Origin of the sequence: Mesorhizobium silamurunense (genome assembly GCF_014843905.1) — a bacterium.
GTDB classification, from domain to species: domain Bacteria; phylum Pseudomonadota; class Alphaproteobacteria; order Rhizobiales; family Rhizobiaceae; genus Mesorhizobium; species Mesorhizobium silamurunense.
In genome coordinates, this window is record NZ_LPVS01000053.1 from 222457 (window position 1) to 266542 (window position 44086).

The 44086-nt window shown below is 64.2% G+C and carries 39 protein-coding genes (1 of these 39 cut by a window edge); 19 read left to right on the plus strand and 20 right to left on the minus strand.

Features of this window, described 5'->3' with window-relative positions; genetic code table 11:
- The 11 genes from AU465_RS15575 to AU465_RS15625 all read left to right on the plus strand — a co-directional run.
- On the plus strand, window positions 1-311 hold the end of the coding sequence (locus AU465_RS15575) for a response regulator transcription factor (RefSeq protein ID WP_041002188.1). It extends 355 nt beyond the left edge of the window; only the last 311 of its 666 coding nucleotides appear in the window; the start codon falls outside the window, past its left edge; its stop codon occupies window positions 309-311.
- Window positions 312-333: 22 nt separating this feature from the next.
- The gene (locus tag AU465_RS15580) at window positions 334-1722 is read left to right on the plus strand and encodes an ATP-binding protein (protein WP_192249044.1); all 1389 of its coding nucleotides are present in this window, start codon (window positions 334-336) and stop codon (window positions 1720-1722) included.
- Between the two features lie 146 nt (window positions 1723-1868).
- Window positions 1869-2306, plus strand: a complete 438-nt coding sequence (locus tag AU465_RS15585; protein WP_192249046.1) for an RT0821/Lpp0805 family surface protein — start codon at window positions 1869-1871, stop codon at window positions 2304-2306.
- A 118-nt stretch (window positions 2307-2424) separates the two neighbouring features.
- Window positions 2425-3561, plus strand: coding sequence for a c-type cytochrome biogenesis protein CcmI (ccmI, locus tag AU465_RS15590; RefSeq protein ID WP_192249048.1), 1137 nt, complete (start codon window positions 2425-2427; stop codon window positions 3559-3561).
- Window positions 3562-3564: 3 nt separating this feature from the next.
- Window positions 3565-4008: a cytochrome c maturation protein CcmE gene (ccmE, locus tag AU465_RS15595; RefSeq protein ID WP_192249051.1), complete on the plus strand. Its 444-nt coding sequence runs from the start codon at window positions 3565-3567 to the stop codon at window positions 4006-4008.
- Window positions 4009-4072: 64 nt separating this feature from the next.
- Complete coding sequence (locus tag AU465_RS15600) at window positions 4073-6058, plus strand: heme lyase CcmF/NrfE family subunit (RefSeq protein ID WP_192249054.1); 1986 nt, start codon at window positions 4073-4075, stop codon at window positions 6056-6058.
- On the plus strand, window positions 6055-6522 hold the full coding sequence (locus tag AU465_RS15605; RefSeq protein ID WP_192249057.1) for a cytochrome c-type biogenesis protein: 468 nt from the start codon (window positions 6055-6057) through the stop codon (window positions 6520-6522). The genes AU465_RS15600 and AU465_RS15605 overlap by 4 nt, the downstream gene beginning before the upstream one ends.
- 132 nt (window positions 6523-6654) lie before the next feature.
- Entirely contained in the window at window positions 6655-8199 is a 1545-nt protein-coding gene (locus tag AU465_RS15610) for a Do family serine endopeptidase (protein WP_192249060.1), read from the plus strand.
- 408 nt (window positions 8200-8607) lie between these two features.
- Window positions 8608-9282, plus strand: a complete 675-nt coding sequence (locus AU465_RS15615; RefSeq protein ID WP_192249064.1) for a response regulator transcription factor — start codon at window positions 8608-8610, stop codon at window positions 9280-9282.
- 129 nt (window positions 9283-9411) lie between these two features.
- Window positions 9412-10881: a sensor histidine kinase gene (locus tag AU465_RS15620; protein WP_192249067.1), complete on the plus strand. Its 1470-nt coding sequence runs from the start codon at window positions 9412-9414 to the stop codon at window positions 10879-10881.
- 11 nt (window positions 10882-10892) lie between these two features.
- Window positions 10893-13859: a bifunctional [glutamine synthetase] adenylyltransferase/[glutamine synthetase]-adenylyl-L-tyrosine phosphorylase gene (locus AU465_RS15625; RefSeq protein WP_376774857.1), complete on the plus strand. Its 2967-nt coding sequence runs from the start codon at window positions 10893-10895 to the stop codon at window positions 13857-13859.
- Window positions 13860-13907: 48 nt separating this feature from the next.
- On the opposite strand, the gene AU465_RS15630 is transcribed toward AU465_RS15625, so the two are convergent.
- Both AU465_RS15630 and pepN read right to left on the minus strand, forming a co-directional pair.
- Window positions 13908-16229, minus strand: coding sequence for a PAS domain-containing sensor histidine kinase (locus tag AU465_RS15630; protein ID WP_192249073.1), 2322 nt, complete (start codon window positions 16227-16229; stop codon window positions 13908-13910).
- Between the two features lie 181 nt (window positions 16230-16410).
- Window positions 16411-19056 (minus strand): aminopeptidase N, encoded by a 2646-nt coding sequence (gene pepN, locus AU465_RS15635; protein ID WP_192249076.1) that lies wholly within the window; start codon window positions 19054-19056, stop codon window positions 16411-16413.
- Between the two features lie 152 nt (window positions 19057-19208).
- On the opposite strand from pepN, the gene AU465_RS15640 reads away from it, so the two are divergent.
- Window positions 19209-20156 (plus strand): DMT family transporter, encoded by a 948-nt coding sequence (locus AU465_RS15640; RefSeq protein ID WP_192249079.1) that lies wholly within the window; start codon window positions 19209-19211, stop codon window positions 20154-20156.
- 62 nt (window positions 20157-20218) lie between these two features.
- Here the strand turns inward: AU465_RS15640 and AU465_RS15645 are convergent, their stop codons facing one another.
- From AU465_RS15645 to AU465_RS15655, 3 genes are all read right to left on the minus strand, one after another.
- Window positions 20219-21031 carry a helix-turn-helix domain-containing protein gene (locus tag AU465_RS15645; protein WP_192249082.1) on the minus strand — a complete coding sequence of 271 codons (813 nt, stop codon included), beginning with the start codon at window positions 21029-21031 and terminating at the stop codon, window positions 20219-20221.
- A gap of 92 nt (window positions 21032-21123) precedes the next feature.
- Window positions 21124-22047, minus strand: coding sequence for a uracil-DNA glycosylase (locus AU465_RS15650; RefSeq protein WP_192249085.1), 924 nt, complete (start codon window positions 22045-22047; stop codon window positions 21124-21126).
- A 68-nt stretch (window positions 22048-22115) separates the two neighbouring features.
- Window positions 22116-22754: a hypothetical protein gene (locus tag AU465_RS15655; protein ID WP_192249088.1), complete on the minus strand. Its 639-nt coding sequence runs from the start codon at window positions 22752-22754 to the stop codon at window positions 22116-22118.
- A 252-nt stretch (window positions 22755-23006) separates the two neighbouring features.
- Between AU465_RS15655 and AU465_RS15660 the strand changes: the two genes are divergently transcribed.
- Entirely contained in the window at window positions 23007-24686 is a 1680-nt protein-coding gene (locus AU465_RS15660) for an electron transfer flavoprotein-ubiquinone oxidoreductase (protein ID WP_192249091.1), read from the plus strand.
- A 214-nt stretch (window positions 24687-24900) separates the two neighbouring features.
- Window positions 24901-25494: a DUF922 domain-containing Zn-dependent protease gene (locus AU465_RS15665; protein WP_192249094.1), complete on the plus strand. Its 594-nt coding sequence runs from the start codon at window positions 24901-24903 to the stop codon at window positions 25492-25494.
- A gap of 45 nt (window positions 25495-25539) precedes the next feature.
- On the opposite strand, the gene AU465_RS15670 is transcribed toward AU465_RS15665, so the two are convergent.
- The 5 genes from AU465_RS15670 to AU465_RS15690 form a co-directional block, all read right to left on the minus strand.
- The gene (locus tag AU465_RS15670; protein ID WP_192249229.1) at window positions 25540-26550 is read right to left on the minus strand and encodes an endonuclease/exonuclease/phosphatase family protein; all 1011 of its coding nucleotides are present in this window, start codon (window positions 26548-26550) and stop codon (window positions 25540-25542) included.
- 286 nt (window positions 26551-26836) lie between these two features.
- Window positions 26837-28297, minus strand: coding sequence for an AMP nucleosidase (locus AU465_RS15675; RefSeq protein ID WP_246506120.1), 1461 nt, complete (start codon window positions 28295-28297; stop codon window positions 26837-26839).
- Between the two features lie 125 nt (window positions 28298-28422).
- The gene (locus AU465_RS15680) at window positions 28423-28617 is read right to left on the minus strand and encodes a hypothetical protein (protein WP_192249100.1); all 195 of its coding nucleotides are present in this window, start codon (window positions 28615-28617) and stop codon (window positions 28423-28425) included.
- Between the two features lie 32 nt (window positions 28618-28649).
- A complete protein-coding gene (locus AU465_RS15685; protein WP_192249103.1) occupies window positions 28650-28802 on the minus strand; it encodes a hypothetical protein in 153 nt (50 codons plus the stop codon).
- A 211-nt stretch (window positions 28803-29013) separates the two neighbouring features.
- Complete coding sequence (locus AU465_RS15690) at window positions 29014-29355, minus strand: DUF2147 domain-containing protein (protein WP_192249106.1); 342 nt, start codon at window positions 29353-29355, stop codon at window positions 29014-29016.
- Window positions 29356-29790: 435 nt separating this feature from the next.
- Here AU465_RS15690 and AU465_RS15695 point away from each other — a divergent pair, with 435 nt between their 5' ends.
- Together AU465_RS15695 and AU465_RS15700 are read left to right on the plus strand one after the other, a co-directional pair.
- Window positions 29791-30057 carry an SEL1-like repeat protein gene (locus tag AU465_RS15695; protein WP_192249109.1) on the plus strand — a complete coding sequence of 89 codons (267 nt, stop codon included), beginning with the start codon at window positions 29791-29793 and terminating at the stop codon, window positions 30055-30057.
- 360 nt (window positions 30058-30417) lie between these two features.
- The gene (locus AU465_RS15700; RefSeq protein ID WP_192249112.1) at window positions 30418-31539 is read left to right on the plus strand and encodes an ABC transporter substrate-binding protein; all 1122 of its coding nucleotides are present in this window, start codon (window positions 30418-30420) and stop codon (window positions 31537-31539) included.
- A gap of 53 nt (window positions 31540-31592) precedes the next feature.
- Here AU465_RS15700 and AU465_RS15705 read toward each other — a convergent pair whose 3' ends face one another.
- The 5 genes from AU465_RS15705 to AU465_RS15725 form a co-directional block, all read right to left on the minus strand.
- Window positions 31593-33557 carry an acetyl/propionyl/methylcrotonyl-CoA carboxylase subunit alpha gene (locus AU465_RS15705; protein WP_192249115.1) on the minus strand — a complete coding sequence of 655 codons (1965 nt, stop codon included), beginning with the start codon at window positions 33555-33557 and terminating at the stop codon, window positions 31593-31595.
- Window positions 33558-33606: 49 nt separating this feature from the next.
- A complete protein-coding gene (locus AU465_RS15710; protein WP_312891258.1) occupies window positions 33607-33921 on the minus strand; it encodes a hypothetical protein in 315 nt (104 codons plus the stop codon).
- Window positions 33922-34020: 99 nt separating this feature from the next.
- Window positions 34021-34437 carry a hypothetical protein gene (locus tag AU465_RS15715; protein WP_246506122.1) on the minus strand — a complete coding sequence of 139 codons (417 nt, stop codon included), beginning with the start codon at window positions 34435-34437 and terminating at the stop codon, window positions 34021-34023.
- A gap of 74 nt (window positions 34438-34511) precedes the next feature.
- Window positions 34512-35042: an O-acetyl-ADP-ribose deacetylase gene (locus AU465_RS15720; protein WP_192249121.1), complete on the minus strand. Its 531-nt coding sequence runs from the start codon at window positions 35040-35042 to the stop codon at window positions 34512-34514.
- Between the two features lie 2 nt (window positions 35043-35044).
- The gene (locus tag AU465_RS15725; protein WP_192249124.1) at window positions 35045-36652 is read right to left on the minus strand and encodes a carboxyl transferase domain-containing protein; all 1608 of its coding nucleotides are present in this window, start codon (window positions 36650-36652) and stop codon (window positions 35045-35047) included.
- Window positions 36653-36755: 103 nt separating this feature from the next.
- Between AU465_RS15725 and AU465_RS15730 the strand changes: the two genes are divergently transcribed.
- Together AU465_RS15730 and AU465_RS15735 are read left to right on the plus strand one after the other, a co-directional pair.
- Window positions 36756-37010, plus strand: coding sequence for a type II toxin-antitoxin system HicA family toxin (locus AU465_RS15730; protein ID WP_192249127.1), 255 nt, complete (start codon window positions 36756-36758; stop codon window positions 37008-37010).
- Window positions 37007-37375: a type II toxin-antitoxin system HicB family antitoxin gene (locus AU465_RS15735; protein ID WP_192249130.1), complete on the plus strand. Its 369-nt coding sequence runs from the start codon at window positions 37007-37009 to the stop codon at window positions 37373-37375. The genes AU465_RS15730 and AU465_RS15735 overlap by 4 nt, the downstream gene beginning before the upstream one ends.
- On the opposite strand, the gene AU465_RS15740 is transcribed toward AU465_RS15735, so the two are convergent.
- From AU465_RS15740 to AU465_RS15755, 4 genes are all read right to left on the minus strand, one after another.
- Window positions 37372-38535 carry an isovaleryl-CoA dehydrogenase gene (locus AU465_RS15740; protein ID WP_192249133.1) on the minus strand — a complete coding sequence of 388 codons (1164 nt, stop codon included), beginning with the start codon at window positions 38533-38535 and terminating at the stop codon, window positions 37372-37374. The genes AU465_RS15735 and AU465_RS15740 overlap by 4 nt on opposite strands.
- A gap of 64 nt (window positions 38536-38599) precedes the next feature.
- Window positions 38600-39250 carry a TetR/AcrR family transcriptional regulator gene (locus AU465_RS15745; RefSeq protein ID WP_192249136.1) on the minus strand — a complete coding sequence of 217 codons (651 nt, stop codon included), beginning with the start codon at window positions 39248-39250 and terminating at the stop codon, window positions 38600-38602.
- 234 nt (window positions 39251-39484) lie between these two features.
- Entirely contained in the window at window positions 39485-39766 is a 282-nt protein-coding gene (locus tag AU465_RS15750) for an acylphosphatase (protein ID WP_192249139.1), read from the minus strand.
- An 87-nt stretch (window positions 39767-39853) separates the two neighbouring features.
- The gene (locus tag AU465_RS15755) at window positions 39854-40966 is read right to left on the minus strand and encodes a pyridoxal phosphate-dependent aminotransferase (protein ID WP_192249142.1); all 1113 of its coding nucleotides are present in this window, start codon (window positions 40964-40966) and stop codon (window positions 39854-39856) included.
- A gap of 115 nt (window positions 40967-41081) precedes the next feature.
- Here AU465_RS15755 and AU465_RS15760 point away from each other — a divergent pair, with 115 nt between their 5' ends.
- Complete coding sequence (locus AU465_RS15760; RefSeq protein ID WP_192249145.1) at window positions 41082-42758, plus strand: tetratricopeptide repeat-containing sulfotransferase family protein; 1677 nt, start codon at window positions 41082-41084, stop codon at window positions 42756-42758.
- Window positions 42759-43479: 721 nt separating this feature from the next.
- Here AU465_RS15760 and AU465_RS15765 read toward each other — a convergent pair.
- Window positions 43480-44086 (minus strand): porin (locus AU465_RS15765; RefSeq protein ID WP_192249148.1); only part of this gene is annotated, 607 nt, incomplete at its 5' end.

Genomic DNA, 44086 nt, shown 5'->3' on the forward strand with positions numbered 1-44086 from the left:
CCGCCGGCCACGCCTCGTCCGAGCTCACCTGCGGTCCGCTCAGGCTCGACACCAAGGCCTCCAAGGCGGACGTCAACGGCGTGCCGCTGAAGCTCACCTCGCATGAGTTCCGGCTGCTCGCCTATCTGATGCACCATATGGGCGAGGTGGTGTCGCGCACCGAATTGGTCGAACATCTCTACGATCAGGATTTCGACCGCGATTCCAACACCATCGAAGTGTTTGTCGGGCGGCTTCGCAAGAAGATGGGCATCGACATGATCGAAACCGTGCGTGGCATGGGCTATCGTATGCGAGAGCCGGAGGCGTGACGCGGAACCGCTGAAGCCGACGATGAGAACGTGGCTTTCAAGGCTGCGGCCCTGGCCGCGCTCGCTGACCTTCCGCGTCATCGCCTTTTCGACGGTCTGGGCGATCCTGACGCTCGTCGTCATCTTCACCCTCATCGCCACGCTCTACCGCCAGGCCAGCGAGCGTGGCTTCGACAGCCTGCTTTCGGCACATCTGTTCAACCTGATCGGCTCCGTCGGCATTTCCGACAGCGGCGCGCTCACTGGCTCGCCCGACCTGGGAGACCTGCGCTTCTCCGAACCGAATTCCGGCTGGTACTGGTCGGTGGAGCCGGCATCCGAAGGCGTCCACGGCGAGATCCATTCCTCCTCGATGACGACCTCGATCCTGTCGCCAAGCGTCGCCGAGGTTCCCTTCAACGCGAATTTCCAGCGCAGCTACTCGACCGAAGGCATCAAGGGCGAGGAGCTCGAAGTATTCGAGAGCGAGTTCGTGCTCGATGCCAAGAACCGCGCCGCGCGGTTCCGCGTCATGGGCAACCACAGCGAACTGGAGCAGGAGATCGCCAGCTTCCAGCGCCGGCTGCTCACCTATCTGTCGCTGTTCGGCGTCGGCATGATCGCCATCAACGCCATCGCCATCCTGCTCGGCCTGCAGCCCTTGCGCCGGGTGCGCGATGCGCTCGCCATGGTGCGCGAGGGCACGGCGCAGCGGCTCGACGGGCGCTTCCCCGCCGAGATCGAGCCCTTGGCCAACGAGACCAACGCGCTGATCGAGAACAACAGGCGCATCGTCGAGCGCTCGCGCACTCAGGTCGGCAACCTCGCCCATTCGCTGAAGACGCCGCTTGCCGTCTTGATCAACGAGGGCCGCGCGCTCGGCGGCGCCAAGGGCCAGCTCATCGCCGAGCAGGCCGCCTCGATGCAGAAGCAGGTGGACCATTATCTGCAGCGCGCCCGCGTTGCGGCCCAGCGCGACAGCGTCGTCTTCCGCACGCCGGTGAAGCCATTGGTCGAGCGGATGGTGCGCGTGCTGCAGAAGCTCAACCCGCGGACGAAGCTTTCGCTGTCGCCGCCGCCCGCCGAGATCGTCTTTGCCGGCGAGCGCGAGGATCTGGAGGAATTGCTCGGCAATCTGCTCGACAATGCCATGAAATGGGCGAAGGGCGCCGTCGCCGTCTCGGTTGCCACCGTTGCGGGAAGCGCCAACCTGTTCGAAATCGTTATAGAGGATGACGGCCCCGGCATTCCCGAGGACAGCGCGCGGGAGGTGTTGAAGCGTGGCAAAAGGTTAGACGAAACGAAGCCGGGAACGGGGCTCGGATTGGCCATTGTCGCCGACCTCGTCAACGAGTATGGAGGCGCCCTGGCGCTGGAACGGTCAGGCATGGGCGGCTTGAGGGCGGTGGTGAGATTGCGGAGCCTTCAATAATGTTTTTTATCGATTTGCGTGCAGCTGGCTGCGGCCAAATTTCCGACAAATATCAACACTATGGGCTTGCCGTCCTCTCCGACGGCGCGGCTCCCAGTTCATTTCGCCCAAGAAGTCCACTTCGCTCAAGAGAACTGGTTGCTGGCATGAAGATTCGCGTCGCGCTTGTTTCCGCCCTGATGGCCGTATCGGGCTGCACGACACTGGGCAGGGGCGGTCCAACCTCTCCGGTCACGCCCGTCGCTACGCCGCCGACCGCTGGCAAGGTCGGAACCAGCATCGTCGCGGCCATGAATGGCGGTCTCGTCGGCGGCTCCATCGGTTCGGGTCTGAGCGACGCCGAAAAGCGCAAGGGCCTCGAGGCGGAATACAAGGCGCTGGAATATAACGCCAGCGGCCAGAAGGTGACGTGGAAGGGCGACAGCTCGACCCATTATGGCGAGGTCGTTGCCGCCCAGCCCTATCGGGTCGGCTCGCAGGACTGCCGCCAGTACACCCACACCGTCTATACGAGCGGCACGGGGGTCACGGCGCGCGGCACCGCCTGCCGCAATGCCGATGGCAGCTGGACGCCGCTGACCTAAGTCAGACAACGGTCGGCGCGATTTTGATATTGATCAAGGTCAGACGGCGCATCTGCCGTCAAAGCGTCGCACGAAGGTCGTGTTGGCAGGGCGGGGCTCTGCCGTTATTGGAATAGCCATGCTGTTCTGGGTCATAGCCGCAATCCTTACGCTGGGCGCCAGCCTTGCGGTGCTTCTGCCGCTGGCCGGCGGCACGAAAGGCGCGTCGGCAGCCGGCGATCACGACCTCGAAGTCTATCGCGACCAGCTTTCCGAGCTCGACCGCGACATGGCGCGCGGCCTGATCCAGCCGAACGAGGCCGAGGAAGCGCGCGCCGAGATCGGCCGCCGCATCCTGCGTCTCGGCGCGGGAAGCCAGCTTGGCAAGGAAGCGCCGCGCTCCTCGCGCACCGCAAGGCTGGTCGCCACCGCCGCCGTGCTGCTGGTGCCGCTGGTGAGTTGGGGGCTTTACGGCGCGCTCGGTTCGCCGGATTTGCCCTCGCAGCCTCTGACTGAGCGGCTTGCCAAGAACCCGGCCGATTCCTCGGTTGACGAGCTGGTCGCCCGCGCCGAGGCGCATCTTGCCGCCAATCCGTCCGACGGCAAGGGCTGGGACGTGCTGGCGCCGGTCTATCTGCGCTTGCAGCGCTTCCCTGATGCGATAACCGCCTATCGCAACGCCATCCGGCTAGACGGCGACAGTGCCGTCCGGCAGGCCGGCCTTGGCGAGGCGATCGCCAATGCCGCCGGCGGCATCGTCACGGCCGAGGCTCAAGGCGCCTTCGACGCGGCCTTGAAGCTCGACCCCGCCAACGCCAAGGCAAGCTTCTATCTGGCGATGGGCCTCGCCCAGGAAGGCAGGAAGACGGAAGCCGCGGCTGCCTGGCGGAAGATGCTCGGCCAGCTTGCGCCGGATTCGCCCTGGCGCAGCGCCGTCCAGCAGGCGCTCGCCGATACGGCCGAGCCGCCGGTTACGGCAGGCAAGCCGGCCGCCGGCCCGGATGCCGATCAGGTCGAGGCGGCGCAGCAGATGTCGCCGCAGGACCGGCAGGCGATGATCGGGACCATGGTCGCCGGCCTCGACGACAGGCTGAAGCAAAATCCGCGCGACGAGGAAGGATGGATGCGGCTCATTCGTTCCTATGTCGTGCTCGGCAAGGCCGGCCAGGCGCGCGGCGCGCTCGGCCGCGCTGTTGCCGCCTTCGGCGCCGACAGCGAGCAAGCCAAGAAATTCACCGCCTTTGCCGCCTCGCTCGGCGTGACGGCGACGGAGTAGGAGATGACGCGCAAGCAGAAGCGATTGTCGGTGATCCTGGCGGGGCTGGCCTTCCTCGGCGCCGCTGCCGGGCTCACCTTCTACGCGCTCGGCCAGAAGGCCTCCTATTTCTACATGCCGGCCGATCTTGCTGCCGCAACCGTTGAGCCTGGACAGCGCATCCGTCTCGGCGGCCTGGTCGAGAAAGGCACCATCGTGCGCGGGCAGGGCGCCGCCGTCGCCTTCTCGGTCACCGACAAGCAGAAGTCGGTCAAAGTCAGCTATACTGGCATCCTGCCTGATCTCTTCCGCGAGGAGCAGGGCGTGATCACCGAGGGTGCGTTCGGGCCGGACGGCGTCTTCGTCGCCGACAGCGTGCTCGCAAAGCATGACGAGCGCTATATGCCGAAGGAAGTCGCCGACGGCCTGAAGGCCAAGGGCGTCTGGCAGGAAAGCAAGAGTGAATGAGCAGGTTCCGCAAAAATGCCTCGCGGTTTTGCGACAAGAACCTGCGAAAAGCAGGTGAATAAACTTGGTTGAGACCGGACATTTCGCGCTCGTCCTCGCCTTCGCGCTGTCGCTGGTGCAGATGCTGGTGCCGCTCGTCGGCGCCCGCACCGGCAACCGGCGGCTGATGGCGGTCGGCGGTCCGGTCGCGGTCACCGGCTTTGCGCTCACAGCGCTCTCTTTCGCCGCGCTCGCCACCGCCTATGCCGGCTCCGACTTCTCGGTGGCGAGCGTCTGGGAGAACTCGCATTCCTTGCAGCCGATGATCTACAAGATCACCGGCACCTGGGGGAACCACGAAGGCTCGATGCTGCTCTGGGTGCTGATCCTGACCTTCTTCGGCGCGCTCGTCGCCGTTTTCGGCTCGAACCTGCCGGCGACGCTCAAGGCCAATGTCCTTGCCGTGCAGGGCATGATCGGCGCCGCCTTCTTCCTGTTCATCCTGGCGACTTCCAACCCCTTCATCCGGATGAACCCGGCCCCGATCGAGGGCCGCGACTTGAACCCGATCCTGCAGGATCTCGGCCTCGCCGTTCATCCGCCGCTGCTCTATCTCGGCTATGTCGGCTTCTCGATCTGCTTCTCCTTCTCGGTCGCGGCACTCATCGAAGGCCGCATCGACGCCTCCTGGGCACGCTGGGTGCGGCCCTGGACGCTGGTCGCCTGGATGTTTTTGACCGGCGGCATCGCCATGGGTTCCTACTGGGCCTATTACGAACTCGGCTGGGGCGGCTTCTGGTTCTGGGACCCGGTCGAGAACGCCTCCTTCATGCCCTGGCTTGCGGGTACCGCGCTCCTCCATTCGGCGATCGTCATGGAAAAGCGTTCGGCGCTGAAGATCTGGACGCTGCTGCTTGCGATCCTCACCTTCTCGCTGTCGCTGCTCGGCACCTTCCTGGTGCGCTCCGGCGTGCTCACGTCGGTCCACGCCTTCGCCACCGACCCGGCGCGCGGCGTCTTCATCCTCTGCATCCTGACGCTGTTCATCGGCGGCTCGTTGGCGCTGTTTGCGCTGCGTGCCTCCACGCTGACCGCCGGTGGCCTGTTCCACCCGATCTCGCGCGAAGGCGCGCTGGTCCTCAACAACCTATTCTTGACCACAGCTACCGCGACGGTGCTGGTCGGCACGCTCTACCCGCTTGCGCTCGAAGCGCTCACCGGCGGCAAGATCTCGGTCGGTGCGCCTTTCTTCGACCTGACTTTCGGCCCGCTGATGCTGCCGCTGCTGGCCATCGTGCCCTTTGGTCCGCTGCTGGCCTGGAAGCGTGGCGACATCTTCGCCGCTTCCCAGCGCCTGATGGCGGCCCTCGCGTTGGCGCTTGCCGCGATGCTCACCACCGGCCTGTTCATCGACGGCGCCTCGGTCTTCGCCGCGCTTGGCGTCGGCCTCGCCGCATGGCTTGTCGCCGGCGCGCTTACCGACCTTGCCGTCAAGTCAGGTATCGGCTCGGTGGCGCCCGCTGTCATGCTGCGGCGCTTCGCCGGCCTGCCGCGCTCGGTCTTCGGCACCGCGCTTGCCCATCTTGGTCTTGGGCTCACCTTGCTTGGCATCGTCGGCACGCTGTCGTTCGGCACCGAGAAGATTCTCACCATGCGCCCCGGCGAGACGGTGGAACTCTCCGGCCATACGCTGCGCTTCGAGGGTCTCAACCCGCAGAAAGGCCCGAACTTCACCGAGGATCGCGGCCACTTCCTTTTAATCTCAGATGGCAATGCCGACGGCGAGATCACTTCCGCGAAGCGCTTCTATCCGGTGCGGCAGACGGTGACGACCGAGTCCGGCATCAGGACGCTGGGCTTGAGCCAGCTCTATCTGTCGCTCGGCGACGAGGGCAATGACGGTTCCGTCGTCGTGCGCCTTTGGTGGAAGCCGCTGGTGACGCTGATCTGGGGCGGCGGCCTGGTGATGATGGTGGGCGCCGCCTTGTCGCTGCTCGATCGCCGCCTGCGCGTCGGCGCGCCCGCAAGACGGCGCAAACTGGCCGCCGCCGCGTCAATGAGCTCGACATGAAAGCGAAGTTTTCGCTCGCTTCGCTGCTTCTCCTACTGGCCCTGGTCTTCGCCGGCGCAGCGCAGGCGGTGAAGCCCGACGAGGTGCTGTCCGATCCGGCGCTGGAGGCGAGGGCACGCGCGCTTTCCGAAGGCCTGCGCTGCATGGTCTGCCAGAACCAGTCGATTGACGAATCCGATGCCGACCTTGCACGCGACCTACGTATCCTCGTGCGCCAGCGCCTTGTCGCGGGCGACACCGACCAGCAGGTGATGGACTATATCGTCTCGCGCTATGGCGAGTTCGTGCTCTTGAAGCCGCGCTTCAGCCTGCGCAACGCGCTTCTGTGGGGCACGCCGGCGCTTCTGCTGATCGCAGGCGGCATCTTCATCGTGCTCAGCGCCCGCTCGCGGCGCCCGACGCCGGACGGTGCCCTGAGCGCCGAGGAACAGGCCGCGCTGGACAAGATGTTGCATCGGGACTGAGCCGCCCTCCGGTGGCCAAACATTACAAAATTTTCATGTACCGGAAATGGCGCCGTAATGTGCGGCTCTCTAATCCTCTTGCCCGAGGATGCGTCGCCTGAGCGCATCCCTTCCAAAGAGGATACGAAACCCATGAATATTGCCCCCAATTCATATTCCGGCACACGCAAGCGCCTGATGGCCGCCGTTGCTTCCCTGGCCGTCGTCGGTGCGCTCGGCGTTGGTGCGCTCGCAACCGGCACTGCTCCCGTGCTGGCCGATGCGGTGCGCGTCGAGGCCCCGCAGGTCCCGAGCTTCGCCGATGTCGTCGAACACGTCTCGCCGGCGGTCGTCAGCGTCAGGGTCAAGGCCAAGATCCAGCCGACGGCCGATGACGGCTCCGACGATCAGGACGGCTTCGACAACCTGCCCGACAATCCGCAGCTGCGCCGCTTCTTCAAGGAGTTCCGTGGCTTCGGCGACCAGGGCGGCGGTCAGTTCGGCCCGCGCCAGTTCAACCACCGCAACCACGGCAATGGCGAGCCGCGCCCTGTCGCTCAAGGCTCGGGCTTCTTCATTTCCGAGGACGGCTACCTCGTCACCAACAACCACGTCGTTTCGGAAGGCTCGGACTTCACCGTTGTCACCAACGACGGCAAGGAACTCGACGCCAAGCTGATCGGCACCGATCCGCGCACCGACCTCGCCGTGTTGAAGGTCGACGGCAACAAGTTCACCTATGTCGACTTCGCCGACGACTCCAAGATCCGCATCGGCGACTGGGTGGTGGCCGTCGGCAACCCGTTCGGCCTCGGCGGCACCGTCACCGCGGGCATCGTCTCGGCCCGCGGCCGCGACATCGGCGCCGGACCCTATGACGACTTCATCCAGATCGACGCCTCCGTCAACCGCGGCAATTCGGGCGGCCCGACCTTCAACCTCAACGGCCAGGTGATCGGTATCAACACCGCCATCTTCTCGCCGTCGGGCGGCAGCGTCGGCATCGCCTTCGACATTCCGGCCTCGACCGCCAGGCAGGTCGTCGAAGACCTGATGAAGAACGGCTCCGTCCAGCGCGGCTGGCTCGGCGTCGAGATCCAGCCGGTCACCTCCGACATCGCCGAGTCGCTCGGCCTGAAGTCGGACAAGGGCGCGTTGGTTTCGAGCGCGCAGGACGCCGGTCCCGGCAAGAAAGCGGGCATCACGGCCGGCGATGTCATCACCCAGGTCGACGGCAAGGATGTCGCCTCGCCGAAGGAACTCGCCCGCATGATCGGCGCTTATGCGCCGGGCAAGTCGGTCGACGTCACCGTATGGCGCAACGGCAAGAACGAGACGGTCAAGGTCGATCTCGGCACGCTGCCTTCGAGCGACAAGCAGGCCTCGAACGACGACAGCAACAAGCAGGCGGCCCCGGCCAAGGCCGATACGCTTGCCGATCTCGGCCTCACCGTCACCAAGTCGGAAAACGGCAAGGGCCTGGTCGTCACCGATGTCGATCCGGACAGCGATGCGGCCGACCGCGGCATCCAGCCCGGCGACGTTATCACCTCGATCAATTCGAATGAGGTGAACACTACCGACGACGTCTCCAAGGCTATGACGGACGCCGCCAAGTCGGGCCGCAAGGCCGTGCTGATGCAGATCACGCGCGACGACTCGAACCGCTTCGTCGCTCTGCCGGTCGGCAAGGGCTGATCCGACAGAGCGGTTCATCGTTTCACGGAAACGCCGGACCGCTCTAGCTTTTTGACGCAATTCCGGACGGAAAACCGTTTCACACTTTTCCTGGAATTGCTCTGGCGACTTTTCCTTGCGGCTGTTTCAACACCCCCGAGCCGCCGCCGGGAAAACATGGGGCCGAGCACGTCAGTCAGTCACCGTGTTTCGCTCCTGGCGGCAGCGGGTTTCCCATCACCCGCTGCCGCTTTACCGGCATGTCGCCCAAAAGTGGCCACCGGTTTTGGGATCGCGGCATGCGAGCAAAAACGCATGTCGCCCAAAAGTGGTGCCGGTTTTTGGGATCACGACACGCGGCTGGCAAATGCAAGGGTAAGTGGAATGGCTGCCCCTCAATCTTCCGGTGAAATCGCGTATAACGGCTCCATGAAGATTCTCGTCATGGAAGACGATCGCGAGGCAGCGGATTACCTTAAGAAGGCCTTCGCCGAGGCGGGCCATACCGCCCATGTCGCCGGCGATGGCGAGACCGGCTTCGCGCTCGCCGATGCCGGCGACTATGACGTGATGGTGGTCGACCGCATGATGCCGCGCCGCGACGGCCTGTCGGTGATCGCAGCGCTCCGCTCGCGCGGCAACACCACGCCGGTGCTGATCCTGTCGGCGTTGGGCGAGGTCGACGACCGCGTCACCGGCCTACGCGCCGGCGGTGACGATTATCTGACCAAGCCCTACGCTTTTTCCGAACTGCTCGCCCGCGTCGAGGTCCTCAACCGCCGCGCCAGCGCCCGGGAATCCGAGACCGTCTACCGTGTCGGCGATCTCGAGCTTGACCGTCTTTCCCATTCGATCAAGCGCGCCGGCCGCGAGATCACGCTGCAGCCGCGCGAGTTCCGCCTGCTCGAATATCTCATGCGCCACGCCGGCCAGGTGGTGACGCGCACCATGCTGCTGGAAAATGTCTGGGACTATCATTTCGATCCGCAGACCAACGTCATCGACGTCCACGTCTCTCGGCTGCGCGGCAAAATCGAGAAGGGCTTCGACAAGCCGATCCTGCACACGATCCGCGGCGCCGGCTACATGCTGAAGGGCGGCTAGAGGATTGATCCCGAACCGAAGGTCAGCGAAAGCAAAAAGTGGGAACCGGTTTTCGGAAAAGATCATGCTACAACAAGGAGTTAGATCAGGATGACGATTCAACCAATCGTCATCCTGATCTAGGAGCAAATGGCTCTTTCCCTGCCGGCCATCATGAAGACGACGGCGGCCCGGCTCTCGGCGCTTTATCTTCTGCTTTTCGCTCTCTGCGCCGTGCTGCTGGTCTTCTACATGACGTCGTTGTCGGCGCGCATGCTGACGGCGCAGACCCAGGAGACCATCAACGACGAGGTGCTCGGCCTGGCCCAAGCCTATCAGCGCGGCGGCCTGCCGGTGCTGGTGCGCGTCGTCGAGGCCCGTTCCCGCCAGCCCGGCGCCAATCTCTACCTCATCGCCGACGCCAACGGCCAGATCCTGACCGGCAACGTGCAGAGCCTCGAGCCGGGGGTCATCGAGACCGAGGGCTGGACGACGGAGCCGTTTTCCTACCAGCGCTTCGGCGAGGGCGAGCTCGACCGGTTGCGCGGCGGAGACCAGACCGCGCCGTCGTCCGGTGCCGGCAGTGCGCAGGCAGAGGGCGAGAAAGGCCACAACGCTATCGCACTGGTGCTGAGACTCCCCAACCAGATGATCATGCTGGTCGGCCGTGACCTTGGCGAGCCCGAACGCTTCCGCGCGGTCATCCGCCGTTCGCTGATGCTGGCCTTGGGCATGATGGGCCTCGGCGGGCTCTTGATCTGGTTCTTTGTCGGGCGCGCCGCGCTGAAGCGCATCGACAGCGTGTCCGACGCGAGCCGCCGCATCATGGGCGGCGACCTCGGCGGGCGGCTGCCGGTGACCGGCGCCGGCGACGAATTCGACCGCCTGTCGGAAAACCTCAACACGATGCTCGCCCGCATCGCCATGCTGAACGAGGGGCTGAAGCAGGTCTCCGACAACATCGCCCACGACCTGAAGACGCCGCTGACCAGGCTGCGCAACCGCGCCGAGGCGACACTCGCCGGCAAGCACAAGACGACAGACTACCGCCAGGCACTGGAGAGCACGATCGCCGAGTCCGACCAGCTCATCAAGACCTTCAACGCCATCCTGATGATCTCGCGGCTGGAGGCCGGCTATTCCTCCGAGACGACCAGTCCGGTCGATCTCGCCGCCACGGTGAGCGATGTCGTTGAGCTTTACGAACCGGTGGCGGAGGAAGCGGGCGTTGCCTTGGAAGCGACGGTGCCGGAAGCCATCACCATCAACGGCAACCGCGAGCTGATCGGCCAGGCGCTGTCCAACATCGTCGACAACGCAATCAAATACTCGACCGACGCCACCGAGAGCCCGAAGGTGCGCGTCACGCTGGAGCGCGCCGGCGGCGAGGTCAAGCTGGCCGTCGCCGACAATGGCCATGGCATTCCCGACGATACCGATCGCGCCAGGGCCACCGAGCGCTTCGTGCGGCTGGAAAAGAGCCGTTCGCAGCCGGGTTCGGGCCTGGGCCTCAGCCTCGCCAAGGCGATCATGACTTTCCACAATGGCAGGCTTGATCTTTTGCCCGCCAATCCCGGATTGTCCGTTGTCATGAGTTTCCCGGCACGGGAGACGCATTGATGGCGGCGAGGATGGCAAAGAAAAAGATCGAGACCGAATGGCAACTCCGCCCGACGCTGGCGCTTCGCCCGCTGGATGGCGACCATGCCCGGCGGGAATTGTCCGAGATCGCGGACGCCGCCGGGGAAGACGGCCTTTCCCGTCTGGCGACATTCCTAACCGGCGGGGGGCCGCTGCAGGATCTGCTCGCCGCCGTTTTCGACCTGTCGCCGTTCCTGCGCGATGCGGCGCGTCGCCGTCCAGCCATTCTCGATGCACTGTTCGACAAGACGATCGAAGCGCGGCTCAACGAGATCGGCGAGGTGATCGGCCGCTCGCCACGGGCCGAGAATGTTTCGGAATCGAGCCTGATGATGGGGCTCAGGCAATTGAAGGCCGAAGCGCATTTCCTGATCGCGCTCGCCGACCTTTCCGGCGAGGCCAAGACCGCGCTGACGGTGCGCCGCCTAAGCGTCCTCGCGGATGCCTCAACGCGCGCTGCGGTCGATTTCCTGCTGCTGGACGCGCACGGGCAGGGCAAGCTCAAGGTGCCGGATCCAAAAGATCCCGCGCACGGTTCGGGCTGGGTCCTGCTCGGCATGGGCAAGCTCGGCGCGCACGAGCTGAATTTCTCTTCCGATATCGATCTCGTCGTCTTCTTCGATCCGGAGGCGCCGGCCGTCATCGATCCGCTGGACGCGACGGAGCTGTTCTCGCGCCTTACCCGCCGCCTCGTGCGCATCCTGCAGGACCGCACCGAGCATGGCTACGTCTTCCGCACCGATCTGAGGCTCCGTCCCGATCCCGGCTCGACACCGCTGGCGATCCCGGTCGAGGCCGCACTTCGCTACTACGAAGCACGCGGCCAGAACTGGGAACGCGCCGCCATGATCAAGGCGCGGCCGGTGGCGGGCGACCTTGCGGCGGGTGCCGCCTTCCTCAAGGAATTGCAGCCTTATGTCTGGCGCAAATACATGGACTATGCCGCGATCGCCGACGTCCATTCGATCAAGCGCCAGATCCATGCCCACAAGGGCCATGGCGAGATCGCGGTGAAGGGTCATAACGTCAAGCTCGGCCGCGGCGGCATCCGCGAGATCGAGTTCTTCGTCCAGACGCAGCAGCTGATTGCCGGCGGCCGTTTCCCGGAATTGCGCGGCCGCGAGACGGTGCCGATGTTGGGTGCGCTCGCCGCGCGCGGCTGGATCACCGCCGATGCGCGCGATGCGCTCACCCGGCAATATTGGTTCCTGCGCCGTGTCGAGCACGCCATTCAGATGGTGGCCGACGAGCAGACGCATATCCTGCCGGAGGAGGACGAGGAACTGGAGCGCATTGCGCTGATGCTGGGTTTTGCCGGCGAGGCGGAGTTTGCGGAAGCCTTCCGCGCCTCGCTGCAGCAGGTCGAACGCCACTATGCGGCGCTGTTCGAAACGGCACCCGAACTGTCGGCCGGCGTCGGCAACCTGGTCTTCACCGGCGACGTCGACGATCCCGACACGCTGCAGACCTTGCATCACATCGGCTTCCAGCGGCCGAGCGACATCTGCCGCGTCATCCGCGGCTGGCATTTCGGCCGCTACCGCGTGACGCAATCGGCAGAGGCGCGCGAACGTCTGACCGAGCTCACGCCGGCGCTGCTGCAAGCCTTCGGCCAGACGCGCCGCGCCGACGAGGCGCTGGTCCGCTTCGACGAGTTCCTTGCCGGTCTGCCGGCCGGAATCCAACTCTTCTCGCTACTACAGTCGAATCCGGCACTGCTCAAGCTGATGGCGACGATCATGGGCGCCGCCCCGCGGCTCGCCGCCATCATCACGCGCCGGCCGCACGTCTTCGACGGCCTGCTCGACCCGGCGCTGCTCACCGAATTGCCGGACCGCGCCTATCTTTCCGCCAGGCTTGCCGCCTTCATCGAGGGCGACCGCGCCTATGAAGATGTGCTCGACCGTCTGCGCATCTTCGCCTCCGAGCAGAAGTTCCTGATCGGCGTGCGGCTGCTTGCCGGCTCGATCGATCCGGCGCGGGCGGGGCGCGCCTTCTCCGACCTCGCCGATCTCACCATCGAGGCGGCGCTCGACGCGGTCATCGCCGAGTTCGCGCTGCGCCACGGCAGCGTTGCCGGGGGCAGGGTGGCGTTGCTCGGCATGGGCAAGCTCGGCAGCCGCGAGCTGACCGCCGGCTCCGATGTCGATCTCATCCTGCTCTATGATCACGATTTGGATGCGGAGGAATCCGACGGCGAGAAGCCGCTGGCGCCCTCGCATTACTACACCCGCATGACCCAGCGGCTGATCGCCGCCGTCTCGGCGCCGACGGCCGAAGGCGTGCTTTACGAGCTGGATCTTCGCTTGCGCCCCTCCGGCAACAAGGGGCCGGTCGCCACCCATGTCGATGCCTTCAAGAAATATCAGCGCCAGGACGCCTGGACCTGGGAGCACATGGCGCTGGCGAGAGCCCGCGCCATCGGCGGCGATGCCGAACTCTGCGCCGAGGTTGAGGAGGATGTCGCGGTGGTGCTCGCCCAGCCGCGCGACGGCGCCAAGGTGAAGGCGGAAGCCGCGGAGATGCGCGTCCTGATCGAGAAGGAAAAGCCGCCGCGCGATCTCTGGGACATCAAGCTGATCCCTGGCGGCCTCATCGACCTCGAATTCATCGCCCAGGTCGCGGTCATCACCGGCGCTATCGAGCCCGGCCGCCGGGTGACGGCGACGGCGGATGTGCTGGCGCGGCTGGGGCCGCAATTCGCTGCAGCCGATGTCAGGCAGGAGCTTTGCGAGGCCTGGCGGCTCTATCTGGCCCTGACCCAGATGATCAGGCTCTGCCTTACCGGCGAGTTCCACCGGGACGATGTCCCGCCGGGGCTTTCGGATTTGCTTCTGGCGGTCACCGACCTGCCGGATTTCGCCGTGCTGGAAGCACATCTCAAGGAGACGTCGCGGAAGGTCCGCAAGGATTTCGACCGTCTGCTTCGTGCGGGAGCGCCGACCTCGCGGGAATAACCACGGCTCATTCCTTCGCGCCGGCATTTCGAAACTCCAGGCCGTAATTCAGGCCGCCGCCTTCACCGTGGACGGCGACTTCTTGAGCGGGATGCGCACCGACACGATGGTGCCGACGCCTTCCGTCGAGCGGATCTTCAGCGCGCCGCCCTGCAGTTCGGCCAGCGAGCGCGAGATGGCCAGCCCAAGGCCGGAGCCGGTATGGTTTTTGGAGAACTGATTCTGAACCTGCTCGAACGGCCGCCCGAGCTTGCTCAGCGCCTGTTTTGGGATACCGCAGCCATTGTCCTCGATGGTGAGAACCAGCGCGCCCGACGCGCTGCGCGCCCTGACCGTGATCTTGCCGCCCTGTCCAGTGAATTTCACCGCATTGGAGAGCAGGTTGATGGCGATCTGCTTGATCGCGCGGCGGTCTGCGTAGAGCCGCATCGAGTCGGCGATCCGCGTTTCCACCGTGATCGACTTTTCCGCCGCCTGCAGCGAGATGACGCGAACCGTTTCCTTGATCAGCGGGCAGAGGTCGATCTCCTCGCGGTCAAGGGAGAACTGGCCGGCCTCGATCTTCGACATGTCTAGTATGTCGTTGATGACGCCCAGCAGATATTTGCCGCTGCCGTTGATGTCGCTGGCATATTCCTCGTAGCGCTCGGAACCCAGCGGCCCGAACAGTCGCTGTTCCATCAGTTCGGAAAAGCCGATGATGGCATTGAGCGGCGTGCGCAATTCATGCGACATGTTGGCGAGGAATTCGGATTTCGCGCGGTTGGCCGCCTCGGCGCGCTCCGTCTCCTTCATGTATTTGCGATTGAGCTCGACCAGCTCCTTGGCGCGTTCCTCCTCGGCGCGGCGGGCGAGGCTGAGATCGTGGATCGTCGCCATCAGGCGCCGCTCGCTATCGACCAGCTTTTCCTGGTGCAGCTTGATCTGGGTGATGTCGGAGCCGACCGAGACGATGCCGCCGTCCCTGGTCCTGAGCTCGTTGACCTGCAGCCAGCGGCCGTCCGCCAGTTGCCTCTCAATGGTGATGCCGCCATGCGGCCCATTGGCGTTGGCCAGCCTGCGCTCCGAGGCGAAGGCGAGCATGCGCTCCTCCAGCATGTCGCGGGTTGCGCCCGGCACCACGTCGCGGTCCGAGAGTCCGTTGTCCTTCTGGAATTTGGAGTTGCACATGATCAGCCGTTCGGCGGCATCCCATAGCACGAAGGATTCGTTGATGTTCTCGATCGCGGTCCTCAGCCGCATGTCCGCCGCTTCCGAGCGCAGCGCCAGGTGCCGCTGCTCGGTAACGTCGACGGCTATGCCGATCAGCTGGATCTCGGGCGCCTCCGGGTCGATCACCTGGGCGCGGGCCCGCATCCACACCCACTGCCCGTCGGCATGGCGCATGCGGAACACCTGGTCGATATGGTCGATCTCGCGCTCGACGATGCGGTTGGCGAGCTCGAAGAGATCGCCGTCGTCAGGATGGATGATCTCGTCGACCTCGCCGAACGACAGCATCGTATCGCACGGCTCATAGCCCAGCATGTCGTACATCGAGCGCGACCAGTACATCTTGCCGCGCACCATGTCCCAGTCCCATAGCCCGCAGCGGCCGCGCACCAGCGCCATGTCGATGCGCTGATGCGCCTCGAGATAGATGCGATCGGCTGCCTGGGCGCGCGCCGCTTGGCCGAAATAGGCATAGAGGATGACGATCAGAACGCCTGCCGTCAGAACGAACAGGGTGACGTTGAGCGACACCGTCTTGCGCCAGCCGTCGAACACCGCCTCCTTGGGCACTAGCACCGCCGCGGCGTTCTTGCGGTCGCCCGTAAGGCTGACGGCGCCAAGCCAGTCCTTCCCGCCGATGCTGACATCCATCACGCCGGCGCGGTCGCCGAACATGAACAGCGGCTGGCCGCCCAGCACCAGGCTGTCGAGCGAGCGCCCCTCCCAGCCGGTCGACAATGGCGACACCGCGATGATCTTGAAGGCGCCGTCGGTGATGGCCAGCACATGGCTGCGGCCCATGGCGCCCTGGCGGCTGGTGTTTTCCAGAAGATCCATGGCATTGGCGCCGGCCGCGTTCGGGTCGGCGGTGATCGCCTGCGCCATCTGGCCCGCGGCCAAAGCCAGCACCGCCTTGGCGTCGCGTTCGACCGCGTCCCGGTCGTTCACCAGCGACAGGAAGCGAAGTGCTGCGATGACGATCAGGAAGATGATGATCAGCGCGGGGATCGAGCGGCGCAGCAGCGGCTCCGCCGCCACCAGCCGCTGGTAGGCGGGCTCGGCGATCAGGCGCGCATTGCCGGCAAGCCCGTCGCCTCTTGCCTCGCGACGCGCAAAAGCCTTCCCTCCGGGCGCGCCCCACGCGTCCGTCTTGGCCATAAATGGCACTCCCCGATTTGCCGCATACTTGACGACCCGGCTACGCCGCACGCCCGAATCGTCAGTAAGGAATCAAAGGTGATTCGCCTTGTCCAGAGGCGCGGCCAAAAAAGATTAAAAGTTGATTGAAATTCGTCGCAACTGCTGATCTCCCCACGAGGGGGAGATTGGCGCTCCACCGCTACGCCAGCGTGCGCTCCACGATGTCGCGCAGATCGGCCGACAGGTTCTCGGCGCTCGCGATCTGCAGCAGCGCCTGCCTTGCCTTGTTCTGCCGAACCGGTTCCAGTGAGCGCCAGGACCGCAGTGCCGTCGCCAGCCTTGCCGCCACTTGCGGATTGCGCTTCTCGACCTCCAGCACGGTCTCGGCGAAGAAGCGGTAGCCCTGGCCGTCGGCGCGGTGGAAGCCGGTCTGGTTGGCGCTGGAGAAAGTTCCGATCAGCGAGCGCACCCGGTTGGGATTGGCGATCGAGAAGGCGGGGTGCTGCATCAGCGCGCGCACTTTCTCGACGGTCTGCGCGCCGGGCACGCCGGCCTGGATCTGGAACCATTTGTCGAGCACCAGCGCATCGCCGCGATACCTCGCCTCGAAGGTCGCCAGCGCCTCCTCCGCTTGGCGAGAGCCGGCGTGGCGGTGCGCCAGCACGGTGAGCGCCGCGGCGCGGTCGGTCATGTTGGTGGCGGCGTTGAAGTGCTGTGCAGCAAGTGCCGCGCCCTCGGGCAGCAGCGAAAGGTAATCGAGCAGGACGTTGCGCAGCGCCCGCCGCCCGGCGCTCGCCGCGTCGGGCGTGAATGGGCCTTTGTCGGCGAGGCTGTCGTAGAGCGCCGAGAAGACCTCGCGGTTTGCGGCGGCGATCGTCCGCGCCAGTGCCTCGCGGGCGACGAAGATGGCGTCGGGGTCGATGCCCTTGCCGATGTCGCGCGCGATGTCGGCCTCGCCGGGCAGCGATAGCGCCAGCGCCCGATAGGCCGGCTCCAGCCTCTCATCGCCAACGCTCCTTCCGGCAAGCTCGGCGAGCCTTTCCACGAAAGCCGGCTTCTTGCCTCCCAGCACCTGGCGGAAGGCAGCGATCAGCGCGTCGGTAAGCAGCGTGTTGAATGCCTGCCAGCGCGAGAAAGAGTCGCTGTCATGGCTGGCGAGGAAGAACTGGTCGTCGGCCTTCTGCTGCACCGAGAGCGTGATCGGCGCCGAGAAGCCGCGGTTGAGCGACACCGAAGGCCGCTCCGAAACGCCTGAGAAGCGCACCGTGTGCCGCCGCTTGCGGATATGGATGACGCCGTCCTCGACGGCGGCGCCGTCGACGGCTGCCCAAGTGACAGGCTTGCCGCCGGCGCCGACCAGGCCGAAGCCCAGCGGAATGTGCATCAGCCGCTTGCGGCTTTCCGACGGCGTCGGCGGCACCGACTGTTCGATCTCCAGCGTGAACGCCTTGGCCGCGGCATTGTAGGAGGAACTCACCGTCAGGTTCGGCGTGCCGGCCTGGTGGTACCAGAGCGCGAACTGCGCGAGGTCTCGGCCCGAAACGTCCTCGAACACTTTCAGAAAATCCTCGATGGTCGCCGCTTCGCCGTCATGCCGCTCGAAATAGAGGTCCATGCCGGCGCGGAAGGCTTCCGGCCCGAGGATGGTGCGGATCATGCGCACCACTTCCGAACCCTTCTCGTAGACGGTGGCGGTATAGAAGTTGTTGATCTCGCGGTAGCGGCGCGGCCTGACCGGGTGTGCCAGCGGCCCTTGGTCCTCGGGGAACTGATGCGCGCGCAGCGTGCGCACCTCGATGATGCGTTTCACCGCGCGCGAGCGCTGGTCGGCGGAAAATTCGTGATCGCGGTAAACCGTCAGCCCTTCCTTCAGGCAGAGCTGGAACCAGTCGCGGCAGGTGATTCTGTTGCCAGTCCAATTGTGGAAATATTCATGCGCGATGATCGCTTCGATATTGGCGAAGTCGGCGTCCGTCGCCGTCTCCTCGTCGGCCAGCACGTATTTGTCGTTGAAGATGTTGAGGCCCTTGTTCTCCATCGCGCCCATGTTGAAGTCGGACACGGCGACGATGTTGAAGACGTCGAGGTCGTATTCGCGGCCGAAGGCTTCCTCGTCCCATTTCATCGAGCGCTTCAGCGCGTCCATCGCGTAGCCGGCGAGCCGTTCCTTGCCGGGCTCGACATAGATGCCGAGCTCGACCTCGCGGCCGGATAGGGTGGTGAAGCTGCCCGCGACCTTGCCGAGCGCGCCAGCCACCAGCGCGAAGAGATAGGAAGGTTTCGGGAAGGGATCGTGCCAGACAGCATAGTGCCGGCCGTCGGCGAGCGTGCCGCTTTCGACAGGATTGCCGTTGGAAAGCAAAAGCGGCGCTTCGTTATGCGGAGCCTCGATGCGCACGGTGTAGACCGACAGAATGTCCGGCCGGTCGAGGAAATAGGTTATGCGGCGAAAGCCCTCGGCCTCGCATTGCGTGCAATAGACATTGTTGGAGCGATAGAGGCCCATCAGCGCTTCATTGCTGGACGGCGCGATTTCGGTCTCGAGGCGAAGCTCGAAGCGCTGCTCGGGCGGCGGCGTCGGAATGGTCAACTGGTCCGGCGTCGCCTGGTAATCGGCCTCTGGGAGGGTCTGCCCGTCGATGGCAACGCCGAGCAGCGTCAGCCCGTCGCCGTCGAGCACAAGCGGCGCGGAAGCGGCGACGCCTTCGCGCCGCTCGATGGTGAGCACGGCAATGACGCGGGTCGCATCCGGTGACAGGCGGAAATCGAGATTGATCCGTGGAATGAGATAGTCGCTGGGGCGGTAGTCTTCGAGTTTGAAGACATGGCCGGTATCGGTGCGCATTCCGTTGGTTTTCCTGCCGATTTCGGGCGGACAGCGGGTGTTGCTGGCCCAAGAATTTTGAAGTCCGCGCTCTTTACACGAAATGGTCACTCGACAAAACTGCGCCGGGGCCTATTTCTGGGCTTCGTTTCCGACCATCGTCACGAGGCAAGATGACCGTCGATCATGCCGTCGGCCACGACACGCTGCGCGGCATTGCGCTGAAGATCGTCTCCGTGGCGGTCTTCGTAGGCATGCAGACTTGTATCAAGGCGGCCGGCGACGTGCCCGCCGGGCAGATCGTCTTCTTCCGATCCTTCTTTGCCATCTTCCCGATCGTCGCTTTCCTGTCGTTCAAGGGGCAGCTAGCCACAGCGTTCACCACGAAGCGGCCGTTCAACCACATCGCGCGCGGCGTCGTCGGCGTCGGCGCCATGGGACTCGGCTTCTTTGCGCTGACTAGGCTGCCGCTCCCCGAAGCGATCACGCTGAACTATGCCCAGCCGCTGCTGGTCGTGGTGTTCTCCTCGGTCTTCCTCGGTGAGACGATCCGCGTCTATCGCTGGAGTGCGGTCGCCGTCGGTCTCGTCGGCGTGCTCATCATCTCCTGGCCGGAACTGACGCTGTTGAATTCCGACGAGGCGCTCGACGATCAGGAAGTGCTGGGCGTCATGGCGGCGCTGATCGCCGCTGCGATCTCCGCCGTCGCCATGCTTCTGGTGCGCAATCTCGTGCAGACCGAGAAGACGGCGACGATCGTGCTGTGGTTCTCCTCGACGGCGAGCGTGCTGGCGCTGTTCACATTGCCTTTCGGCTGGCAGGCGCTGACGCCGATGCAAGCCGCGCTGCTTGTCATGGCCGGCTGCTGCGGCGGTCTCGGCCAGATCCTGATGACGGCCGCCTACCGCCACGCCGAGGCCTCGGTCGTGGCGCCCTTCGAATACACCTCGATGATCCTCGGCGTCGTGGTCGGCTATCTCATCTTCGGCGATGTAACGTCGCTGAACACGCTGATCGGCGGCGTCATCGTGGTGGCCGCCGGCATCTTCATCATCTGGCGCGAACGGCAACTGGGCCTGGAGCGCACGCGCACGCGGAGGGCGACGCCGCCGCAGGGGTAATGTCACCCAGAAGTGTGCAGCGGTTCTAGGATAACGACATGCATCAAAATAAGGACCTTAGTCTACGAAGCCGTTGCCCGCTCCTTCGCCAGCCGCACCAGCACTGTCCGCGTCTGCTCGTCGGCGGGGAAGAAGGACTCGATCGCCAGCTCCGACAGCGTGACGTCGAGCGGTGTGCCGAACACAGTGATCGTGCTGATGAAGGACAGCACCATATCCCCATGTGCGAGCCTGAGCGGATGCACGATGCCGCTCGGCTCGACCGGCGCCGGCCGGCTGCTCTTCAGCCCGGACGGATAGCCGCGCAGCTCCTTCTCCAGCTCGATCAGCACGGGGTCGCCGGTGGCGTCGTTCTGGTGCTTCAGCCGCTCGAGGAGATGCGCGCGCCATTCCGCGAGGTTGACGATGCGCGGCGCGACGCCGCCAGGATGCAGGCTGAGCCTCAGCACATTGACCGGCGGCTTGAGCAGCGACGGCTCCGAGACGTCGGCCAGGAACGGGCCGATCGCGGCGTTGGCGGAAACAAGGTTCCAGTGCCGGTCGACCGCGAGCGCCGGGAAGGGCTCGTGGCCTTTGAGCACCGTCTCGACCGCGGCCATCGCCGGCGCCAGCGTCGCATCGGTCAGCGGCCTTTCGCTGAAGCTCGGCGCGAAGCCCGCCGCGAGCAGCAGTTGGTTGCGCTGGCGCAGCGGGATCGAAAGCTGCTCGGCCAGATGCAGCACCATCTCGCGCGACGGCTGTGCGCGGCCGCTTTCGACAAAGGAGAGATGCCGCTGCGAGATGTCGGCTTCCATGGCGAGGTCGAGCTGGCTCATGCGCCGGCGCGTGCGCCATTCGCGAATGAGGCTTCCGGCGGAGATTTCGGACGTTGTCATGGCAGCAGGACTAAGGCGGCGAGGGGAGCAATTCAATTACCTGGGAGGTAATTGGCGCCATCTCCTTCTCCACAAGGGAAGAAGGGAAGCGCTTACGCCAACGCTCTCAGCTTCGCCTTCACCTCGAGAAAATCCCGCCAGGCCAGCTTCTTGTGCGCCGGCGTCCTCAGCAGATAGGCCGGGTGCAGTGTCGGCATCGCCGGAATGGCGGTGCCCGACGCGGTCGTGTGGACACGCCAGTTGCCGCGCAGCCTGAGTATCCCTTCCGTGGTGTTGAGCAACGTCTTGGCGGAAGGTCCGCCGAGATTGACCAGCACTTTCGGGTTGACCAGCTCGATCTGCCTTTCGATGAACGGACGGCAGATCTCCGTCTCGTGCGGCGTCGGCGTGCGGTTGCCCGGCGGACGCCATGGGATGACATTGGCGATATAGGCCGAAGTCCGGTCGAGGCCGATCGCGGCGAGCATGCGGTCGAGCAGCCGTCCCGAGCGGCCGACGAAGGGCAGGCCTTCGAGGTCCTCGTCGCGGCCCGGCGCCTCGCCGACAAGCATCAGGTCGGCATTCGGGTTACCGTCGGCGAAGACCAGGTTCTTGGCGGTGAATTTGAGGTTGCAGCCGTCGAAGGCCGCCATGTGCTGGCGCAGCTCGTCAAGCGTCGAGGCGCTGGCCGCCAGTTGTCGCGCGAGCATAATCTGCCCCTCGTCGGGGACCGTTGCGGTGGTGAGGGTCGGGCGCCTCGGCGCATCGGGCACTTGGCTTGCGTCCAGCCCGGTTGATGCCGCCGGCCGTTCCGCGGCCCGGCTTGCGTCAAAGCCGGGCTCCGATGCCGGCCGCTCCTGGGGCCTGCTTTCGCGAGCGGGCGCGGCCGTGGCCGGCGCGCGCTCGGCTTGCTTCGGCTTGGCCCCGGCGAACCGGTTTATCGGCGTGTCTTCCAGCGCCTCGTCAACGCCGGCGCTGGCATAGAAGGCCAGCAGCTCGGCGATGTCGATCGGGTTGTTGGGAGAGGTGGCAGTCATGGCGGCACAATCGTCCGCGTGGCGATGATTTGCAACCGCCGTGAATTCGCCATCCAGCGCGACGTCCGTCAGCCTGTGGGAATGCGCGGATCCTGCACCAGATAAAACGTCCAGCGCGGCGTGTAGTCGGTGATCAGGAACGCGAAGGTCGCCGTCTTCAGCGGGTCGACCTTGCCGTTCTTGAACAGCAGCCGGTCATAGGGTTCGAACTGGCGGTCGAAATCGGCGAAGTTGCTGGAAACGATGTTGTCGGGCGTCTTGTTGCGCTGATCGAAGGATAGGCCGTCGCCGAATACGCTTGGCTGGTCGAGGATTTCCTGCAGCTCGAACTGGAATTCCACCCAGGGCAGCGCGCTGTTGTTGAGCACGTCGATGCGCATATACATCACGCCATTGGCGACGTCGCCGGCCTTGCCGAAGGCTTCGATCGGCCTGACGGCGCGGATGGTCAGCGTCACCGGTGTCGCCGAATTCAGCTCCTCGGTGATGACCAGCGGGTCATCCTTGGTGCCGATTCCGGAAGCGCCGGTGATGCGGAAGCCGCCAAGCTCGTCGGAAAAGGAGTAGGCGCCGGCCACCCACACTTTCTGCGTATCGGCCTGGGCGGCACCAAGCGAAAAGAGGAGCGGAAGAACCGCGCGGCAGAGCACGCCGGGCGTGAAGAGTAAGCGCTTCGATGAAAAGCCGGTTGGCTCGGGAGTGCGCATGAGGTCAAGTATTGCCGATAAGCAAGCCGTCGAACAATTAAAAACGTGCGTCCGGTGGTTCCCCTTCCAATCGGTTGGCCCTGCTGGATGCTTTGCCTGGCCTGATCGAATGGGCTTGCATCGCCAGAAAACCGCGACTTTTTGTCGAAATCGGCCTTGTTACGTCAGCGCCGGTTTCGCGTCGCGAATTGATGCGCTATGCAGCGCGTGAGCCAGCAAAATGCAAGAATATGGCAAGCCAGTGAGGGGTCGATGAGCGATATCGAACGCGAGAGCATGGAATTCGACGTGGTGATCGTCGGCGCCGGTCCAGCCGGCCTTGCCGCGGCGATCCGTCTGAAGCAGCTCAACCCCGACCTTTCCGTCGTCGTCTTGGAAAAGGGCGGCGAGGTCGGCGCCCACATACTGTCCGGCGCCGTCGTCGACCCGATCGGCATCGATCGCCTTTTGCCGGGCTGGCGCGAGGAAGAGGGCCATCCGTTCAAGACGCCGGTCACCGACGATCATTTCCTGGTCCTCGGCCCCGCCGGTTCGTTCCGCCTGCCCAATTTCCTGATGCCGCCGCTGATGAACAATCACGGCAACTACATCGTCTCGCTCGGCAATGTCTGCCGCTGGCTGGCGACCAAGGCCGAGGCGCTCGGCGTCGAGATCTATCCGGGCTTTGCCGCGGCGAGCCTTGTCTACAACGATGCCGGCGCCGTCACCGGTGTGATCACCGGCGACATGGGCGTCGAGAAGGACGGCACGCACGGCCCGGCCTACGCGCCGGGCATGGCGCTGATGGGCAAATACGTGCTGATCGGCGAGGGCGCGCGCGGCTCTTTAGCCAAGCAGCTGATCGCGAAATACCGGCTTGCCGACGGCCGCGAGCCGGGCAAGTTCGGCATCGGCCTCAAGGAACTGTGGCAGATCAAGCCGGAAAATCACAAGCCGGGGCTGGTGCAGCATTCCTTCGGCTGGCCGCTCGACATGAAGACCGGCGGCGGCTCCTTCCTCTATCATCTGGAAGACAATCAGGTGGCGGTCGGCTTCGTCGTCCACCTGAACTACAAGAACCCCTGGCTCTCGCCCTTCGAGGAATTCCAGCGCTTCAAGACGCATCCGGCGATCAGAGGCACCTTCGAAGGCGCCAAGCGGATCGGCTACGGTGCCCGCGCCATCACCGAGGGCGGCTGGCAGTCGGTGCCGAAGCTTTCCTTCCCGGGCGGCGTGCTGATGGGCTGCGCGGCCGGCTTCGTCAACGTGCCGCGCATCAAGGGCTCGCACAATGCGGTGCTGTCCGGCATGCTGGCGGCCGAACATGTCGCAGACGCCATTGCCGCCGGCCGCGCCAATGACGAGCTCGCCTCCTATGAAGACGCCTGGCGCGGCAGCGACATCGGCAAGGACCTGAAGAAGGTGCGCAACGTCAAGCCGCTGTGGTCGCGCTTCGGCACCATCGTGGGCGTCGGCATCGGCGGTCTCGACATGTGGCTGAACACGTTGTTCGGCTTCTCGCCCTTCGGCACGCTGAAGCACGGCAAGGCCGACTACGCGACGTTGGACCCCGCCTCCAAGCATCAGAAGATCGCCTATCCGAAGCCGGATGGCGTCTTGACCTTCGACCGGCTCTCATCGGTGTTTTTGTCCAACACCAACCATGAGGAAAACGAGCCGGTGCATCTGATCGTCGGCGACGCGGCGCTGCTGCAGCGCTCCGAGCACGACGTCTTTGCCGGCCCTTCGACCCGCTACTGCCCGGCAGGCGTCTACGAGTGGGTGGACAAGGACGGCAACGCCGCGGCCGATCCGTCGGCCAAGGACGTGCGCTTCGTCATCAACGCGCAGAACTGCGTCCACTGCAAGACCTGCGATATCAAGGATCCGAACCAGAACATCAACTGGGTGCCGCCACAAGGTGGAGAGGGTCCGGTCTATCAGGGCATGTAGAGGGCAATTGCCAAAGGCTTTGCGCTGCCCCTCACCCTCCCGCCGTGAAGAACGGAGAGGGGTGCCAGCGCCGGAGCTTGCCCCTACGGGAGAAGATGGCGGCAGCCAGATGAGGAGGCCTGCGTGCGGTACAGGTTGCGACAGCGCAACCTCAAGGCCGTTGAAACCGTCGCCTGCTTGTGTTTCCTTTCGCTGAGGATAGGGAGAGACGGCTATGCGGCTGGCGGTTCTGACATGCCTTGTCGCCCTCGGCGCGCTGTGCGCGCCGCAGGCTTCGGCCGGCACCACGGTGCTGGTCCAGACGCGTACCTATGACATTGCCGGTAATTCTGGCGCGGCGCTCATCGAGGCCATGGACAGCAAAGGCCCCAAGCACGGCTTCATGACCCATGCCATTGCCCAGACCGCCTACACGGTCGACTGGGAGCTCGGCGTGATCCAGGACAAGGGGTCGTGCCGGCTCAAGCAGGCAAACGGCACGCTCAATCTCTTCTACACCTTTCCGCGCGTCGCTTCGCCGGCCACGCCGGCGTTGAAGAAGCGCTGGGACCGGTTCTTCGCCGGCGTGCGTGCCCATGAGGAGACCCATGGCCGCATCGCCAGGCAAATGATGCGCGCCACCGAGCGGTCGATCACCGGCCTCCAGGTCGCGGACGATCCCTATTGCTACAAGACGCGCCGCGAGGCGCGCCAGCGTATCCAAACCGCCTATGCCGAATACGAGGCCAGGCAGAATGCCTTCGATGCTCGCGAGCACCGCGATGGCGGCCATGTCGCGCACCTGGTCGCGGCCTTGATGGGGAAGTAGGCCGAAGGCGGCTTCACGGGCTATTTCGAGTGGATCGAGCCCAGTCTAGCCGCGTGGCCCAGTAGAAAGGTTGTTCGCCGCCAGCGCTGACTCGTGCTCATCCTCGGGCTCTCGGCCATCGGGCCGTAACGAGAACTCGACCAGCACCGGCAGATGGTCGGAGCCGTCGTCTTCCAACCGCGTTGACGACAGGATCATCACCCCGCCCTTGCTGAACACCTGATCGATCGGCAGGCCGGCGAAGCGCCGCAGGAAGTCGGGCAACTTCCTGTGGATCCAGGTCGGCCCGGCCGACGGCATCACCGTCAGTCCGCCGAGCGAGGCGACGCGACGCACCGCCGCGCTCCACGGCACGGCGTTGCAGTCGCCGGCCATGATTGCGGTTTCGCCGAGCGCGCCAAGCGGCTCCGCCAGTTCGCCGATCTGCCAGTACTGCTCGTGCGGCCAGGGCCAGCTCAAATGGATTGCGGCGACGTCGACGCCGGTGCCGCCGAAATCGATCGTTGCGGTCGCCATCGCGCCGCGCGGCTCGCAATGCGGCGCGGTGCCGGCGGCAAAGGGCCGCCGCGACAGCAGCGCGACGCCGAATATGCCGTTGGGATAGGGGCAAAGGATGCGGTAGGGATAGGCGCTGGTGATGTAGCCAAGCTCACTCGTCCACATCCCCGACACCTCGTCGAGGGTGATCACATCAGGGTTGGTCCGGCCGATCAGCGACAGCACCTTCTTCGGCGTCGGATTGTCGAAGCGCAGGTTCATCTGCAGCAGGCTGTAGACGATCCGGTCGGCAGGCTTGGCGACCGCCTGCTGCGGCCACAGCCGGGGCAACGCGCTCACTGTCGTGGCGAGGCTGGCAATGGCGAAGAGCAGAACCGCGACCGCCTGCAGCCGGTAGGAGCTGGCCAGCAGCGGCAGCGCCAGCAGCGCCGTCAAGACGCTCAGATGAATGCGAAAATGCGAGAAGGAATCGAGGGCCGGATGCAGTGCGCCCAGGAACCCGGCCAGCAGCGCGGCCGAGAGTGCCATCATCGCCAGGAATGCCACCCCAGCCGTCATGTTCGAGCGCGCGCCGCCTGTTGCCATCTCAGTCGTGGTCTGCCGAATGCCGCTGGCAATCTGTTTGGAGCGAGACAATCCCGCTCAGGCCTGCTTATCGGCCAAATTGCGGCCGGGGCAAGACGACGAATTGCCTCGCCGTAGCAATTCCAGGAAAAGTGCGTAGCGGTTTTCCGTCCGGAATTGCGAAAAGAGAGCTGCAATTCCAGGAAAATGCGCAGCGGTTTTCCCTCTTGAATCGCGCAAAAAACAAAGAGGCCCGGCCGACCCCGGGGCGGGCCGGTCGCTACTGGAAGGCCGTTTCGGAAAAACTTCTCAGCTTGCGCGAATGCAACCGCTCCATCGGCATTTCGGCCAGTTTCTCCATCGCCCTGATGCCAATGGTGAGATGCTGCGCCACCTGCCGCTTGTAGAATTCCGTCGCCATGCCGGGAAGCTTCAGCTCGCCATGTAGCGGCTTGTCGGAGACGCACAGCAGCGTCCCATAGGGCACCCGGAAGCGGAAGCCGTTGGCGGCGATCGTCGCCGATTCCATGTCGAGCGCGATGGCGCGCGACTGCGACAGGCGCTGCACCGGTCCGCGCTGATCGCGCAGTTCCCAATTGCGGTTGTCGATGGTGGCGACGGTCCCGGTGCGCATGATGCGCTTGAGATCATAGCCCGAAAGCCCCGTCACCTCGGCGACTGCTTCCTGCAGCGCCACCTGAATCTCGGCCAGTGGCGGGATCGGCACCCAGACCGGCAGGTCGTCGTCCAGCACATGGTCCTCGCGCACATAGGCATGGGCCAGCACATAGTCGCCCAGTGCCTGCGTGTTGCGCAGGCCGGCGCAGTGGCCGAGCATCACCCAGGCATGCGGCCGAAGCACCGCGATATGGTCGGTGATGGTCTTGGCGTTGGACGGGCCGACTCCGATATTGACCATGCTGATGCCGCCATGGCCGGGCTTCTTCAGGTGATAGGCCGGCATCTGCGGCAGGCGCTGCGGCGGTGTGCCTTCGCTCGCCGCAGCGGCCCCGGCCTTTGTCACAACGTTGCCCGGCTCGACGAATTCGCTGTAACCGCCACCGCCCTTCTCCATCAGGTCGCGGGCCCGCGCCACGAACTCGTCGATGTAGAATTGGTAGTTGGTGAACAGCACGAAGTTCTGGAAATGCTGCGGGCTGGTCGCCGTGTAGTGCGTCATGCGGTGCAGCGAATAGTCGATGCGCTGCGCCGTGAACGGCGCCAGCGGCCTCGGCTCGCCGAACGCAACCTCGAAGGTGCCGTTGGCGATCTGGTCGTCGGTGCCGTCGAGGTCCGGCACGTCGAACAGGTCGCGGATCGGCCGTTTGATGCGCTCGGCCGCCGTGCCGTCGACATAGGTGCCTTCCAGGAAGGCGAAATGCAGCGGGATCGGCGTTGTCGATTCCGACACCGTCACCTGCACGCCGTGATTGCGCATGATGAGCCGAAGCTGCTCGACGAGATAGTTCTCGAACAGCTTCGGCTGGGTGATGGTGGTCGCGAAATGCCCAGGCGTCGGCATATGGCCGTAGGCCTGGCGCGAGTCGATCTGGGTGAACGAGGTCGTGGTGACGCCGATCTGCGGATAGAAGGCCCGGTAGCGCTTGCTCTCGTCGCGGCCGGCGGCGAGTTTGGCGAAGGAATCGCGCAGGAATTTGGTGTTGCGGTCGTAGAGCGCTTCCAGCGCCGCGACCGCCTTCTTGGCATCGTCGAAGCTCTGCCTGCCGAAAGGCTCCGGCATGACGACCGATTCGATGGCTTGGGGGTAGATTCGCTTTTCCATGGCCCAATATAGGGATTTGGAGGAGCGCTTGGGAGGGGGAGGCGGGCCAGAAGCTGGCCACGATGTATTTTTCTCAGACCGTGTCAGCCGCGCTGCAGGCTGACCAGCAGCACGAACCCGATGCCGGCCTTCTTCGGCGTTGGCGCCTCGATGATCGAGCCGGTGTCGGCACGCATCATAGGAACCGCCAGCACGGGAGCGGCAAGCAGCATCAGGATGAGCAACGCCCGCGGCAGGAGCCGAAGAGCCTTGAGGGCGGAGGTGGCGATGCGGTTCATGGTGGTCGTTCCGGTTTCGAGTATTGGTCGTTTCAGCGGTCGAAATGGTTCATGCAGTCCAGCCGGCAGGTGTCTGCCATTCCCGATGAGCGCGCCGGGTGGCCGGCTTCGGCCACCAGGATGGCGAAGAACATGCCGAACAGGCTCATCAGCAGGCAGACGATGGTGAGGCGGCGGACAAGCATTGGTCTCTCCTTCAATGGCGAGGAGAATGCCCGAATGCCTCTGAACCGGTTCTGAGACCGGTATTCATCCACCGTTCAAATTGGTTGATAGGGGTTTTGATCCGGCCAAGCGCCGCAAACTGCCTTGCCCGGCGCCGCACTTCGAAACAGCGCCCAAAAACGAAAAACGGGGCCGCCTGGTCCCGTTTTCACATCGTCGTTTGAACGGCGATCAGAGTTTGTGCCAGGTCTGGCTCTTGCAGATCAGCCCGCCCAGAACGCAGCCGCTCATCTTGAGCGAGGTGCCGGAAATCGTCGCCTTGCCGGAATAGGTCTTGTCGGTTTCCGGATCTGTTATGGTGCCGGTATACTTGTTGTCGCCGGCCGCCTTGAAGGAGCCGATCGTCTTGCCGGCATATTTGCCGGACTTCAGCGTGATCGAGAACGCGCCGCCGCCGGCGATCGCCGCCGTCGAGCCGGCCTGTGTCTTCCAATTGCCTTCAATCGGGTCGGCCCATGCGGCGCCGGCCATGATCAGGGTGGCCGCCAGGGCCAGGCTCACTTTTCGAAACATGTTTGTCCTCCCTTTAGGGTTCCGGCGGGCCTCGTTCCGCCTCTCTGTCCCTTACGCAAACGTAAGCTAATCCAGCCGTCACCAAAGCGAAAGCGGTGCCGCCACGGAAGGTGGCAAGGATTTTGGCCGCGCGGGTCGCTGAAAATGAACGGGTGGCGAAAAAGGCTTCGGTTTCCGTGGTTAGCGAAGTCTTGATTCCGGCGCCGGAAATTTTCGTCGAATTTTGCGCAAATCGGCTGAATTGCTGGGTTCCCATGCTTAACAAATCTTCGCGTTTACTTCTTGTTTTAGCTTTGTTTTCTTCAAATTAAGCAAGCCATTTAACGACGGATTCAAGGCGAGCCGTCATCCTCGAAAGCATCGAAAGAGCGGCCCGCCCCGAGGGACATCAAGGGACAGAAGGAGGCAGCTCTCGGGAGCAGACAGGGGATTGAAATGGCACGTTTTGAAATGCTTGAAGCCGGCTTCGGCGCCATGGGGGCAACTGCCCAGGCCGACATTCTTTTCGAACTGGGCATGATGTATGCGACCGGCCGCGATTGCGAGACCGACGTCGTCGCCGCCCATAAATGGTTCAACATCGCCGCGATCAAGGGCTCGGCCCGCGCCGCCGAGCTGCGCTCGGAACTGTCGGCCACGATGTCGAAGGCCGATATCGCCAGGGCGCTGCGCGAAGCGCGCGAATGGATGACGATGCACTGACCTTGCGGGCTGACGCCCTGAAGCTCTCAGGGGACAAGGCCGCGAAAAGACGGCCGGTTAACAAGACCAAGAACGCGGCAATAACGACTTCAAGCCGCGCACAATAAACAGGGAAGCGAGCGGGGGGCACCAGGGAAGCTCGACCGCAAAAAGCCGCGACCGGCCGGGACAAGGCCGGCGCGGCTTTTGCATTTGCGCATTTTCGCCGGCGGCAGCCGCTTGGCCCAAGAAATCCTCGCCGAAATGAACCAAAGCCATATGTATTGTCCTCTCGACAGGTCCGGCGAAGGGTGGAATTGTCCCGGCTCTGGAAGAAGCGTGGCCGGAGCGGCCGCGCGCAAGTGGAGGAGTTCTATTGTCATGAAAAGATTGGGTATTTTGAGCGCGGCCGCATTGGGCCTGATGATGAGCGCATCGGTTGCTTTCGCCGACGACATCACCATTTCGGTGGTCGGCCCGATGACCGGTCAGCTCGCCACGATCGGCGACCAGTTCAAGCAGGGCGCGCAGGCTGCCGCCGACGCCATCAACGCGGCGGGCGGTGTCAACGGCTCCCAGATCAAGCTCGACATCGAGGATGACCAGTGCGACCCGAAGCAGGCGGTGTCGGTCGCCAACCGCATCGTCGCCAACGGCGTCAAGTTCGTCGACGGCCATGCCTGCTCGGGCTCGAGCATTCCTGCCTCCGCCGTCTATGCCGAAGCCGGCACGCTGATGATGAGCCCGGCCTCCTCCAACCCGGCGCTGACCGACGCCGCGGCCAAGTCCGGCTGGCCGACGATCATGCGGCTCTATACGCGTGACGACGCCCAGGGCGCCTTCATCGGCCCGTGGATCGCGAAGAAATATGCCGGCAAGAATGTCGTCATCCTGCACGACAAGAGCGCCTACGGCCAGGGCGTGGCCGACGCCGTCAAGGCGACGATGAATGCCGGTGGCCTGAAGGAAGTGGATTATGAAGGCATCAATGCCGGCGAGAAGGACTATTCGGCCCTTGTCACCAAGCTGAAGGAGCTCAAGGCCGACGTCGTCTATTTCGGCGGCTACCACCCCGAGGCCGGCCTCATCCTGCGCCAGGCTGCCGAGCAGAACGTCAAGTTCCAGCTGATCATGCCGGACTCGATCGCCACACCGGAATTCTGGCAGGTTTCCGGCCCGGCCGGCGAAGGCACCATGTTCGTCTTCCCGTCGGATCCGCAGTCGAAGCCCGAAGCCAAGGAAGCCGTCGCCAAGATCAAGGCCGGCGGCTTCACGCCGGAAGGCTTCACGCTGTTCTCCTATGCCGTGGTCCAGGCCGTCGCCGAAGGCGTCAAGCGCGCCGGCACCGACGATCCGGGCAAGGTCGCCGAAGCGCTGAAGAACGGCCAGCCGATCAGCACCGTCGTCGGCGACGTCATCTTCGACGAGAAGGGCGACCTGAAGAACGCCAGCTACGACATCAACCAGTGGCACGACGGCAAATACGCGCCGATCAAGCCGTAATCGGTTCTGTCTACAAAGTGGAAATGGCCGGGCTTGTCCCGGCCATTTTCTTTTCAGCTCTGGCCGTCTTCTGCGAACCGCACCAGCACCGTGCCGTCGCTCACCTGCGCGCCTTCTGCCGCGATCTCGGCGATCACCCCGTCATGGGCTGCTGAGATCGTGTGCTCCATCTTCATCGCCTCGAGGATCAGGAGCGGCTGGCCTTTGATCACGGCATCGCCCGCCACCGCACGCACCAGCTTGACCAGCCCCGGCATCGGCGCGCGCAGGCTTCCCGTGGCAGCCGCTGCCTCATCCGCCTTGGCGAGCGGGTCGGGAACCGCGAAAGTATAGCCGACCGCGCCTTCGAACACGGTGACATGGCCCGGCCAGCTGGCGGTGCGCGGCAGGTTCCTGAGATCGTGCGAATTGATCGCGTCATGCGGCGCCTCCAGCGCCACCTGGAAGCGGCCGTCCGGTCGCGCCGAGACCCGCGCCAGTATGTTCTCCTCGCCGAAACGCAGGCGGGTGCGGCGCGCCAGCGTGTGAAAATGCGCATAGCCCGCAAGCGAGGACCATGGATCGGCGGCCGGATCGGGCGCGCCCGCCCCGGTTGCCGCCAGCGCCGCGGCGGCGATTGTCTCATCGCTTGGCGCCGCAACGGCGACAAGAGCATCCTGATGCCTGCCGATCAGGCCGGTGTCGACATCGCCCGCCGCGAAATCGGCGTCCGTGGCAAGCGCCGCAAGGAAGGCGGTGTTGACGGTCGAGCCGGCAACTTCCGTCCGGGACAGCGCATCGCGCAATGCCGCAAGCGCGGTGGTCCTGTCTTTGCCGTGCACCACCAGCTTGGCGATCATCGGGTCGTAGAAGGGCGAGATCGCGTCGCCGGCCCGCACGCCGGTTTCAATACGCATGACGGCACCCTCGGGCGCGACGTCAGGAAACTTCAGATGGTGCAGCGTGCCCGTCGCCGGCAGGAATCCCTTGGCCGCGTCCTCGGCGTAGATGCGCGCCTCGAAGGCATGTCCGGCAAGCGCGATCTCGCCCTGCGTCTTCGGCAGTTTCTCGCCGGAGGCGACACGGAGCTGCCATTCGACCAGATCGACGCCGGTGACCATCTCGGTGACGGGATGCTCGACCTGCAGCCGCGTGTTCATCTCCATGAACCAGAAGCGGTCGGGCTTCAGGCCCTCGGAAGCATCGACGATGAACTCGATCGTGCCGGCGCCCGAGTAGTTGATCGCCTTGGCGGCCTTGACCGCGGCTTCCGTCATCGCCTTGCGCAGCGCCGGCGTCATGCCAGGGGCGGGCGCTTCCTCGATCACCTTCTGGTGGCGGCGCTGCGCCGAGCAGTCGCGCTCGAACAAATGCACGGCATTGCCGAAAGTGTCGCCGAACACCTGGACTTCGATATGGCGCGGCTTGTCGACATATTTTTCGACCAGCACGCGGTCGTCGCCGAACGCGGCCTTGGCCTCGCGCCGCGCTCCGGACAGCGCTTCGGAGAAATCGTCCGAGTGATCGACGCGCCGCATGCCCTTGCCGCCGCCGCCGGCGCGCGCCTTGATCAGAACGGGATAGCCGATCTCGCGCGCCTTGGAGGCAAGAAGCACGATCTCCTGCGCTTCGCCGTGATAGCCCGGCACCACCGGCACGCCGGCCTTTTCCATCAGCCGCTTGGCGGCATCCTTCAGCCCCATGGCGCGGATCGAGGCGGCGGACGGCCCGATGAAGACCAGCCCGGCCGTGGCCACCTGGTCGACGAAGTCGGGATTCTCCGACAAGAAGCCGTAGCCGGGATGGACCGCTTCAGCCCCCGTGGCGAGTGCCGCGGCAATGATCCTGTCGCCGCGCAGATAGCTCTCGCCGACAGGCGAGGGGCCGATATGCACCGCCTCGTCGGCCATCTCGACATGCAGGGCGCGGGCATCGGCATCCGAGTAGATCGCGACGGTGTGCACGCCGAGCTTGCGCGCGGTGCGGATGACGCGACAGGCGATCTCGCCGCGATTGGCGATCAGGATCTTGCCGAACATGGAGCCTCCCGGTTTTGCCTCCGGCGGCGCCAGTCCTGCGGGCGCCAGCCTATTTCGACGCCGCGATCGCGCAGCCGCCGCTTGCGGTCTTGACCTTCCACCTGGTGAAGCCGGACTGGCAGGCGCGCAGCGCAATATCCTCCGCGGCCTTCTGCGAAGGTGCGTTCAGCTTCACGCTGCAGAAAATGTGAAGATCGACGACGCGCGAATAGAACGTCGTGGCGTAGGCCGAATGGCCGCTCGCCGCGATATAGGCGAGGTAGGATTTGTAGCAGGCTTCCTTCGGATCGAGCGAGAGCGTCGGAGCAAACCGTTTGTCGCCGATCTTGCCGGCCAGCGATTCCGCCGCCGCAACGCCAGGCATTAATACGATCAGTAGCCCCGCCAGAGTCGACGCCGCCGCCCCTCTGATATTCCTGAATTTCATTCTGATCCCCCCGCAGAAAAAATGTCGGCCTGTGGCCTATTTGGACGCGGCGATGCTGCAGGCGCCGGCGACCGTGACCTTGTATTTGCCTTTGCTGGCCTGACAGGATTTCAGCGCCCGCTCCTCGGCTGCCCTCTGTGACGGTGCGTTCAGCCAGGCGCCACAAATGAAATACTCGGTCGCCGGAACGATTGGCGTTGCCGCGAAGGCCGAATGGCCCGCAGCCGCCACGTATGCGGCATAGGCTTTGCCGCAGCCACCTACGGTCCCTGTGGGAATGGTTATCGGGTAACGCACGTCGCCCTTGCTGCCCGCCAGCGATCCGGCGGCCTCTACGCCCGGCGCTACGAATATTAGCAATCCTGCAAATATCAAAGCAGTCGACTTGCGGCAATATTTCAGAATCGTTTTCACCCCACCCAAATTGCCCAATGCCGGGTGAGCAATAACCAATATCCAACCTTGCCGCTAGCCCTCCAGGGACTGTTCGCATTTGCCTGTATTGAAAAATCGCTTGGTCCATAAGTTCAGGCTTCCCAAAGGGCAGCAACGGCTCGTCGGTATAGTTCGGCCATCGGCTCGTCGAAGCAGCAGAAGATAACGCTATGCGGCACTGTGTTCTGTTCCAGGAAGTCGCTTACGATGCCGACGGCGATCCCCGCCGCCTCATCCTTCGGATAGCGATAAATGCCGGTCGAGATCGCCGGGAAAGCAATCGTTTGACAATTATGGTCGCGGGCGATTTCGAGAGAGCGCCGGTAGCAGGAGGCGAGCAGCTCGGCCTCGCCCTTGCCGCCGCCTTGCCAGACCGGCCCGACCGTGTGGATGACGTAACGTGCCGGCAGGCGATAGCCCTTGGTCAGTTTGGCATCACCCGTCCTGCAGCCGTTCAGCGTCCGGCATTCGGCGAGCAGTTCCGGCCCGGCGGCGCGGTGGATGGCGCCGTCGACACCGCCGCCGCCGAGCAGCGAGGAATTGGCGGCATTGACGATGGCATCGACCGTGAGCTTGGTGATGTCGCCTGTGTGAATGCGGATCCTGTCGCCGATCTCGCTCATCGTCACATCCTGAATACGCCGAACTTCGTCTCCTCGATCCCGGCATTGAGCGCCGCCGAAAGGCTGAGCGCCAGCACCTCGCGCGTCTTGGCCGGATCGATGATGCCGTCGTCCCAGAGCCGTGCCGAGGAATAGAGCGGATGGCCTTCATGCTCGTATTTCATCAGGATCGGCTTGCGGAACTTGGCCTCGTCCCCGGCGCTCCACTCACCGCCCTTGCGCTCGATGCCTTCGCGCTTGACCATGGCGAGCACGGTCGCCGCCTGCTCGCCGCCCATCACCGAGATGCGCGCGTTCGGCCACATCCATAGGAAGCGGGGCGAATAGGCGCGCCCGCACATGCCGTAATTGCCAGCGCCGAAGGAGCCGCCGATGATCACCGTAAGCTTGGGCACGCGTGCCGTGGCGACCGCTGTGACCAGCTTGGCGCCGTCCTTGGCGATGCCGCCGGCCTCGTACTTTCGCCCGACCATGAAGCCGGTGATGTTCTGCAGGAAGATCAGCGGAATGCCGCGCTGGCAGCAGAGCTCGATGAAATGCGCGCCCTTCAACGCGCTTTCGGAAAAGAGCACGCCATTGTTGCCGATAATGCCGACCGGCATGCCGTGCAGATGGGCAAAGCCGGTGACCAAGGTGGTGCCGTAATTCTGCTTGAACTCGTCGAACTCGGAACCGTCGACAAGACGCGCGATCACCTCGCGCACGTCATAGGGCTGGCGCAGGTCCGTCGGCACGATGCCATAAAGTTCATTCGGATCGTGAAGCGGCGGTACCGGTTTCTGCAGATTGAGGCTTAGAACCTTGTTCCGATTCAGGTTCCTGACGATGCGCCGGCAAATGGCTAAAGCATGCTCGTCGTCCATCGCATAGTGGTCGGCAACGCCAGAAAGCCTGGTGTGAACATCGGCGCCGCCGAGCTCCTCAGCGCTGACATCCTCGCCGGTGGCGGCCTTCACCAGCGGCGGGCCGCCAAGGAAGATGGTCGCCTGGTTGCGCACCATGATCGTCTCGTCCGACATCGCCGGCACATAGGCGCCGCCCGCCGTGCAGGAGCCCATGACGCAGGCGATCTGGGGAATGCCCGCCGCCGACATGTTGGCCTGATTGTAGAAGATGCGGCCGAAATGCTCGCGGTCCGGGAAGACCTCGTCCTGGTTGGGCAAATTGGCGCCGCCGCTGTCGACCAGGTAGACGCAAGGGAGGTTGTTCTGCAGCGCGACCTCCTGTGCGCGCAGGTGCTTCTTCACCGTCACGGGATAGTAGGTGCCGCCTTTTACCGTGGCGTCGTTGACGACGACCATCACCTCCCTGCCTTCGACGCGGCCGATGCCGGTGATGATGCCGGCGGACGGAATATCCTCGCCATACATCGACCATGCCGCGAACTGGCCGACCTCAAGGAAGGGCGAGCCGGTGTCGAGCAGTTGCGCCAGTCGCTCGCGGGGCAACAGCTTGCCGCGGCCCTGGTGCCGCTCGCGCGCCTCATCCGAGCCACCGCGCTCGATGCCGGCCGCCTTCTCGGCAATATCGGCGACTAGCGCCCGCATGCGCTCGGCATTGGCGCGGAAGGTGTCCGAGGAGGGGGAGATTTGCGAGGTCAGAGCGGGCATTGACGAACCTCAGATGATATCATATTTTAGTATCACTTCGGGCTCTCGCCCTAACCCTAGGAGTCGGCCATCAGGGTACTCGATTTGGGGAGGGCGAAAAGTCATGAAAGCTGCGCACCGGCAGACGCTGGACAGGATATTTGCGAACCCGGTCAGCGCTTCGATCAAATGGCGCGATGTCGAGGCGTTGTTGATAGCACTTGGCGCGAGAGTGTCGGAAGGGCGTGGATCGCGGGTGCGCTTCACGTTGAACGGGATAACACTTCGAGTGCATCGACCGCATCCATCGCCAGATACGAAAGCATACGTGATCCGAGAGATCAGGATTTTCCTAACAGAGTCAGGTGTTGAGCTATGAAGCCCTACAAGGGATATCTGGGAACGATCGAGTTCGATGAAAACGACGTTGTGTTTCACGGTCGTATCGTGGGTATTCGCGACATCTTCACATACGAAGCCGATTCGGCGGAAGAGTTGCTGAAGGCCTTTCATGAATGCGTCGACGACTACCTCGAATTTTGCGCTGAACAGAACAAAGAGCCGGAAAAGCCTTTTTCTGGCAAACTCGCCCTGCGCACCACGCCGGAAGTCCACCGTCTTGTCAGCCGGGCGGCTTCCAGCGACGGGAAATCCATAAATCAATGGGTCTCGGACACCCTCGCAGAAGCGGCCCGAAAGCGGATCGACGAAGGCTCGACGAAAGTGACGAGCCGCGCGCACTAGACCCCCTCCGCCATGATCTCGCGGCCGATCAGCCAGCGGCGGATCTCGCTGGTGCCGGCGCCGATCTCGTAGAGCTTGGCGTCGCGCAAAAGCCGCCCGGTCGGATAGTCGTTGATATAGCCGTTGCCGCCAAGCAGCTGGATGGCGTTGAGCGCCATCTGCGTCGCCTTTTCGGCCGCGAACAGCACGCAGCCGGCGGCGTCCTTGCGCGTGGTCTCGCCACGGTCGCAGGCGGCCGCCACGGCGTACACATAGGCGCGCGCGGCATTCATCGTCGCGTACATGTCGGCGAGCTTGCCCTGCACCAGCTGGAAGCTGCCGATCGGCTGGCCGAACTGCTTGCGCTCATGCGCGTAAGGCACCGCCACATCGAGGCAGGCCGCCATCAGCCCGATCGGCCCGCCGGAAAGCACCGCGCGCTCATAGTCGAGGCCCGACATCAGCACCTCGACGCCGCGCCCTTCCTCGTGCAGCACGTTCTCGAACGGCACCTCGACATTCTCGAAGACGAGCTCGCCGGTGTTGGAGCCGCGCATGCCGAGCTTGTCGAGTTTCTGCGCCACCGAAAACCCGGCAAAAGTCTTCTCGACGATGAAGGCGGTGATGCCGCGCGACTGGCGCTCCGGATCGGTCTTGGCATAGACCACCAATGTCTCCGCGTCGGGCCCGTTGGTGATCCACATCTTCGAGCCGTTGAGCACATAGCGGTCGTTGCGCTTTTCGGCGCGCAGGCGCAGCGAAACCACGTCGGAGCCGGCGCCCGTTTCCGACATCGCCAGCGCGCCGACCTTTTCGCCGCTGCAGAGCGGCGGCAGGTACTTCTCCTTCTGTGCCGGCGTCGCCCAGCGATTGATCTGGTTGACGCAGAGGTTGGAATGCGCGCCGTAGGAGAGGCCGACCGAGGCCGACGCGCGCGAAATCTCCTCCATCGCCACGACATGCGCGAGGTAGCCCATGCCGGATCCGCCGAAATCGGGATCGGCGGTGATGCCGAGCAGGCCGAGCGCGCCGAGTTCCGCCCAAAGATGCGCCGGGAATTCGTTGGAGCGGTCGATCTCGGCCGCGATCGGCGCGATCCTGTCCTGGGCGAAGCGCCGCACCGTGTCGCGCAGCGCCTCGATATCGGCATCAAGCCCGAAGTTCAGCGTATTTGTGTACATTGTCTTCCTCCCCGCATGACCCCGAAAATCGACTTCGATTTTCGGAAAGGATCATGCGCAAAATTCAAATTGCTACAGCGTCCTTTGCGCGTCCGAAGGGACGCGCGGCGCTGTAGGCATCGATCTTCGCGCCGACGAGCCGCATTGTCATGGAAAGATATGTCGTGGTGACTTCGGTGATCGACAGCCGCTCGCCCGGACGGAACCAGACAATGACGCCGGTCATCATCTGGATCAGCGCCATGGCGGTCAGCCCGACATCGTCGATCTCGAAGACATCGGCCTCCACGCCATCGCGCAGGATCGCGCGCAATTCCTTCTCATAGGCCGTGCGCAGCTTGAGGATCTGCGTCAGCCGCTCATGCGAGAGGCTGCGCAGCTCCATATTCGAGACATGGGTGGCGTGGCGCCGCTCGATATGGAAGGCGATGTGGTTCCCGACATAGGCGGCGAGGCGAGTCGCCGGGTCGACTGCTGCCGGGCGCGCCGCGCTCCAGGCTTCCAGCAGGCCTTCCATGTGCTCGCGCATCAGCGTGAACAGCAGGTCTTCTTTGGTCGGGAAATAGCGGTAGAGCGCCGCGGCCTGGACACCGACTTCGGCCGCCAGCTGGCGCATCGACATCGCCTCGTAGCCGAGACGCGCGATCAGGCCGACCGCCGCTTCGCGGACGGCAGCCTCGGTTTTTTCGCCGGCTGAACCCGTGGTGCGTGCCATGTTCGCCTCCAAGGGTATTAATAAAACGAACGTTCAATTAATTCAAGCCACATCGCCACCTATTCCTCGCCCTCGCAAAGCGGGGAGAGGTGGCTCGGACGAGCCCGAGACGGAGAGGGGGCTGCGGCGTCAGCGGGTTTCTTTGGAAATTCATCAAGGTCGCGCTGTCCCCCTCTCCGTCGCGGCTTCGCCGCGCCACCTATCCCCCACTACCGTGGGGGCGAGGAATGAAGCCTACGCAATGATCCTGAAGTCGGCAGGCGCGTCATCCGCGGCTTCCTCGATATCGACCTTCGAGACCAGCGCGCCGCGGGGCCCTTGCCACAGGCGTTCGATCATGGCGGTGACCGCGGCATCGGCGCCGGCGATGAGCGCCGTGACCGAGCCGTCGCGCTCGTTGCGCACCCAGCCCTTCAGCCCAAGACGTATGGCTTCGCTGCGCGCCCAGACGCGGTAGCTCACGCCTTGCACCGTACCGGAAATGCGTGCCCGAACGACTCTCTCTTCGCCTTGCATTGCCCACGCTCCGCGTCCGATGCCATGCGGAATCTGGCACAGCAAAGGATAAAGGCAACCGCCAGGGTAGCGTCGGGCGGGCTTGGGCTAATTCCCTCGCGCAGCCGCCAGCGCGCCAGGCAATTCCTCGGCGAAGATGTCGAGCTCATGGTCGAGGCCGACGCTGACCCGGATGCAGCGGTCGAGCCGTGGTGCCATCGGTTTGCGGATGAAGACGTCGCGCGAGAGCAGCGCCTGCATCACGTTCAGCGCGAATGCGCCGTCGCGGCCGCAGTCTATGGTGACGAAATTGGTCGCCGACGGCAGCGGCGTCAGCCCGTTTTCCTCGGCAATGGCCGAAATGCGTTGGCGCCCGGCCGCCACGCGCGCCACCACCGGTTTCAGATAGTCCTGGTCGGCGAGCGCCTCGAGGCCGGCGATCTGCGCCATGCGGCTGACGCCATAGTGGTTGCGGATCTTTTCGAAGTCGCGGATCACTTCGCGCTCGGCCACCGCGTAGCCGCAGCGAATGCCGGCCAGTCCGTAAGCCTTGGAGAAGGTGCGCATGCGCACGACATTCGGCCGCGCGATATCGATCGGCGGCAGCGCCGAGGCCGGACCCAACTCGCCATAGGCTTCGTCCAGCACCAGCATGGTGGTTTTTGGCAGCGCCTCGATGAACCGCACGACATCCGGCGCCTCCCACCAGCTTCCCATCGGATTGTCCGGATTGGAAAGATAGACAAGCGGCGCCTTTTCCTGGCGAACCGCGGCCAACAGCCCCTCAAGATCCTCCTTGTCGTTGGCGTAAGGCACCGTCACCAGCCTGCCGCCGACGCCGGCGATGTGGAAGTTGAAGGTGGGATAGGCGCCCAGCGAGGTCACCACCGCATCGCCCGGCGCCACATACATGCGCGCGACGAGACCGAGCAGCCCGTCAATGCCTTCGCCCACCACCACGTTCTCGACGCCGACATTGTGATGCGCAGCTAGCGCGACTTTCAGGTCGTGGTTGTCGGGGTCGCAATACATCCACTGGTCGCGCGCGACACTCTCCATGCGGGCGATGACGCGCGGCGAGGGCCCAAAACTGCTTTCATTGGCGCCGATGCGGGCCCGGAAGGGCCGGCCGCGGTCGCGCTCCTGCGCCTCCGGTCCGACGAACGGCACCGTGGTGGGAAGCGCGCCGACGATCGGCGTAAGGGGAGGGCGCTGGCGCATGGCAAAAGCTCGCATGGAAGAAGGGTCTCTTGCTAGCGCGGGCGGTGGGTGCGTGCAAGTTGCCGGGCCGCGTTCAAGGCTGGATTCTCCAGGCTCGTTTTGCTAGCGAGACAAGATGAACAACCGATTGCCGCCCGCTTGGGCCAAGTACCTCAAAACTCCGACCTCGGCTAAGGCGGGATCGCCGAAAGGTGCACCACCCAAAGCCCAGCCGAAGGCCGGTCCGCCCCGCAGTCAGGCCGACGATATGCTGTTGAGGCAGGCGCTGGAATTGCAGAAAGCCGAGCGGCTGCCAGAAGCAGAGGAACTCTGCCTTCGCGTTCTGGCCAGGACGCCAAACCATCCGCTGGCTCTGTATATTCTGGGAACGCTTGGGATTGGATACGACGACGAGAAGGCGTTACGCTATTTTGCCCGTGCGGTCGGAGAAGAACCTCGAAATGCCTACTATCATCTAAGCCTGGGTGAAACCTATCTGAGGCTCAGCGAATTTACGCCGGCGATCAAGCACATTCGGTACGCCTTGGAACTGAAGCCGGGGCTGGTGGAAGCGCTTTGCGCCCTGGGCAAGGCTTACAACGCGTTTGACCAAGGAGAAATGGCGCTGCCGCTCTTCGAGGAGGCGCTTAAAATCGACCGAGATCATCCTCTGGCCCGGATGGGACTGCCCGAGGCACTCGCGAGCCTCGGCCGTATGGACGAAGCCGCGGCACATCTGAAAGAGGCGATAGCACGGCGCATCGCGGTACCGGCTGCCTACAATGCACTCCTACACACACGCAAATTCACGGAAGAGCCGCCGGAGCTTGCAGCAATCCTAAAGGAGCTTCAGGACCCGGGCCATGGGTCGGACGGAGCGGCAGCGCTCCATCACGCCGCCGGAAAGCTGCTCAACGACCTCCGTCGCTACAAGGAGGCGATGGATCACTTCAAGAAGGGGAATCAAGCCGGAGGCCGTAAATTCGACCTGGAAAGCTATCGCCGTTGGGTCGATGCGGTCATCGAGACTTTCACACCGGAACTGGTGGTTTCAATGGCCGCATACGGCAATCCCTCGGAGGTGCCCGTATTCGTCGTTGGCATGCCTCGCTCCGGCACAACGCTGACCGAGCAGATCTGCGCCAGCCATCCAAGTGTTCATGGCGCCGGCGAGCTCAGCAAGCTTGCGCGAACAGCCAATGGACTCGGACTCAAGGACCGCACCGGCGCAGACCTCGGCAAATCGATTGTCAAAATGACCCCCGAGCTGACCAGGACACTGGCCGACGAGCACCTCGCCTATCTGCGCGAGCGTGCCCCCGACGCACTCCGAATCGTCGACAAGATGCCCCACAATTTCGAGCTGATCGGCCTGATCGGTATTCTGTTTCCGAATGCGCGCGTCATTCATTGCCGCCGCGATGTCATCGACAATTGCATCTCCTGCTTTGTCCTGCAGTTCAACGAAGCGCATAGCTACAGTGCTGACCTTCAGACGCTCGGCCTCTACTACAGGGAATATGATCGTCTGATGCGGCATTGGAACAAGGTTTTCCCGGGTCGTATTTTCGAAAATCGTTATGAGACCCTGATCGAAAATCAGGAGGAGCAGTCGCGCCGTCTCATAGACTATCTCGGGCTGCCTTGGGACGATGCCTGCCTGCGCTTTTTCGACAGGGATGGCTCGGTAAATACTTACAGCCGCTGGCAGGTTCGCCAGCCGATCTACAAGTCGTCCGTCAAACGATGGAAGAATTACGAAAGCGAGATCCAGCCGTTGATCGAGGCTTTGGGAGATCTTGCCGAAGTTTGATCGGTAGTTCCAGACTTTGCCGGCTTTGCCCGGGAGCCGCGCAGTCAATTCGCGGCCAACCATCGCGCTCTCTCCTTCGCTGAGGTTCCACCTGCCTGCTCCAAGTCTTGGCACCAAGGTAGCGGCCCCACCTTCGTCATCCTTGGGCGTAGCGACGCGAAGCGGGGCGAAGGCCCAAGGACCATGCCGCAACTCCAGAGCGTTGCGACGGTGGAGAAGCCCTTGAAACGCTAGCGGGACAGCGCCCCCTCTGTCCTGCCGGACATCTCCCCCACTTGGGGGGAGATTGGACGTCGCCGCGGCTTTCGCCAATCGCCGACGTCGCAGGATTAAGCGGGGCGCCAAAGCTGCCAATCTCCACCCTTGTGGGGGAGATGTCCGGCAGGACAGAGGGGGGCGCGAAGGATCACGACCGATCTCACCCCTTGCGCCGCGCATTCCTCGACCAGGTCGCGGCGCACCGCTTCGCTTCTTGCGCCGCCTAGTTGATAAAGCGATGGGCGTTCCAGCCGATTCCGACCGTTTGCGCGGCTCGCCGAAACGAACCGTGAAATCTTGGCTGACGACGCGTCTGCGACCGGTCGGAATTCATTCCGCTTGCGCGCGGATTCCTGCGATCGTGTCGAATGCAGCACTGTGCAATGGCGCCTCAGGTGCTGCCAGCAGAAAAGAAAAACCCGGCGGTTGCCCGCCGGGTTCGATTTCAGTCAGACGCTGCTGATTAGAACGAGCGCTGGAAGCGGAGCAGGCCGCCGACGCTGTTCTTCTTGTCGGCGTTGGTCCAGTTGGAGACGGTGTCGTCACCGAGATGGAGGTAGTCAACTTCGGCCGTGACCGTGAGGCCAGGAACGATGTCATAGGCGATGTTCGCCGCGACGCCGACGTTCTTACCTTCGTCGGTAGACGCCTGAATGTTGAACGAGGTCTTCTCGTTGAACTTGTAGGTACCACCGCCCCAGACTGCCCAGTTGCCGCTCCACTGCTTGTAGAAGCCGCGGCCGCCGGCCGGGATCGCCCAGGTCGGGTCGCTGAGATTGTCGTCGGTGCCGTAGCCGGCCATGATGAACAGCGAGATCGCGTCGGTGGCGTTCACGTCCAAACGAACCTTGCCTGCGACTTCTTCATAGTTGCTGTCATAGGCGATGACGCCGCTGATGGCGCCCCAGCCCTGCGTCCACTTCAAGCCGCCGACGACATGCGGAACGTAGCTGTCGATCGTGCCGATGACGCCAGAGCCTTCTTCCAACGAGACCACGGCCGAGAAGCCGTTGCCGGCATCGAAGTAGTACTGGACGACGTTGGTGTCGAAATCGCCATACGGAACCAGC

Bases quoted from the DNA above. Each gene is read 5' to 3' on its own strand.
- AU465_RS15750 (WP_192249139.1), bottom strand. From the start codon at position 39,766: ATGCAAGGCGAAGAGAGAGTCGTTCGGGCACGCATTTCCGGTACGGTG.
- ccmE (WP_192249051.1), top strand. From the start codon at position 3,565: ATGACGCGCAAGCAGAAGCGATTGTCGGTGATCCTGGCGGGGCTGGCC.
- AU465_RS15665 (WP_192249094.1), top strand. From the start codon at position 24,901: ATGCGGCTGGCGGTTCTGACATGCCTTGTCGCCCTCGGCGCGCTGTGC.
- ccmI (WP_192249048.1), top strand. From the start codon at position 2,425: ATGCTGTTCTGGGTCATAGCCGCAATCCTTACGCTGGGCGCCAGCCTT.
- AU465_RS15720 (WP_192249121.1), bottom strand. From the start codon at position 35,042: ATGAGCGAGATCGGCGACAGGATCCGCATTCACACAGGCGACATCACC.
- AU465_RS15675 (WP_246506120.1), bottom strand. From the start codon at position 28,297: ATGCCGGAGCCTTTCGGCAGGCAGAGCTTCGACGATGCCAAGAAGGCG.
- AU465_RS15670 (WP_192249229.1), bottom strand. From the start codon at position 26,550: ATGACGGCTGGGGTGGCATTCCTGGCGATGATGGCACTCTCGGCCGCG.
- AU465_RS15625 (WP_376774857.1), top strand. From the start codon at position 10,893: ATGGCAAAGAAAAAGATCGAGACCGAATGGCAACTCCGCCCGACGCTG.
- AU465_RS15650 (WP_192249085.1), bottom strand. From the start codon at position 22,047: ATGACTGCCACCTCTCCCAACAACCCGATCGACATCGCCGAGCTGCTG.
- AU465_RS15645 (WP_192249082.1), bottom strand. From the start codon at position 21,031: ATGACAACGTCCGAAATCTCCGCCGGAAGCCTCATTCGCGAATGGCGC.
- AU465_RS15755 (WP_192249142.1), bottom strand. From the start codon at position 40,966: ATGCGCCAGCGCCCTCCCCTTACGCCGATCGTCGGCGCGCTTCCCACC.
- AU465_RS15680 (WP_192249100.1), bottom strand. From the start codon at position 28,617: ATGAACCGCATCGCCACCTCCGCCCTCAAGGCTCTTCGGCTCCTGCCG.
- AU465_RS15610 (WP_192249060.1), top strand. From the start codon at position 6,655: ATGAATATTGCCCCCAATTCATATTCCGGCACACGCAAGCGCCTGATG.
- AU465_RS15710 (WP_312891258.1), bottom strand. From the start codon at position 33,921: ATGCCTGGCGTTGCGGCGGCGGAATCGCTGGCCGGCAAGATCGGCGAC.
- AU465_RS15640 (WP_192249079.1), top strand. From the start codon at position 19,209: ATGACCGTCGATCATGCCGTCGGCCACGACACGCTGCGCGGCATTGCG.
- AU465_RS15695 (WP_192249109.1), top strand. From the start codon at position 29,791: ATGGCACGTTTTGAAATGCTTGAAGCCGGCTTCGGCGCCATGGGGGCA.
- AU465_RS15735 (WP_192249130.1), top strand. From the start codon at position 37,007: ATGAAGCCCTACAAGGGATATCTGGGAACGATCGAGTTCGATGAAAAC.
- AU465_RS15615 (WP_192249064.1), top strand. From the start codon at position 8,608: ATGAAGATTCTCGTCATGGAAGACGATCGCGAGGCAGCGGATTACCTT.
- AU465_RS15700 (WP_192249112.1), top strand. From the start codon at position 30,418: ATGAAAAGATTGGGTATTTTGAGCGCGGCCGCATTGGGCCTGATGATG.
- AU465_RS15745 (WP_192249136.1), bottom strand. From the start codon at position 39,250: ATGGCACGCACCACGGGTTCAGCCGGCGAAAAAACCGAGGCTGCCGTC.
- AU465_RS15725 (WP_192249124.1), bottom strand. From the start codon at position 36,652: ATGCCCGCTCTGACCTCGCAAATCTCCCCCTCCTCGGACACCTTCCGC.
- AU465_RS15760 (WP_192249145.1), top strand. From the start codon at position 41,082: ATGAACAACCGATTGCCGCCCGCTTGGGCCAAGTACCTCAAAACTCCG.
- pepN (WP_192249076.1), bottom strand. From the start codon at position 19,056: ATGCGCACCGATACCGGCCATGTCTTCAAACTCGAAGACTACCGCCCC.
- AU465_RS15690 (WP_192249106.1), bottom strand. From the start codon at position 29,355: ATGTTTCGAAAAGTGAGCCTGGCCCTGGCGGCCACCCTGATCATGGCC.
- AU465_RS15605 (WP_192249057.1), top strand. From the start codon at position 6,055: ATGAAAGCGAAGTTTTCGCTCGCTTCGCTGCTTCTCCTACTGGCCCTG.
- AU465_RS15580 (WP_192249044.1), top strand. From the start codon at position 334: ATGAGAACGTGGCTTTCAAGGCTGCGGCCCTGGCCGCGCTCGCTGACC.
- AU465_RS15705 (WP_192249115.1), bottom strand. From the start codon at position 33,557: ATGTTCGGCAAGATCCTGATCGCCAATCGCGGCGAGATCGCCTGTCGC.
- AU465_RS15655 (WP_192249088.1), bottom strand. From the start codon at position 22,754: ATGCGCACTCCCGAGCCAACCGGCTTTTCATCGAAGCGCTTACTCTTC.
- AU465_RS15630 (WP_192249073.1), bottom strand. From the start codon at position 16,229: ATGGCCAAGACGGACGCGTGGGGCGCGCCCGGAGGGAAGGCTTTTGCG.
- AU465_RS15740 (WP_192249133.1), bottom strand. From the start codon at position 38,535: ATGTACACAAATACGCTGAACTTCGGGCTTGATGCCGATATCGAGGCG.
- AU465_RS15730 (WP_192249127.1), top strand. From the start codon at position 36,756: ATGAAAGCTGCGCACCGGCAGACGCTGGACAGGATATTTGCGAACCCG.
- AU465_RS15685 (WP_192249103.1), bottom strand. From the start codon at position 28,802: ATGCTTGTCCGCCGCCTCACCATCGTCTGCCTGCTGATGAGCCTGTTC.
- AU465_RS15585 (WP_192249046.1), top strand. From the start codon at position 1,869: ATGAAGATTCGCGTCGCGCTTGTTTCCGCCCTGATGGCCGTATCGGGC.
- AU465_RS15620 (WP_192249067.1), top strand. From the start codon at position 9,412: ATGGCTCTTTCCCTGCCGGCCATCATGAAGACGACGGCGGCCCGGCTC.
- AU465_RS15660 (WP_192249091.1), top strand. From the start codon at position 23,007: ATGAGCGATATCGAACGCGAGAGCATGGAATTCGACGTGGTGATCGTC.